Raw genomic sequence first — 56314 nt, forward strand, 5'->3', positions numbered from 1 at the left:
AACGCGACCGCCGCGGCCACGCCCGCCCCCACGGCGGCGACCAGCCCGGGGACCGGCCCGGGCACCGGCGAGGCCGGGCCGGTGGAGTCCTCGGCCAGCCGCGCCGCCACCAGGACGGCCTCGGCGGCGACGAGCGCGGCGCAGGTCACCGCCAGCAGCGTTCCCTGGACGCGCAGCACGGTGCGCGCGGTGCGGACCGGGCCGGGCGGAGGCTGTGCCATGGCGTCCCCTCGTCGTGGAAGGTTCCGCCGGAAAGGGTTCCCGTCACCGCCGGCCCAAACGGGCGCGGGCCGCAGAAACGATCACAGCGGGGGGCGGCGGCCCTCCCAGGGGGTGCTCAGCACGACCGTGGTGCGGGTGGCGACGTTGGCGGCGGCGCGGATCTGCTGGAGGAGCTCCTCCAGCTCGTTGGGGGTGCCGACGCGGACCTTGAGGATGTAGCTCTCCTCCCCCGCCACCGAGTGGCACGCCTCGATCGCGCTCAGATGGGCCAGCCGGTCGGGCGCGTCGTCGGGGGCGGCCGGGTCGGTCGGCTTGATCGACACGAACGCCGTCAGCGCCAGGCCGATCTGCCCGTGGTCCAGCAGGGCGGTGAACCCCCTGATGGCCCCGCGTTTCTGCAGCCGCCGCACCCGCTGGTGCACGGCCGACACCGACAGTCCCGTCTCCTTGGCCAGATCGGTGAAGCTCATCCGGCCGTCCTCGGCCAGCAGGGCCATGATCTGACGATCGATCTCCTCCACCCGGAAAATCTAGCGTGCGCGCGGCGTTCCCGCCTCACGGACCGAGCGGCCGCGCGGCGGGCGGCAGCTGCCGCGGATCACCAGTTCGGTGGGGAGCAGCAGCGGGCCGGGCGCGGCGCGGCGGGACGGCTCGCGCGCGGCCGTCTCGCAGGCGTGGTAGCCGACGGCGTGGCCGGAGCGGGCGACGGCGGTCAGCGGCGGGTCGCACAGCTCGGCCCAGGCGACGTCGTCGACCATCGCGATGGACACGTCGGCGGGGACGCGCAGGTCGAGTTCGCGGGCGACCAGCACGGCGGCCTCGCCCACCAGGTGCCCGGCGGCCAGCACGGCGGTGACGTCGGCGCGGGCCTGCAACAGCCCGGCCGCGGCGGCGTAGGCGCTGTCGCGTTCGGGACGGGCCGCGACGACCAGCTCCTCGTCGACCGGCACGCGCAGCCCCTCCAGGGTGGCGCGGAAGGCGCGTTCGCGCGCGTCGGCGGGACGGCCCGGCCCGGTGGCGCCGAGGAACGCGATCCGGCGGTGGCCGAGGCCCACCAGGTACTCGGTCAGCGACCGCACGCCCGAGGCGTCGTCGGTCAGCACCGCCGGGACGCGCGGCAGCTCCGGCAGCGCGCGGTCGGCGAACACCACGGTCGTGCCCGCGCGGACGACGGGCCGCCAGGTCTCGGGGTCCCCGGCGGGAACGGCGATGATCCCGCCCACGCCCTGCGCGCGCATCCGTTCGACGATCTCGGCCTCGCGGGCGGGATCGCCCTGGGAGGCGTCCAGCAGCACGTGCTCGCCGAGCGAGCGGGCGCAGTCCAGCACCCCGGCGACCAGCGCGGCGCCGAACGGGTCGGTGACGTCGGGCACGACCAGGCCGAGGCCGCCGGCGCGGCGGGTCTTGAGGCTGCGGGCGGCGGCGCTGGGCCGGTAGTCCAGCTCGCGGGCGGCGGCCAGCACGCGTTCCCGGGTGGCCGCGCTGACGGGCCCGGCGCCGGAGAACACCCGCGAGACCGTGGCGATGCCGACGCCCGCGGCCGCCGCCACCTGCTTGATCGTCGCCGCCATGCACGTCCTTTCGGAAATGTCCGGACCATCCTCTTCATGGAAACGTTTCCATAGTATTGAATTCCCTCAATGAACAAAAGCCCTGATGGACAGGTCAGGGTGGAAACGTTTCCATGAGAGGGGGCCGGGATGGCCGGGATCACCCTGGAGGCCGTGGACAAGGTCTACGCCGGCGGAGTCAAGGCCGTGAACGGGCTCGACCTGGAGATCCGCGACGGCGAGTTCATGGTGCTGGTCGGCCCGTCGGGCTGCGGCAAGTCCACCGCGCTGCGGATGATCGCCGGGCTGGAGGAGATCAGCTCCGGGAAGATCTCCATCGGCGACCGGGTGGTCAACGACCTGGCCCCCAAGGACCGCGACATCGCGATGGTCTTCCAGAACTACGCGCTCTACCCGCACATGACGGTGGAGAAGAACCTGGAGTTCGGCCTCAAGCTGCGCGGGGCCTCCAAGGAGGAGCGCCGCAAGAAGGTGCTGGAGGCCGCCAAGATGCTGGGCCTGGAGCAGTTCCTGGACCGCAAGCCCGCCGCGCTGTCGGGCGGCCAGCGCCAGCGCGTGGCGATGGGCCGGGCGATCGTGCGCGAGCCGCAGGCGTTCCTGATGGACGAGCCGCTGTCGAACCTGGACGCCAAGCTGCGCGTGTCCATGCGCGCCTCGCTCAGCCAGCTGCACGAGCGCCTCGGCGTCACCACCGTCTACGTCACCCACGACCAGATCGAGGCGATGACGCTGGGCGACCGGGTCTGCGTGCTGCGCGAGGGCAAGCTCCAGCAGGTCGACACCCCGCAGCGGCTGTTCGACAACCCGGTCAACCTGTTCGTGGCGGGCTTCATCGGCTCCCCGGCGATGAACTTCGTCAACGCCGAGCTCACCCGCGGCGACGGCGGCGCGCGGATCCGCTTCGCCGGGTTCGACCTGCCGGTCCCCGACGCCCTGGTCACCGAGCGGCCGGGCCTGGAGGACTGGTTCGACAAGACGCTGATCCTGGGCGTGCGGCCGTCGGACTTCGAGGACGCCGCGCACGCCAGCCCCGAGTGGGCCCCGATGTCGGTGACCAGCAGCGTCACCGAGGAGCTGGGCAGCGAGATCAACGTCATCTTCACCATCGACGCGCCGCCGGTGGAGCACAAGGACACCGCCGACCTGGCCGAGGACGCCGCCGACGGCGACGCCGCCGACGTCGCGATCCCGCTGATCGACAACAAGGCGCTGTGGACCGCGCGCGTCAACGCCCGTTCGCACGTGCGCCCCGGCCAGACCATCGACCTGGCCGTCGACACCCGCCGCCTGCACTTCTTCGACCCGGCCAGCGGCCTGTCCATCGGCCACAAGCCCTCCTGACCCGCCCGGCGCCCGGAGCCCCGGTCCCCCTCGGGGGCCGGGGCTCCGGCCCGTTCGGAGCGGGCGCGACGACAAACGGGGGCGGCGCGGGTTTGTGCGGTCCGGTCCTTGGTCCGCGGGGGCCGCGGACCCGAGGATCGTTCGCATGGATCTGAACGGGCTGGTGGACAAGGGGCTGCGCGGCGAGTCGGTCACGCGGGACGAGGCGCTGGCGGTGCTGGCGTCCTCCGACGACGAGCTGCTGGACGTGGTGGCCGCGGCGGGGCGGGTGCGGCGGCGGTGGTTCGGGCGGCGGGTCAAGCTCAACTACCTGGTGAACCTCAAGTCGGGGCTGTGCCCGGAGGACTGCTCGTACTGCTCCCAGCGGCTCGGGTCCGACACCGGCATCCTGAAGTACACCTGGCTCAAGCCCGAGCAGGCCGCCGCCGCGGCGGCCGCCGGGACGGCCGGCGGCGCCAAGCGCGTCTGCCTGGTGGCCAGCGGGCGCGGGCCGACCGACCGGGACATCGAGCGCGTCGCCACGACGATCGCCGCGATCAAGGAGACCAGTCCCGGGGTGGAGATCTGCGCCTGCCTGGGCCTGCTGTCGGACGGGCAGGCCGACCGGCTGCGCGAGGCCGGGGCGCACGCCTACAGCCACAACCTCAACACCTCCGAGGAGGCCTACGCCGACATCTGCACCACGCACCGGTTCGCCGACCGGGTCGACACGGTCGAACGCTCCAGGCGGGCGGGGATGTCGGCCTGCTCCGGGCTGATCGCGGGCATGGGAGAGGCCGACGGCGACCTGGTCGACGTGGCCCTGGCGCTGCGCGGGCTGGACGTGGACTCGGTGCCGGTGAACTTCCTGATCCCGTTCGAGGGCACCCCGCTGTCGGAGACGTGGACGCTGACGCCGCAGCGCTGCCTGCGGATCCTCGCGATGGTGCGGTTCGTCTGCCCGGACGTGGAGGTGCGGCTGGCCGGCGGCCGGGAGATCCACCTGCGCACCCTCCAGCCGCTGGCGCTGCACGTCGTCAACTCGATCTTCCTCGGCGACTACCTGACCAGCGAGGGGCAGCCCGGCCGGGCGGACCTGGAGATGATCGCCGACGCCGGTTTCGAGGTGGAGCGCGCCGGGACCGACACCCTGCCCGGGCACCGCCGGCACACCGGCCGGGTCGCGGTGCGCAGGCGCGGTGCCGGGACCGACCTGCCGCCGAACGCCTGACCTCCGCCCCGCGCCCAGGGGCCGCGTCCCCGGTTCAGCGGTCGAGGGTTCAGCGGTCGAGGGTTCAGCGGTCGAGGGCCTGCTCGATCCAGTCGCCGGAGGCGTCCAGGAGCAGGTGGCCCGCGCCGAGGATGCTGGCGTTGCGGCCGGCGCGGGAGGTGGCGATCTCCAGGTTGCGGGTGGCGAGCGGCAGGCACCGCTCGTAGATCGCGCCGCGCACCGTGGCGACCAGCGGCTCGGCGCCGGACAAACTGCCGCCGATCACCAGCGCGTCGGGGTTGAAGAAGTTCACCAGGGCGGTCAGCACGTCGCCGATGAGGCGGCCGGCGGTGCGCACGGCGCTGGTCGCCTGGGGGACGCCGTCGGTGACCAGCTCGACGATGCGGGACGGGTGGTCCACCGCGATGCCCTGGCCGGCGAGCGCGGCGGCCAGGGCCGCGCCGCTCGCGTGGGCCTCCAGGCAGTCGGGATGGCCGCAGGAGCAGTCGACGGTGGCCTCCGACAGGATCCGGACGTGGCTGATGTCGCCGGCGGCGCCGCGCCCCCGGTGCAGGCGGCCGTCCACGATGACGCCGCAGCCGATGCCGGTGCCGAGCTTGATGACCATGAGGTTGTCCAGCTCGGGCCAGGAGTGCCGGTGCTCGCCGACCGCCATGAGGTTCGCGTCGTTCTCCACGAGCACGGGCACCGCGGCGTGGCCGGCGAGGAAGTCGCGCACCGGGAAGTCGTTCCAGCCGGGCATGCGCGAGGGCGACACCACCTGCCCGGTGGCCGGGTCGACGGGGCCGGGCAGGCCGATGCCGACGCCCCGGACCGGCAGGTCGCTCAGGCCCTGGTCGCGGGCGAGGGCGCGCAGCTCGTCCAGGACGGTGGTCAGCGTCTTCTCCGGGCCGACGGCGATGTCGCACGTCAGGTCGGCCAGCGCGAGCGGGGCCCCGGCGAGGTCGGCGACCGCGAGCCGCGCGTGGTGCGCGCCGAGGTCGGCGATCAGGAAGACGCCCGCGGCGCGGGCGAGCCGCAGCCGGCGCGGCCGCCGTCCGCCGCGCGAGGCCCCGGCGCCCTCCTCGGCGAACAGCCCGGCCTCGATGAGCTGCTCGACGCGCAGCGAGACGCTGGACGCCGCCAGCCCGGAGAGCCGGGCGAGCTCGGCCCGCGACTCCGCCTGGCCGGTCGCCACCAGGCGCACGAGCGCCGCCGGTCCGTCGTCTCTGTTGTTGCGCACCCCAGATAGATAGCATGCGCGAACTTCATCCATCAATCCGTTGACTTGCTCCAAATTAACGCTCTATCGTCCAGATCGGCTTCGATTTCGAAGGAAGTTAGAGCGTGGGTGACCGAATGATCGAGGTTCGCGGGCTGCACAAGCGCTTCGGCGACCACGTCGCGCTGCGCGATGTGGACCTGGACGTGGCCAGGGGCGAGGTCGTCGTGGTGATCGGCCCGTCCGGATCGGGCAAGTCCACGCTGTGCCGGTGCCTGAACCGGCTGGAGACCCCGGACGCCGGGGAGGTCCGGATCGACGGCGCGCCGCTGCCCGCCGAGGGCCGGGCGCTGGCCCGGCTGCGCGCGGACGTGGGGATGGTCTTCCAGTCGTTCAACCTCTTCCAGCACCGGACCGTGCTGGACAACCTGACCCTCGCGCCGGTCCGCGTGCGCGGCCTGTCCCGCGCCGAGGCCGAGGAGCGCGCCCGGGAGCTGCTGGACCGCGTCGGCATCGGCGAGCAGGCGGGCAAGCTCCCGGCCCAGCTGTCGGGCGGGCAGCAGCAGCGCGCGGCGATCGCGCGCGCCCTGGCGATGCGGCCGAAGGCGCTGCTGTTCGACGAGCCGACCTCCGCGCTCGACCCCGAGATGGTGGGCGAGGTCCTCGACGTCATGACGGGCCTGGCCCGCGACGGCATGACCATGGTGGTCGTCACCCACGAGATGGGCTTCGCCCGCCAGGTCGCCGACCGCGTGGTGTTCATGGCCGACGGCGAGGTCGTGGAGACCGGCGCGCCCGCGGCCTTCTTCGACTCCCCCGCCAGCGACCGGGCCCGGGACTTCCTGGCCAAGGTCCTCAGCCACTAGCCGGCTCCCGGAATCCCCAGCCGTCCCACCGGCGCGCCCGTCCCGGCGCGCCACCCGAGAAAGGTTCACGATCATGGTGCGTACCCTCGTGCCGCGGCGGACCGCGGTGGCCGCGGTCGCCGCGCTGTCGCTGACCGGCCTGGCCGCCTGCTCCGGCGACGGCACCGACCCGGCGGTCCCGGGCGCCGGCGGCGGCGCCAAGGACGACCTGGTCGCCGCGGCCCCGGTCGCGGCGAACCTGCCGGCCGGCTCCACCATGGAGAAGATCAGGAAGCGCGGTCAGCTCCTGGTGGGCGGCTCGCTGGACGCGCCGCTGCTGTCCCAGCAGAACCCGGCGACCAAGCAGGTCGAGGGGCTGGACGCCGACTTCGGGCGGCTGCTGGCCAAGTACATCATCGGCAAGCCGAACGTGAAGATCGTCAACTCGGCGTCCGAGACCCGCGAGGCCCTGCTGTCCAACGGCACCGTGGACGTGGTGTTCCAGACCTACAGCATCACCCCCGAACGCGCCAAGCAGGTCGCGTTCGCCGGGCCGTACTACAGCTCCGGCCTGGTCATCGCCACCAAGAAGGGCGCCGCGGGCATCACCTCGCCCGCCGACCTGAAGGGCAGGACCGTCATCGCGGGCGCCAACACCCCGGCGATCCCGGCCATCAAGAAGGCCGCCCCGGACGCCAAGATCGTGACGTTCGGCAGCGACCCCGAGTGCGTCCAGGCGCTCAAGCAGGGCCGCGGCGACGCCTACGTCCAGGACGAGGCCGTGCTGCTGGCCACCGCCAAGCAGGACCCGTCGGTCCAGATCCAGGGCAAGCCGTTCACCAGCGACCCCTACGGCATCGGGCTCAAGCACGGCGACGCGCAGATGAAGCAGTTCGTCAACGACTGGCTCAAGCAGATCCAGGCGTCCGGCCTGTGGGCGAAGGTCTGGAAGAACTCGATCGGGACGGTCGTGCCGGGCGAGGCCCCGCGGCCGCCCGCGATCGGGTCCGCGCCGGGCTCCGAGTGACCGGGAGCCCCGCCCTGCCATGAACGTCATCACCGACCACCTCTCCGAGTTCGGCGACGGCCTGCTGCTGACCGTCGGGCTGACCCTGCTGTCCCTGGCGGGCGCGCTCGTCGCCGGGGTCGTCGTGGCCGCGATGCGGGTCAGCCCCGTGCGCGTGCTGCGCGCCGCGGGCATGGTCTACGTCGAGACGCTGCAGAACGTCCCGCTGCTGGTCTGGCTCGTGCTCGCCGTCTTCGGGCTGCCCGAGATCGGCGTCATGGCCGGGCTGTTCACCTCCTCGGTCGTGGTGATCGCCCTCTACCAGGGCGCCTACACGGCCGAGGCGGTGCGGTCCGGCATCAACGCGGTGCCGGTGGGGCAGGGCGAGGCCGCCCGGGCGCTCGGGCTCACGTTCCCGCAGTCCCTGCGGCTGGTGATCCTGCCGCAGGCGCTGCGGACGGTCGTCCAGCCGCTCGGCAACATCGCGATCATGACGCTGATGAACACGGCGCTGGCCGCCGCCGTCGGCGTGGTGGAGCTGACCGCCGCCGCCAACCGGGTCAACCTGGCCGAGGCGCGGCCCATCTGGATCTTCGTCACGGCCGGTCTGGCCTACATGGCCCTGTCGGGGGCCATCGGCCTGGCGACCGGCACCCTGGAACGGAAGCTGGCGATCCTGCGATGAGCCCGTCCCCGACCTCGCGCCTGCTGTTCGACGAGCCGGGCCCGCGCGCCCGGCGGCGCATCCGGATCACCACCGCCCTGACCGTCCTGGCCGGGCTCGCCCTGGTCGCGCTGGCGCTGCGGCAGTTCGCCGACAACGGGCAGCTCGCCGCCGACCGCTGGCGCCCGTTCGGCACCTGGCCGATGTGGCGCTACCTGCTGGAGGGGCTGCGCTCCACCGCCCTGGCCGCCGTGGTGTCGATCGCGCTGGCCATGGCGGCGGGCGCCGCGCTGGCCCTCGGCCGGCTGTCGCCCTCCCGGTGGCTGCGCCTGCCGTGCGCCGCCTACGTCGAGGTCGTCCGGACGGTCCCGGCGCTGCTGCTGGTGTACGTCGTGCTGTTCGCCCTCCCCCGGTACGGGCTCGACCTGCCGCTGTTCTGGAAGCTCGTCGTGCCGCTGTCGGTGTCCAACGCCGCCGCGTTCGCCGAGATCTTCCGGGCCGGGATCCGGTCGGTGGAGCGCGGCCAGCTGGAGGCGGGCCTGTCGCTCGGCCTGACCCGGGGCCGGGCGATGCGGATGATCGTGCTGCCGCAGGCGGCGCGGCGCGTCCTGCCGTCGCTGGTCAGCCAGTCCGCCGGGCTGCTGAAGGACACCTCGCTCGGCTACGTCGTCAGCTACGCCGAGCTGCTCTACAGCGGCAAGGTGCTGGCCAACTACAACCACCTGCTCATCCAGACCTACCTGGTGATCGCGCTGATCTACCTGGTCATCAACGCCACGCTGTCGAAGGTCGCGCGGACGCTGGAGGCGCGGCAGCGCACCCGCCCGTCCCGCGCCGCCCGCGCCGCCACCGGCGGAGGTGCCGGCACCTCCGCCGGCACGTCCGCCGACGCCGTCCCGACGGCCCGACCCACCCTCTGAAGGATCCAGATGTACGAAGTGCTGGCCGAGGTCGTCCGCAACGGCTTCGTCGAGAGCCGCCACTACGGAAGCGTCGCCGGGCTCGCCCCGGACGGCACGCTCGCCCACTCCCGGGGACACGCGCACGAGACCGTGCTGCCGCGCTCCACGACCAAGCCGTTCCAGGCCGTGGCCTGCCTGGCGGCGGGCGCGCCGCTGGCGGGCGAACGCCTCGCGATCGCGGCGGGCAGCCACACCGGTGAGGACTTCCACGTCAAGACCGTGGAGGCGATCCTGGCGGACGCGGGGCTCGGCGCCGGCGCGCTGCGCTGCCCGCCCTCCTGGCCCGAGGACGAGCCGACCAGGGCGTCGCTGATCAGGGCGGGGGCGGGCGAGTCGCGCGAGCGCATGAACTGCTCGGGCAAGCACGCCGCCATGCTCGCCGCCTGCGCCGCCAACGGCTGGCCGACCGACACCTACCTCGACCCCGAGCACCCGCTCCAGCAGGGCGTCCGCACCACGATGGGCGACTGCGCCGGCGAGTCCCCCTCCCCCGTCGCCGTGGACGGCTGCGGCGCCCCGCTGTTCGGGCTGACCCTGGTGGGGCTGGCGCGCGCGATCCGGTCGCTGGCGCTGGCGCAGGACGGGCCGTCCCGCGCCGTCGCCGACGCCATGCGCGCCCACCCCGAGTACGTCGGCGGGACCGGCCACGTCAACACCGAGCTCATGCGGGCGCTGCCCGGAAGCCTGGCCAAGGGCGGCGCGGAGGGCGTGCTGGTCGCCGCCACCGCGGCCGGCCACGCCGTCGCGGTGAAGGTCATCGACGGCAGCCCCCGCGCCACCACCGCCATCGCGCTGCGCGCGCTCGCCGCGCTCGGCGCCGACACCTCCCCGGCCGCCGCGCTGGCCACCGTCCCGGTCCTGGGCGGCGGCCGTCCGGTGGGCGAGATCCGCACCACTCCGGAAGGACACCAGTGAGCCTCACCTACGAGATCTGCATCGACAGCGTCGCGGGCGCCGTGGCCGCCGAACGCGCGGGCGCCCACCGCGTGGAGCTGTGCGCGGCGCTGTTCGAGGGAGGGCTCACCCCGACCCTCGGCACGGTCCGCGCCGCCCTGGCGGCCGTGTCGTCGATCCGGGTGCACGCCATCGTGCGCCCGCGCGGCGGGGACTTCATCTACGACGAGTACGAGGTCGCGGCCATGGAGCACGACGTGGCCCTCCTGCGGGAGGCCGGCGTGCACGGCGTGGTGATCGGCGCCCTCACCGCCGCCGGGGAGGTCGACCGTCCGGTGACCGAGCGCCTCATCGCCGCCGCCGGCGGGCTCCCGATCACCTTCCACCGGGCCTTCGACATGGCCGCCGACCCGTTCGCCGCCCTGGAGACCCTCGTCGACCTGGGCGTGGACCGGGTGCTGACCTCCGGGCAGGAGGTGAGCGTGCTGGAGGGCGCGCCGCTGATCGCCGAACTGGTGGAACGCGCGGGCGACCGCATCGTCGTGATGCCCGGCGGCGGCGTCACCGACCGCAACATCGGCCGCATCCTGGCGGCGACCGGCGCGCGCGAGATCCACTTCGCCGCGCTCACCGACGAGCCGAGCCCGGCCGTCCACCGCAACCCCCGCCCGTTCATGGGCGGCGAGCTCCGCCAGCCCGAGTACCGGCGGCGCGTCACCACCGCGGGCGCCATCGCCACCGTCCTGCGGGCCGCGGGCTGAGCGCCGCCGGGGGCCGCCCGTCCGCGGCCCCCGGCGGCGGTCAGCCGGCGCGCAGCGCCTCGACGACCGCGACGGCCTCGTCGAGCAGGTCGGCCGGGCAGCCCCAGTGGTCGTAGATGCCGCCCCGGTCGCGGTTGCTCCCGCACACGACGAACACCCCGGTCCCCAGGCTCGCCTTGAGCCGCCCGGCCAGCCAGCCGACGAAGCCGCTGTTGTCGAGCCCCTCGGGGAAGTGGAAGGAGAACACCCCGAAGCGTTCGGCGTCCCCGCCCTCCCCCTCGGCCGGCACCAGCCTGCTCCAGCTCTCCTCGTCGCGGACCACGGCCAGCGTGTCGGCGGTGAGGGCCGGCGGACGGTCCAGGGGCGACTCCTCGAAGCGCCAGGCGCCGTCGTGCACCAGCAGATCCGCCTGGGCGATCACGCGGCGCAGGCGCTCCTCGGTCTGCTCCGCCGTCTCCCTGCTGACACTGACCATCGGTGGGATCTCCTTGCCGTCGCGGGGCGCGGCCGTCCGGCCGCAGCCCGGACAACACCGCTTCGCGATCACTGATTCCGGGTGGCGCGGGGTGGTTGGCCGTACCCGGCCCGGCGGGGGGCTGGACAACCGCGACGCTCTCGCGGTGGGATGTCCCACCAGCGCAGCGGCTAGCGCGAGGCGGACTCATGACCGATGTGGTGCTCGACGGTGTCGGGAAGGTGTACCCCGGCGGGGTGCACGCCGTCCGGAACGTGCGGCTGCACATCGCCGACGGCGAGCTGTTCGTGCTGCTGGGCCCGTCCGGCTGCGGCAAGTCCACGCTGCTGCGGATGATCGCCGGGCTGGAGGAGATCACCTCCGGCGACCTGCTGCTCGGCGGCCGGATCGCCAACGAGCTGTCGCCGCGCGACCGCAACGTCGCGATGGTGTTCCAGAACGGGGCGCTGTACCCGCACCGCACCGTCCGGGGCAACCTGATGTTCCCGCTGAGGGTGGCGGGCGACGACCCCGCCGAGGCCGGGGAGCGGGTGGTGGAGCTGGCCCGGCTGCTCGGCCTGGCGGGCCTGATCGACCGGCTGCCGCGCACGCTGTCGGGCGGGCAGCGGCAGCGCGTGGCGATGGGGCGGGCGCTGATCCGCGAGCCCGCGCTGTTCCTGATGGACGAGCCGCTGTCCAGCCTGGACGCGGTGCTGCGCACCGAGCTGCGGGTGGAGATCGCCTCGCTGGTGCGCTCGACCGGCGCCACCACCGTCTACGTCACCCACGACCAGGTCGAGGCCATGACGATGGCCGACCGCATCGCGGTGCTGCGCGACGGCGCGGTGGAGGACGTCGGCGCCCCCGAGCGGCTCTACCGGGACCCCGCGACGGTGTTCGTCGCGGCGTTCCTCAGCTCCCCGCCGGTCAACCTGCTCCAGGCCACCGCCTGGTCCGTGCAGGACGCCGGGATGGTGCTGGAGCTCGGCCCGCAGCGGCTGACCGTCCCCTGGCGGGACCCGCGCGCCGCCGCGCTGATCGGCCACCACGGCATGCCCGTCGTGGTGGGGGTCCGGCCCGACGTCCTGACGCTCGCGCCGCCCGGCGGTCCCGGGCCCGTCCTGACGGGGCGGGTGCGCGCGGTGGAGTTCCACGGCGACCACTGGCTGGCCTACGCCGAGGCGGGCATCCCCACCGTGGACGCCAACGCGTTCGGCCGCCCGCCCGAGCCCGTCGCGGCGCGGGCGGCCGGGAACCTCTCCTCCGGACGCCTGGCCGCGCGCCTGCGCGACCTGCTCGGCCGCGGCGCCGCCGAACCGGAGCCCGCCCCCGAGCACGAGGGCGAGCACCGCCGCTCCGACCTGATGTTCAGCCTGCCCGCCGGGACGCGTCCGCAGCCCGGCGAGCAGGTGGAGCTGGCGGTGGACCTGGACCGGCTGCTGCTGTTCGACGCCGACGGCCGCCGCATCGCCTCCAACGGCCGCTAGGGCGGCCGCTAGGACAGCAGCGTCCAGGCGGCGGTGTCCGGGGGCAGCAGCCCGTCCTGGAGCTCACCGCTGGCCAGCACGGTCTCGCCCTCGGGGAGCGGCACGGGGCCGCCGCCGAGGTTGAGGGTCAGCACGAAACCGTCCCCTCTGCCGAGGGCCAGCACGTCCGGGTCCGACGGGAGCCAGGTCAGCTCCCCGTCGCCCAGCTGGGGCAGGGACCGGCGCAGCCGGATCGCCGTCCGGTACAGCTCCAGCATCGACCCGGGGTCGGCCCGCTGCGCCTCGACGGTCAGGCCGCTCCAGGAGGCGGGCTGGGGGAGCCAGGTGTCGCCGGTCCCGGCCGTGAAGCCGAACGGCGGCTCCCCGCCGTCCCAGGGAAGCGGCACCCGGCAGCCGTCGCGGCCGACGACGACGCCTCCGGTGTTGGCGAACAGGGGGTCCTGCCGGCGGTCGTCGGGGATGTCGAAGACCTCGTTCAGGCCCAGCTCCTGCCCCTGGTAGACGTAGGCCGACCCCGGCAGGGCCAGCAGCAGCAGGGCGGCCGCCCGGGCGCGCCTGCCGCCCAGCTCCAGGTCGACCTCCATCTTGCCCCCGTGGTAGTCGAACGTGGGGTTGAGGATGAGTTCCTGGTCGGTGCCGAGCCGGGTCACCAGGCGCCGGAAGTCGTGGTTCTCCAGGACCCAGGGGGCGCGCGTCTCGGAGTCCCCGCAGATCTCCAGGGCGCGGTCGATCGCCTGCCGGAGGTTCCCGGCGCGCCACGGCGTGTCCATGAACCCGAGGTTGAACACCTGGTGCAGCTGGCCCTTGGCCATGTACGGGGCCATGAAGTCCGGGTCGTCGTACCAGGCCTCCAGGACCGCGGCCCGCGCGCCGGGGAACTCGTCCGCCGGGTAGGAGTCCAGGAGCTTGCGCCAGGCGGCGAACGTCTCGAACAGCTCGGGCTGGGCCACGTAGGGGACGCCGGGGCCCACCGGCGGCATGTCGGGCAGGAGGTCGGGCAGGTCGGCGGCCTTGAAGAGGCCGAGCGCCACGTCCACGCGGATCCCGGCCACCCCGCGGTCGAGCCAGAAGCGCAGCACCTCCTCGAAGTACAGGGGGACGTCGGAGCAGCGCCAGTTGAAGTCGGGCTGGGTGGAGTCCCACAGGTGCAGGTACCACTGCCCGTCCTCCACCTGCGTCCAGGCGGGGCCGCCGAACATGGAGTACCAGTTGTTGGGCGGTGACCCGTCGGGCTTCCCGTCGCGGAAGATGAACCGTTCCCGCTCGGGGCTCCCCGGTCCGGCCGCCAGCGCCGCCTGGAACCACTCGTGCCGACTGGAGCAGTGGTTGGGGACGATGTCGATGATCACGCGGATGCCGTGGTCGGCGGCGGCGCCGACGAGCGCGTCGAAGTCCTCCAGCGTGCCGAAGCGGGGATCGACGGCGCGGTAGTCGATCACGTCGTAGCCGCCGTCGGCCAGCGGGGAGGGGTAGAAGGGGTTGAGCCAGATCGCGTCCACCCCGAGGTCCGCCAGGTAGGGCAGGCGGGAGCGCACCCCGGCCAGGTCGCCCTGCCCGTCGCCGTCACCGTCGGAGAAGCTCCGCGGATAAACCTGGTAGACGACGGCGTCTCGCCACCATCTGTCGCCTGCGGTCACTGTGTTCTCCTCACGAACGAGAGCAGGAAGTCCTACCTGCGGCGGGGAGGATCGGCCGGCGGGACCGGCGCGGAAGACCCGATGGAGATTTTCGGACAGGGGAGCCGCCCGGTGTGGGGGCGGCGCTCCACGCTCAGGAAGAAGGATGACCCACGACCGGGCCTCCCGGCCCGTGAGGTGGGTCACCGAACTCCGTCCGGATGCCCGGCGGGGGCACCGGCGTGGAGGGTGCGGTCGGACGTGCACGCCTCGCGCGATGGGAACCTATCAGCCACTGATCATGTTTTCCAGGCAAAGCCCCCGATCCTAGGGCAGGAGATGCCTGTCGTAGGCGGTGGCCACCGCCGCGGCCCGGTCCTTGACCCCGAGCTTCGCGTAGATGTGGGTGAGATGGGTCTTGACCGTGGCCTCGCTGATGAAGAGCTCGGTGGCGATCTCGGGGTTGCTGGTGCCGCGGGCCACCAGGCGCAGGACCTCCAGTTCGCGGGCGGTCAGGGACCTGTCGCGGGGGTCGCGTACGCGGGAGACCAGGCGGGACGCGATGGCCGGGGACAGGACGGTGCGTCCCTCGGCGGCGGCGCGCACGGCGGTGAACAGCTCGTCGCGGGGGGCGTCCTTGAGCAGGTAGCCGGTGGCGCCGGCCTCGATCGCCGGGATCGTGTCGGCGTCGGTGTCGTAGGTGGTGAGGACGAGGACCTTGCAGGGCAGGCCGCGGCGGGTCAGCTCGGTGATGGCCTCCACCCCGCCGCCGCCCGGCATCCGCAGGTCCATGAGGACGACGTCGGGGCGCAGCCGGTCGGCGAGGGCCACGGCCTCGCGGCCGTCGGCGGCCTCGGCCAGCACCGTGAAGCCGGTGGTCGCCGCGAACATGCCGCGCAGGCCGTCCCGGACGACGGGATGGTCGTCGACGATCAGCAGGGTGATGTCAGCCATGGCGGATCAACGGTACGCGGGCGGAGACGGCCGTGCCCCGGCCGGGTCCGGACTCGATCTCCAGGGTGCCGGCGACGCGCGCGGCGCGTTCGCGCATGGCGGTCAGGCCGAAGCCGCCGGAGGGGCGGGTGAAGCCGCGGCCGTCGTCGCGGATGTCGAGGGTCACCTCGTCGTCCATGTAGGAGAGGGTCACGCCGATGCGGCCGGCGTGCGCGTGGCGGACGGCGTTGGCGAGGGCCTCCTGGGCGATGCGCAGGAGGGCGGCCTCGATCTCGTCGTGCAAGGGTTCCACCGTTCCGGTGATGGTGAGGAGGGCCCGGCCGTCGGTGACCTTCTCCAGGGCCACGGGCAGCGTGTCGTGCTCCAGGTGGGTGGGCGCGAGGTCCTGGACCGAGCGGCGCGCCTCGCGCAGGCTCGCGCGGGCGAGGTCGATGGCGCGGCGGACGTGCTCGCTCTCCTCGGCGGCCTGGAGCTGGGTGACGATGCCCGTCAGTCCCTGGGCGAGGGTGTCGTGGATCTCGGCGGCCAGGCGGCGGCGCTCGTCGTTGACGCCGGCCTCGCGGGCCTGGACGAGCAGCTGGGCCTGGAGTCCGGCGTTCTCGGCGAGGGCCTGCTCCAGGCGGGTGTTGGTCCGTTCGAGTTCGGCGATGACCTCCGCCTGGACGCGGGCGTGCTCGGCCTCCCGGTCGGCGAGGTTGCCGAAGATGAAGACGAGCGCGACGTTCAGGGTCAGGAGGCCGCCGAAGGCGGCCACCTGGCCGAGGCTCTTCGGCGGGAGCCCGCCCGACTGGGCGCCCGACATGATGACCGCCGTGACGAACAGTCCGGCCATGACCGGGCGGCGGGCCAGGTACCGCTGGGCGTCGAAGTACCCGAGGACGGCGTAGACGCAGTAGAAGGGGTTCAGCCAGGACAGGACGAAGGCGAGGGCGGTGCGGGTCCAGTAGTAGACGGGACCCGGGATCCGGGCGGCGACGTGCAGGAGCTGGAAGGCCAGCGCGGTGAGGACGAGGGGTACCGCCGTCCGCTGTTCCGCGGGCGACATGACCTCCTCCCGGATGGGCAGCGCCAGCAGGGTCGCGAGGAACAGCAGGCCGAACGGCCCCCAGCGGTAGAACCGCTCCCACTGCTCCTGGATCGTCGCCATGCGACATTCTCCCCTATTCCCACCGGAACCAGCGCACGGCGGCGGCGATCAGCACGGCCGCCCAGGCGGCGGTGACGCCCAGGTGCGTCCAGTCGGGCCAGCCGCCCTCGGCGGCCCGGCCGAGGGCCTGGGAGGCGGCGCCGAACGGGAGGTACTCGACGACGCTCCGCAGCGGGCCGGGCATGGCCTGGACCGGGACCCAGACGCCCGCCAGGAACATCATCGGGAAGAAGACGATCGAGCCGAGCACGGTGGTGGCCTTGGTGGTGGGGGCGACCGCGGTGACCGCGGCGCCCATCGCGAGCGCGCCGAGGGCGCCGAGCAGGAGCGCCAGCAGGTAGCCGGGAGGGTGGCCGGGCAGCGCCACGTCGAAGGCGATCCGGCCGACGGCGACGACCAGCAGCGCCGAGACCAGGGCGGCCGCGAAGTGCAGGGCGATCTGCGCGGCCAGCAGCGAGGCGGGCCGTACGGGCGTGGTGGACATGCGGCGCAGGATGCCGCGCTCGCGGTAGCCGGACAGGACCGGCGGCAGCGCCTGGATTCCGGCCATGATCATGGCGAGCAGCACGTTGACCGGGACGTACAGGTCGATGACCCGGCTCCCGCCGAGGTCGGGGTCCGGCTCCCGGAACGAGGGGATCAGGCCGAGGATCGTCAGCAGGACGGTGGGGAAGCCGACGATCCAGAACAGGCTGAACGGTTCGCGGAGGAAGAGCCGCAGCTCGGCCCGCAGGACGGCGGTGGACGCGGACACGTCAGTCCTCCTGGTCTTCGGTGAGCTGGAGGAAGGCGTCGTCCAGTGTGGAGTCGACGACCCGCAGCTGGTGGGCGGTGATCTGGTGGCGGGCGAGCAGGGAGATGACCGCGTTGACGGTCGTGTCGGTGCCGTGGACGGTTACACGGCCGTCGCGGCGTTCGAAGGTGGTGGCCTCGGGCAGGCCGGTCAGCTCGCCGTCGTCGAGGGGCCGGGACGGCGCGAACGAGATCACGGTGCTGCCGGCGCTGCGGCGGATCAGGCCGGCGGGGGTGTCCAGGGCGGCGACGCGGCCCTGCCGGAACACCGCGATCCGGTCGCAGAGCCGCTGGGCCTCCTCCATGAAGTGCGTGACGAGCAGGACGGTGACGCCGGAGTCGCGGATCTCCTCGATCAGCTTCCAGGTGTCGCGGCGGGCGCGCGGGTCGAGGCCGGTGGTCAGCTCGTCCAGGACGACGACCCGGGGGCGGCCGACCAGGGCCAGGGCGATGAACAGGCGCTGCTTCTGGCCGCCGGACAGCCGGCCGAAGCGGGTGGTGAGCTTGCCGGTGAGACCGAGGCGTTCGGCGAGCTCGCGCCAGTCGGCCGGGTCCGGGTAGAAGGCGCTGTACAGCTCCAGGGCCTCCCGGACGGTCAGCTTCTCCTGGAGCTCGCTCTCCTGGAGCTGGACGCCGAGGATCCCGGTGAGCTCGTCGCGGTCGCCGCGCGGGTCGAGACCGGCGACGCGGACGGCGCCGGCGTCGGGCTCGCGCAGGCCCTCCACGCACTCGACGGTCGTGGTCTTGCCGGCGCCGTTCGGGCCGAGGATCCCGAAGACCTCCCCCTCCTCGACGGCGAACGCGACGCCGTCCACCACGGGACGGCCGCCGTAGGCCTTGCGCAGGCCGTTGACTTCGATGATGGGCATGGTCCGAGGATCGCCCCGGACGGCGCCCGGCCACATCGGCCAGGGCGCTCGTCCTGCCATCCGCCGATCGGTTGATGCCGCCCTACGACGGGAGCGCGACACCCGGGGAGCCGGTCCGCGTCAGACCGTCAGGACGACCTTGCCGGTGACGCGGCCGGTCTCGCCGCGCTCGTGCGCCCCGGCCGCGTCCGCCAGCGGGAACACCGAGTCGATCGCGACGCGCAGCCGTCCCGCCTCGACCAGGGCCGCGACCTGCTTCATGGACGCGTGGTCGGCCTCGACGAGCATCTCCTCGGCGCGGACCCCGTACCGGTCCACGTCGAGGTCCCTGACGTGGTTCACGATCGAGACGAGGACGCCGCCCCTGCGCAGCGTCCGCAGCGAGCGCGGCCCGTACTCGCCGCCGACGGCGTCCAGCACGACGTCCACGTCCCGCACGACCTCGGCGAAGTCGGCCGTCGTGTAGTCGACCACCTCGTCGGCGCCCAGCCCGCGGACGAAGTCGTGCTTGGGCGCGCTGGCGGTGCCGACGACGTACGCGCCGCGCGCCTTGGCGATCTGCACCGCCAGGTGGCCGACCCCGCCCGCGGCGGCGTGGACCAGCACCCGTTGCCCCCGCCGCAGTCCGGCGGTGTCCACCAGCGCCTGCCAGGCGGTGAGCGCGGCCAGGGGGATGGCCGCGGCCCGCACGTGGTCGATGCCCGCGGGCTTGCGCACCAGGTGGCGGGCCGCCGAGACCGCGTACTCGGCGTGCGCTCCGTTCCCGTACGGGTACTTCAGCATGCCGAACACCTCGTCGCCCGGCCGGTGGATCGTCACGCCCAGCCCGACGGACTCCACCACCCCCGACAGCTCCCAGCCGAGCACGAACGGCGGCTCGCCCAGGATCAGGCCCGTGGCGCGGTGGATCCAGTCGGTCGGGTTGACTCCCGCCGCGCGCACCCTGACCAGCACCTCGCCGGGGCCGGGCACGGGTCGCTCCGTCTCGACCACCTTCAACACCTCGGGTCCGCCGAGAACGTCCTGGCTGACGGCCTGCATGTCACTCCCCCTCCGCAACGCCGGAAACCGTGTCCCACGGATTCACCCGGATATCGTCGCGACCACCCGGACACCCGCACGAGTGTCCGGAACGACATGATGTGTACAATTCCGGACGTGAGCACAGTCGCGGTGGCCGTCGCCGACGGGATCCTGCATTTCGAGCTGGCCCTGGCCTACGAACTCTTCAGTTCCCCACCGCCGGTCTCGGTCGAGGACTGGTACGAGCCCGTCATCTGCGGGGCGGGCGCCGTGCGGGCCGACGGCCGCTTCCTCCTCGAACCCGACGGCGGCCTCGACCGGCTCGCGCTGGCCGACACCGTGATCGTCCCCGGCTGGGCCGACGTCGACACGGACCCGCCCGCGGACCTCGTGGACGCCGTACGCGCGGCCCACGAGGCCGGAGCACGGGTGGCCTCCCTCTGCACGGGCGCGTTCGTGCTGGCCGCCGCCGGTCTGCTGGAGGGGCTGCGCGCCACCACGCACTGGGCGCACACCGAGGCGCTGGCCGCCCGCCATCCGCGGATCGAGGTCGACCCGGACGTGCTCTACGTCGACAACGGCAGCGTGCTCACCTCCGCGGGCAAGGCCGCCGCGATGGACCTGTGCCTGCACCTGGTCCGCCGCGACCACGGCTCGGTGGTCGCCAACGCGGTCGCCCGGAGGCTGGTCGTCCCGCCGCACCGGCCCGGGGGGCAGGCCCAGTTCGTCGCCACCCCGGTTCCCGAACGGCACGACCACCCCCTGAGCGATCTGCTCGCCTGGGCGGCCCGGCGCCTGGACCAGCCGTTGACGGTGGAGGACCTGGCCCGCCAGGCGAACATGAGCTCGCGCCACCTCGGCCGCCACTTCCGGTCGATGACGGGGACCACGCCGCTGCAGTGGCTGCTGACCCAGCGGATCCGCCGGGCCCAGGAACTCCTGGAGACCACCGACGACAGCGTGGACGCCATCGCCGAGGCCACCGGCATGGGCACCGCGACCACGCTCCGCCGTCACTTCAACCGCACCGTCGGCGTGCCCCCCGACTCCTACCGCCGCACCTTCCGCCGCCGGCGCGCCGGCGGCTCCCCGGACGGCACCGGCGACGTCCTCCCCGCCTGACCGCCCCGCCGCGGCGTCCGGCCCTCAGAGGTTCTCGACGAAGCGTTCCACCTTGGCGATGGGCCCGGCGACCACGATGATGTCGCCGTACTGGAGGACGGTGTCCACGGTGGCGTAGGTGAACGGCTCCCCGGTCGCCTTGACGCACACCACCGTCACCCCGTGCTTGGAGCGCAGCCGGGTCCGGCCGAGCGGCACCCCCACGATCTCCTTCGGCGGGCGGGTCTTGACCAGCGCGAAGTCCTCGTCCACCTCGACGTAGTCGAGCATCCGGCCGCTGACCAGGTGCGCGACGCGTTCGCCCATGTCGTGCTCGGGCAGCACGATGTGGTGGGCGCCGACGCGTTCCAGGATGCGCTTGTGCTGCTGGGTGACGGCCTTGGCCCAGATGTCCTCGACGTCGAGCTCGACCAGCAGCGAGGTGGCCAGGATGCTGGCCTCCAGGTCGCCGCCGATCGCCACCACCGCGCGGTAGAAGTTCTCGACGCCCAGTTCGCGGAGGGCCGCCAGGTCGGTGGCGTCGGCGACGGCGATCTGGGTGAGCCGCCCGGCCAGCGCCTGGACGGTCTTGGGGCGGTGGTCGATGGCCAGCACCTCGGTGCCGCGCGCGGCCAGCTCCAGGGCCAGGGCGCTGCCGAACCGGCCCATGCCGATCACCACGACGGGGTCGTTCCTGCGGTCAGCCAACGATCGGCCTCTCCTCCGGTAGCTCGTAACGGCGAGCGCGGTCGCGCAGCGCGAGCGCGGTCGCCAGCGTCAGGGGCCCGGTGCGGCCCACGAACATCAGCACGACCAGCAGCACGTGCCCGGCGGGCGGCAGGTCGTCGGTGATGCCGGTGGACAGCCCGACGGTCGCGAACGCCGACACGGTCTCGAACAGCACCTGGTCCAGCGAGTGGGGGGTCATCGCCAGCAGCACGAACGTCGCGCCGACCACCAGCCCCACCGCCAGCAGCACGACCGCCATGGCCTGCCGCTGGGTGGCCTCGGCGACCCGGCGGTACCCGATGTTGACATGCGGCTCGCCGCGCATCTCGGCCCACAGCACGAACGCCAGCAGCCCGAACGTGGTCACCTTGATCCCGCCCGCGGTGCCCGCGCTGCCCCCGCCGATGAACATCAGCACGTCGGTGACCAGCCAGCTCTCCGAACGCATCTGGGACACGTCGATGCTGTTGAAGCCGCCGCTGCGCGGCATGACGGCCGCCGTCAGCCCCGCCAGCCAGCGGTCGGGCACCGCCATCGCGCCCAGGGTCCGCGGGTTGCCCCACTCGACGGCGGTGAGCACCAGCGTGCCGCCGGCCAGCAGCACCGAGGAGGTGAGCAGGGTGATGCGGGTGAGCATCGACCAGGTGCGCGGCCGCCGCCAGTTGCGGGCCAGCTCGAACCAGACCGGGAAGCCCAGCCCGCCGACCATCGTCGCGGCGCAGATCGCCAGGATCATCCACTCGTCGCCCGCGAACCGCACGAGGCTGTCGTGCCACAGCGCGAACCCGGCGTTGTTGAACGCCGACACCGAGTGGAAGGCCCCCAGGTAGACGGCGCGGCCGAACGGCTCGCCGTACCCCAGGACCAGCCGCGCGGTCAGCACCGCCGCCACGACCGTCTCGCAGACCGCGCTGAACGCCACCACGCGCAGCACCACGTGCCGCACGTCCGCCGCCCCCAGCGTCTTGGTCTCGGTCTGCGCCGCCAGCCGGGCGCGCAACCCGATCCGGCCCGACAGCAGCAGGGCGAACAGGGTGGCCAGCGTCATCAGCCCCAGCCCGCCCACCTGCATCAGGCACATGATCACGATCTCACCGAACACCGACCAGTGCGCCTCGGTGTGCACGGTGACCAGCCCGGTCAGGCACACCGCCGACGTCGCGGTGAACAGGGCGTCCAGGAAACGCGCCGGTTCGGGGTCGGTGCTGGCGGCCGGCAGCGACAGCAACAGCGTCCCGGCCAGGATCGCCAGCCCGAACCCGGTGACCACCACCTGCGCGGGGTGCTGGAAGCGCCCCAGCAGGGCCGACCCCCGCAGCCTCGACCACCTCGGCCGCGCGGAACGCGGCACGGCCTGCCTCACCCGCACCCGCGCCCCTCCCGTCCGGTCCGCCGCCGGCTCCGGTCACGTCCCGGACTGCCCCCGTGCGGCGCTCCCCCATTTGATCAGCATGAAAAGCCCACGGAACAGGAAACCGCAGAAATCACGCACCTCAAACCCGGACCGCCCCCGACGGCGGCAGCAGGCACCCCCGAGCCAGCGAGCAACCGCACGACCCCGGACGCACCAGCGGCAACCTCCAGGTCGCACCGCCCCCAACCACAAACGAGCCGAAGGCGAAGCCCGTTCCTGGCGGACGCAGGCCAGGGGGCGGTGGATTGCCCGCCGCAGCCGAAGCTGAACGCCCCCACAGCGGCCCGCAAAGAACGGGACGTCTTCGGCGTTTGGCAGGGGCGAGACGGTCATGGATGCGGGATGGCTGGGCGGATCGGCGGTAAGGGGTCGTGTGGATGTATGCCGGGCCTCCTCGACGCGGGTCAGGCCGGACGGGTGGCGCCGACGCATCGGCGTTCGCGGTAGGGGTTGCCGGTGAGCTTGGCGATGCGGACCACGTCGCCGGTCTGAGGGGTGTGCAACATGCAGCCGCCGTCCGTGTACACGCCGACGTGGTGGATCGATTCAGGGCAGCCTTGGAGGCTTGGGGGTCAGTGGCTGTCGAGACGTGGTCAGCCGGGTTGGATCCGATGGCCGCCGACGAAGGCGGCTCGTACGGTGTCGCCGGTCAGGGTGTCCAGGGCCTCCTGAAGCGGGACATGCAGCAGGCAGAGATCGGCGACGGCTCCGACTCGCACGCGGCGTGGCACTCCGGGGTGCTCGGGTTCGCCGGTGAACAGGTCCAACGCCGCACGACGCCCGACGGTCTCCCTCCCCTCACGCTCGACGGCCGCTCGCATGACCGACCAGGGGTCCGGCGTCCCGAAGGGGGCGTCCGTCCCGGCGGCGACCGGGACGCCCGCCGCTGCGAGGGACCGGCACCGGTAGAGGTGCGGGCGGTCGTCGGGGTCGACGTCCGTCCTGTACTCGCGGCCGCGTTCTACGGGAAAGTGCGGCTGCGTCACGACGGTCACGCCGAGCCGACGCAGCCACGGAACGGTCTCCAGCGGGATGACCGATCCGTGCTCGATCCGATCGCCCTTGACCGGCCCGGCCTGGTCGAGGGCGAGCAGGGTCACCAGGAGCTGGACCCGTGTCGCACAGTGCACGGCCACCGTTCGGGGTCGGGCCGCCGCCATCCGTGCCGCCAGCTCTTCCGGAGCGGGCAGCGTCGCGTCGTCGAGCATCATCTTGACCGGCCCGCCCCTGTTCATCACGACGAGTCGCTGGGGCAGGGCCGACAGCATGCCGACGAGCCCGTCCGCCGGGCGCGGGTCGGCGTTGGTGAACCCGGTGATCCCGAGTGCCGCCGCGCGGCGGCCCACCCCTTCCAGGTCCAGCCGCACGGGCGGTGCGAAGGAGCGCAGCCGCTCGTCCTCCCGCCAGAACCGCCCGTCTCCGGTGAGTCCGGCCGCGCGCAGCGCCGCGCTGTTCCACACCCACAGCGCACCGGTGCGATGCTGGACGCGCACCGGCCGGTCGGGCACGAGCTCGTCGAGCACCCACCGGTCGAGCCCACCCGCGACGCTCTCGTGATAGCCGACCGCTCGCACCCACTCCCCTGGGTCGCCGCTGCGCAGGGCCTTCGCGAATCCCGCCCTGTCTCCGACGTCCGCGGGCCCTACCCGGACGGAGGCGGCCAGGGCCGCCAGGGCCATCAGGTGCACGTGATGATCGTGGAGTCCGGGGATCAGGGCACCGCCCCGCCCGTCCAGGTCGGCACGTCCGGGCAGCCCGTCGGCGATCTCGGCGATCCGCCCCGCCGCGAGCCGCACGTCCACGCGTCCGTGCCCCTCGACCTCCACGTTCCGCATCAGCATGGCGCGCCCCGGGCCACCGTCGCGGCGCAGCCGGCCATCGAGACGGCGACCAGTTCGCCGCCGCCGCGGGCGAGAGAGCGTGCTGCGGCATGGGCGGCGAAGACCCCGGTGACCGGGTCGGCGATCGCGTCGCCCAGGAAGACCGGTCCACCGTTCCCGTCGAGTCCGGTCAGTCCTCCGGCCACCGCCGCGTCGTCGCCGAAGGCGACGCGGTCGTCCTCGCGGCCGTATCCGGTGATGCTCACCCAGACGCGCCCCGGACGCTCGGCGAGGAACCGTTCGGCGTGGATGCCCAGCCGCCGGAGCGCCCTTGGTCTGGAGGCCTCGATGACGACGTCGGCCTCGGCGACGATCTCAGCGAGCCGTCCGGAGCCGAAGTCCACCATCACGCTCTCATGCCCGTCGTGCAGCCACCGGTAGAAGGCGGGCTGCCCCGAACGCGCGCCGTCGGGCCTGGTCGTGCTCTCCACTTTCGTCACCCGCGCCCCGGCCAGGCCCAGCAGGCGCGCGCACAGCGGTCCCGCCCACAGCGCCGACAGATCGATGACGCGCAGACCGGTGAGATCACGAGCACGGAGCCCTCCGAACCGCTCGCTTCGGACCGGAACAGGCTCATCGAACGCGGAGCGGAGTCCCGCCGCTGCCATCCCGAGCATCTGAGCGCCCTCGGCGACCTCGGCGGCCGTGACCCGCCGCGCTGCTTCACGCAGCGCCTGAACCGTCTGCCCGGCGGCCCCGAGAATCGCGAGGAGGGCGGGCACGGCGGTCAGATCGTCGGACCGTGCCAGGTTCACGGCGGCCCAGCCGTCGCTGGTCGGAAGGAGGTGGCAGGAGCCGCCCGCCGAGGTCCGAACGGGGAGGTCACGACCGGCGAGGCGGGCCCGGAGGAAGAGAACGGTCGGCAGGTCGATCCGCACACCGGTGATCGCGGTGAAGTCCGCCGCGACCTCGGCGAGCGGGCCGAGGAACGGTTCGACCGACTCCACCCAGCGCGCGATGGTCGTGCCCGTGCGTCCGCCCGGTCCGGAGCAAGGCGTGTCCGGCGTCAATGGACGAGGGTCACGTGCACGGCGTCCTGCCCGGGGACTCTGCGCTGGAGCAGGTCGAGGCCGTACTCGACGGTCTCCAGCGAGACGTGTTCGCCGGCCATCACACGGCCGATGTCCGGGCGGTCGCCCAGCAGGCGGACGGACTGCGGCATGCTGGCCCTGGTGGGGCCGGCGCAGCCGACGACGCGCAGCATCTTGAGCACGATCAGGTCGGTGACCAGCTTGGGGTTGGGAGTCAATCCCTTCAGTCCGGCAAGCCCGACCCGGCCGCCGACGCGGGCCAGTTCGAGCGCGGCGGTCGTGGTGTGAGGCGAGGGCGAGACGTCCAGCACGACATCGGCCATGTCCCCCTCCGTGAGCTCGGCGACGGCTGCGATGACGTCGGTCTCGGAGGCGTCGACCGTGTCGTGCGCGCCCAGTTCGCGGGCCGTCCTCAGGCGCAGCCCGTCTCCGGCCGCCCCGGTGACGATCACCTGGGCGGCGCCGTAGGCCAGGGCCGCGGCGGCGCAGAGAAGGCCCTGGTGACCGGGCCCTTGGACGACGACCCGGTCGCCGGGCACGACCCGCAGCATGTCGATCCAGTTCAGCGCGTTGGCCAGCGGTTCGAAGACGGTCAGCTCGGCGGGCGTCAGACCGGGCGGGGCCTTCATCACCTGGCTGCCCGGAAGCAGGCCCATGTACTGGCCGTATCCGCCCCACGGGCCTCCGTTCGCGTCCGTGGGGAAGGTGTAGCCATAGACCCTGATGTTGCCGCACGGTCCGCCGCCCATGCAGCCCTTGCAGCGCCCACAGGACACCACCTCGCTGACACAGACCAGGTCACCGGCCTCGACGCCCCAGTCCGCGGCGGCCTCGGGAGTGATCTCGTGGATCGTCCCCACGATCTCGTGCCCGGGCACGACGGGCGACACCTCTCCGGGCACGTGCTTGTGCCCGTGGAACTGCGCGACGTCACTGCCGCACATCCCCGACGCCGCGACCTTGAGTACGGCGCCGCCCCGCGGCGGACTCGGCATCGGGAACTCGCGGATCTCGCACCCGCCCTTCCCGTCGAACACGGCGGCCTGCACCCGCTGGCTCATCGCGGTGACCTCCCGCTCTGGGGTCATTGGATCGGACAGGGGATCGACACGGTTCCCGAGTCTCGGGCGAACTCGGGCATGACCTTCTCAGCGAAGATCTCCAGATCGCGCGTGACCTGGTCGGGCGGCGGCACGCCCTGCTGATCGGAGAGGAGGACGACGCCGGTGTGCTCGCCGGGTCGGGCGTGGAGCCACGCCATGATGTCCTGCTCGGCCCACCGGTCGCTTGGCCTCGGCGCTCTCCTCGTTCGCCCAGCCCGCTCCAGGGATCCGCAGGTTCATGAGGACGGCGAAGCGCACGCTCGGCTCCAGGGATGAGGAGTCGAATATTCGACCACGAGTATCGGATAAGTGAAACGACCGTAGGCATGTCACGATCTCTTGGTCAAGCGCTTGGCTGAACAAATCGCCGTCAGACCGGCCGAAAGCCGCCCAGCACCCGGGTCACGCCCTCGGCGGCCCGGACGATGCGCATGCCGATCCCCTCGATCGCGGCTCCGGTCAGCCGCTCGAACGGATGCACCACCAGTTCCATGGCGACCCGGCCCTGCCCGTCGAACACCGGCGCCGCCAGTACGCCCACCGGGTAGCTGCCGTCCCCGGTGAGCTCGACCGGCAGGTAGTCGATGGACGTCAGCTCAGCGAGCAGGCCCCGCAGCAGCGGCCGCACGGCGTCGGACAGCTGTTCCTCCTCGAACTCGCCCAGTACGCGGATGAGCCGTGCGGACGGATCGGACAGGCGTTCCACCGTGTACCCGCGCTCCCGTATGGCGGCGAGCACAGCCCGGATGCGCGGGGTCACGACACCGTCGCCGGACGGCGACCGGGCGGCCCACGCCGCCTGCTCCGCCGCGGACGACCATGCGACGAATCCGGGCCCGAAGGGCGGCGCGAACGGGACCTGCCGGCCGGCATGCGCGTGGACCGGAGTCTCGTGCTCCGGCGGATAGACGATCTCACGGGTGACCAGGGAACCGTCGGCGATGACGACCGCCGAAGCGGGATACCCGCAGTCGGCGGCGAGCTCGGACAGGACGGTGCGCAGGAACCCGGCCGGAGGCTCCCCTCCGTCGACGGACCTGGCCAGGGACAGGAACGCCGGCCCGAGCGCGTACCGCCGGTTCAGCGGGTCCCTGACCGCCCAGCCGGCCTCGACCAGTCCGCCCAGCACGGCATGGGCCGTCGCGTGGCTGAGCCGCAGCCGCTTGACCACTTCGGACGCGAGGAGGCCCTGCTCCGGCCCACCGGCCAGCAACTCCATGACGGCCACGACCCGCCGCGTCGGCGGCGACGTCCCACGACCGTCCACTCGCTACCACCCGTTCATGCGCTCTTGAGTATTCGACACCTTATGACTCTGTCGGGCTCGGCCGGATCGGAGAGACGAGGCGCCTCCGGCGCGGCGTCCAAGCCGTCGGACAGCCGAGGGAAGAGCGTCTGTCCTCGACCGTCGCGAAGCCGAGCTTGCGGTGGCCCGGCTGGTGAAGGTGCTCGGCCCGCAGCCGGGTACCCGCAGGACTCCCGCAGCGGCCGAGCGTGTCCTCTCCCAGAACTCGTACGCGCAAGCAACGTCACCGAGCTTTTGATGCCCCGGCTCCCCCGCCCGGGATTTCGACAGGGTTCTGCTTATAGGCTCTCAACCACTGCGGAGACCCGGGAAGGGGGACAAGGTGGCGGTGCCTGGACCGGAGAGCGCGCCTGCCCCGCCCAAGGGACGCAAGCGGCGCAGGGCCGGACTGGACGCCGCAGCGGTCACGGCCGCGGCCGTGGAACTGGTCGACACCGAGGGCCTCGACGCGCTCACCATGACGAACCTCGCACGCCGCCTCGGCGTGACGCAGCCCGCGCTCTACGCACACGTGGAGAACCTGGCCGCGATCCAGAGGGCGGTCGGCCTGTACGGCATGCGGCAGATGAGCGAGGAACTGCGCACGTCCGTGCTCGGCCGGTCAGGAGACGAGGCGCTGTGGGCGCTGGCCGAGACGTACCGGGCTTACGTGCGCCGCCACCCGGACCGCTACGCGCTGCAACTGCGCGCCCCGCGAACACCCGAGTATCACGAGGCGGGAGAACGCGCGGCCGAGGCCGTGCGCGCGGTACTGCGCTCGTACGGGCTCCCTCCCGAGGAGGTTCCTCTCGCGCACCACTTCCTGCGCGCGTCGATCTCGGGGTTCGTCAGCGCCGACCTGCACAAGCGCGAGGGCGGCGCCCCCGACGACACCGACGCGGGCTTCCAGTACTTCCTGGAGAACTTCGCGGACATGCTGCGCCGCCGCGCCGCCGCCGGGCGCTGATCTTCACCCGTTCGCCCTCGGAAGCCCTTGCACGCGCTCCTGTTTATAGCTATTAAGTAAATAACAATAGCCTCTCAATCTAGGAGCGCCATGGACGAGGCGACCGGTGGAGACCCGTTCGGGTTGCGCGATGCCAACGCGCTGGTGGTCGGCGGCGCGTCCGGGCTCGGGAGGGCCGTGACCGAGCGGCTGGTCGAGGCGGGTTGCCGCGTCACCGTGGCCGACGTCGCCGACGAGCCGGGCGAGCGCCTGACCAAGGATCTCGCCGAACGAGGCGGCGAGGTCGTCTACCGGCACGCCGACGCCCGCCGCGGGGACGAGGTCGACGCCGCCGTGGCCGCGGCGCGCGCCGAGTTCGGGCCGCTGGAGGTCGCGGTCAACGTGGTCGGCAATCCCGGCGGGATCGCCGGGGTCAAGCCCTTCCTGGACATGACCGAGGACGACCTTCGAGCGCGCTGGGAACTGAACTTCCTCAGCACCTTCCTGTGCTGCCGGTCCGAGGCCCTGGCGATGATCGGAGACGGCGTCGCGGGGCGGATCGTCAACTTCGGCTCCTCCAGCGGGATGGTGGGAGCGCCGAACGTCAGCGGCTACGGCGCGGCGAAGGCCGGGGTGATCCACTTCACCAAGTCCGCCGCCATGGAGCTGGCCCGGTACGGCATCAGGGTCAACTGCGTGGTCCCCGGCACCCATGTCAGCCCGTCCCAGCGCCCGGTGACCGACGAGAGGATCGCCGAGTTCCGAAGGCGCGCGGCCGAGGCGCCCGTGCTCCGCAGGCTCGGCGAGCCGCGGGAGACGGCGGGTGTCGCGCTCTTCCTCGCCTCCGAGCTGTCCGGTTACATGACCGGCCACTCCGTCGTCTCCGACGGCGGGGTGGTCCACACGACCGCCAGGCCGCCGGTGGGCATGGACCGCGAAGCCCAGGCGGTACGCGCGCTGCGGGAAAGGGCGGAGGGCTGACCGGCCATGACCGACATGGAGATCATCGACGCGCACACCCACGTGCTGCGGTCCGAGGAGCACGGCCGGGAGGCCTTCGGTTACTTCCTCAGCCGCAACCCGCGTTCCGGACACCCGGCCGAGCCGGTCGCCTACGGCACCGTCGACGAACTGCGGCTCATGATGGGGCGCAACGCGGTGTCCCGCGCGAACATCCTCATGTTCACCTGGTCCGGCCAGTACTGGCGCGACGGGCGGTACACCCTGCCGGACGGAGGCCCACGGCGGGCCGCCGCCGCGGAGGAACTGCGGCGGCGCATCGTGGAGCGGATCCGCGACAACAACGCCTGGGCCGCCCGGACGGTCGCCCGGCACCCCGAGCTCACCTATTTCTGCGGCGTCGACGCGGTCCTCATGGACGAGCAGACGATGCTGACCGAGGTCCAGACGCGGATCGCCGACGGCGCGAGCGGAGTCAAGATCGTCCCGCGTGACATGCGCATCCGCGGCGACGACCCGCGCCTGCGTCCGCTCTTCGACTGGTGCATGTCGCGGGGCGTGCCCGTCCTCACCGAGTCGTCCGGTCACAAGGGCGCCTTCGGGCAGCCCGCGGGTTTCGCGAAGGCGCTGGCCGACTTCCCCAGGCTGACGCTGGTGTTCGCGCACTGCGGGCACGACCCCGTCTTCGGTGAGGGCGCCGACGCCGAGGTCGTCGAACTGGCACACCGCTACGACAACGTGTGCGCGGACCTGTCGCTACGGCTGCTGGAGGTCGCCGACGGGAAGGTGACCGCCGGGCAGATGGCCGCCCACATCCGCCGTATCGGTGTCGACCGGGTGCTGTACGGCAGCAATTACGTCCTGGCCGAGTTGCTCCAGCAGGTGGAGGGGGCGGGTCGCCCGCAACTGGCCCGTACGGAGAGCCAGCTGCGGGCGTTTCTGGAACTGCCGCTCGCCGACGAGGAGAAGGCCGCGGTGGCCGCCGGGAACTTCCGGCGCATCACCGGCGGATGACCTCGTCCGGCGGCCCGTCGCGCGGCGGGGCTCCCGTGTCCTCCCGTCAGACCGTGCGCAGTCGGCTCGGGTCGATCTCTCCGGGCTGCCAGCCCTCGATCTCGCGCCTCCCGTCCAGGGAACGGACGCTCAGACCGAGCTCGACGACCAGGGACAGGCTGCCGGTGACCCGCCCGGTCAGCCGGTCCGGGTCCCCGGTCAGCAGGGCGAGGGCCGCCTCCACGAAGGTCTCCATGGGTTCGGTGGCGTGCGCGGGCAGATCGGCGACGGCGGCCGCGTGGTCCGTGCGCACCGCTCCCTCGGGGGCCAGGGCGTTGACCGCGACGCCGCGTCCGTGCAGGTCCATGGCCGCGCCGGTGGTCATGCGGTCCACCATGGCCTTGGTGCCGCCGTACAGGCAGGCTCCGCCGGACCGGTTCGGTCCGTAGGGCGGTCCGATGCGGTGCCGCGCCTGCGCCGAGGTGATGTTGAGGATCCAGCCCGCACCGTCCCGGACCATGCCGGGGACGACCGCGCGGGCCAGGTCCCATGCGGCCCAGACGTTGACCTCCACCGCCTCGCGGAACGCCTCCTCGGTCATCTGGTCGAAGGCGAGGTCGAACACGCGCGGTGCGGCGGCGTTGTTGACCAGCAGCGTGACCGGGAGCCCGAAATGCTCCTCGGCCTCTCGCACGGCCCGGTGCCGCCCTTCCCCGGACCGGATGTCGGCGGGGATCGCGAGCGCGGTTCCGCCGGCCTCGGCGGCGAGCGCGACGGTCTCGGTCAGGGAGCCCGGGTAACGGCCGTCGCCGGGGCATGCGGTGCGGCTGACCGCGGCCACTCTGGCCCCTTCCGCCGCCAGCCGGACGGCCAGGGCCTGACCGATGCCGCGGCTGGCTCCTGTGATGAGTGCGAGCCTGCCCGCACAGGGAAGGGTCACGGGATCCTCCTCGGGTCCGGGCGGAAGAAGGGCGCGCGGACCTCACCGGCGACGGTGCTGAACCGCAACGGGACGAACCGCGCTCGCACGCGTGCTCCGACGGCGAGGTCGGAGGGGCGTGCGTCGATCAGGCGGGTGACGAGCCGGACGCCGGGCGCGCCGTCGATCGTGACGACCGCGGCGACGAAGGGCACCTGGTCGGCGAAGGCGGGCAGGAACGCGTGGTGCACGACGCTCCAGGAGAACAGTGTTCCGGCGGGCTCGACGCTCGTCCAGGTGAGGCCGGAACCACCGCACCCGGGACAGCGGGGTTCGGGGTACCAGCAGAACCGGTCGCACGCGCCGCACAGCGGGAACGCCAGCCGGTCCCGGGCCGCCGCCTTCCAGAATCCGCCGGTGAGCGGCTCGCCCGGATCGGGAAGCGGGAACGCGGGGGCCGTCATCGCGCCCTCCGCAGGACGAGAGCGCTGGCCTGCGGTCCGGTGTAGCCGCCGTAAACCGCGATCTCCGCGCTCGCCACCTGCGCGCCGGCCTGGCCGCGCAACTGCCGGACCAACTCGGTGACATGGGCGATGCCCAGCACATAGGAATGCGACAGCAGACCTCCGTGGGTGTTGGTCGGGATGCCTCCGGCGTCGTGGGCCAACGCCCCGCTCCCGGCCAGGGGACCGGCCTCGCCCTTCCCGCAGAACCCCAGGTCCTCGATCTGCATCAGCGTCACGATCGTGAACGGGTCGTAGACGGCGAGGACATCGACGTCGACGGGCCTGATCCCCGCCATCGCGAACGCGGCAGGACCGGCGAACACCTGCGGCGTGGTCGTGAACGCCGGTTGCTGTGCCCAGTGCCCCCCGGTGCGGCTCGTCCCCAAGCCCACCCCGGCGACCTCGACCACCGGGGCCCGCAGGTCCCGGGCGCGCTCGGGAGTCGTCATGACGTAGGCGGCGGCGCCATCGGAGATCAGGGAACAGTCCTCCTTGCGGAACGGCTCGGCCACCGGCGGCGAGGCCAGGTAGTCCCGCAGGTCCAGGCGCCGGTCGCGCATCACCGCCGAGGGGGTGAGGTTCGCGTGCCGGCGGGTGGTGACGGCCACGCTGCCGAGCTGCTCGACGGTCGTGCCGAACTCGTGCATGTGCCGCCGGGCGATCGTGGCGAAGTAGACCGGTTGGGGGAACCAGCCGAACGGGACCTCCAGCTGCCTCTTGGTGATCTTCTGGGCGTGGCTCTGACCGGGGCCGCCGGTCATCGATGACCGCTGGGTGGCCCAGGCCACGGCGAAGCTGTTGAGGATGTGGCGTGCCGACCCGTCCGCCAGCGCCCGAGCGGCGGCGTGGGGGGCGGTGCCCGCCCAGACCATGCCGCCGCCCAGGGGGGACTCCCAGAGCGGACCCGTGCTCCCGAACCGGGCGCGGAAGGCGTCGGCGTGCAGTTGGCCGGGGAAGGCCGGGTGCGCCATGACCCCATCGATGTCGGCCGGGGTGAGTCCCGCGTCGGCGATCGCGGCGGCCGCCGCCTCACCGGCCATCTCGGTGGGGGTGCGGCCGGAGGCCCTGCTGTGTGCGGCCTCGCCGATCCCGACGATGGCCACGCCCCCGGCCAGCCCGCCGAGGGGTTCGGCACGCCCCCAGTCCAGGGTCCGGTTCATTCGCGCCCCCGCAGCGTTTCGCCGATGACGCCCCGGGCGCGCAGCTCCGCCACGTCGTCCGGGGTGAGGCCGAGCAGGCCGGTGAGGATCTCGGTGTTGTGCTGACCGAGGGTGGGAGCGGGCCGGGTGAGCCAGGGCCGGCCGGCTCGCCGTGCGGATCTGAAGGGCGGACCGGGCAGGTCGAGCGGGCCCGCGACCGGGTGGACGAGGCGCTCGAGGAACCGGCGGTGTTCCAGCTGGGGGTTCGTCGACGCCTCGGAAGGCGTGAGCACGGGGGCGGCTCGGATTCCCTGGGCGAGGAGGAGGGCGACCGTCTCGTCCCGGTCGCGGTCCCGCAACAGTGCCGAGAGCTCCTCGTCGATGAGGTCGTGGTCGTCGTCGCGCCCGACCCGTGGTGTCCAGCCGAGCACGGCGGCCAGGTCTCGCCATTGCTCGTCGGTGTCGACGCTGATGGCGATCCACTGTTCCTCTCCCGCGCAGGCGTAGACACCCCGCGGGACGGCGCGGGCGTCGCGGTTGCCGGTCCGGGTGCGGACCGTTCCGGTGGCGGAGGCCTCGACGATGGCCTCGGCGGCCACGTTGAGGACCGCCTCGATCATCGGTGCCTCCACGAGAAGCCCCGTTCCCGTGGTGGCGCGTTCGTCCAGGGCGACCAGCGTGGCGAGCGCGGCGTGCACGCCGGCGATCGGATCGCCGGCCTTGGGGAGCATGGGCGGAAGGTCCGGCTCCCCCGTGATCCACGCCAGTCCGGAGACCTGCTCCATGGTCTGGGCGAAGCCGGGCTTGTCCCGCCAGGGGCCGTCCAGGCCGAACGCGGGCATGCGGACGACGACCAGCCGGGGGTTGCGGGCGTGCAGCCGGTCGGGCGTGAGCCCGAGCTGGTCCAGGACCCGAGGCGTGAAGTTCTCGATCAGAACATCGCTGTTCTCGATGAGGCGTTGCAGCAGGTCGTGCCCTTCCGGGCGGGTCAGGTCCAGGGTGATCCCGCGCTTGCCGGTGTTGGCGCCGTGGAAGATCGGCCCGTACTCCCACCACTCGTCGGCCTCGGGCCGGACGGTGGTGAAGCGCATGGGGTCGGGGCGGCCCGCGGACTCGACCTTGATGACCTCGGCGCCGAGGGCGGCCAGCAGGTGGGTCGCGGACGGGCCGGCCCAGAAGGCCGTCAGGTCGACGACGCGGACCCCCCGAAGATCGACGAAGCGGGGCCGGCCGGTGCGCGCGGCCGGAGACGCGCCCCGCGGAACCGGACCGCGCGTCAGCCGGTAGGGGGTGCGAGGCCGCAGGAATCCTTCCGGATGCGGAACGAGGACACCGCGTTCGCGAAAGTGCTCGATCTCCGGCAGGGCGTCGGGGCCGACCACCGGAGCGGCCGGAACGCGCAGGGCATCGGCGAGTTCGAGGATCTCGGCGACCGTGCGGGGCGTGGTCCAGGCATGGACCGCCTCCAGGAACTCGGCACGGCGTCGCCGCCTCCCCGCCGCGGTCGCCAGCTCGCCGTCGCCGAGAAGGTCGGGCCGCTCGATCATGACGAGGAAGTTCTGGAACTGCTGGGCCGTGATAGTGCAGAACCCGACGAAGCCATCCTTGGCCGGTTCGACCGAGGGCAGCTCCACCGAACGGACGGGGCCTTCCCGGTCCGGCGCGCCGAGCTGGTGGAAGAGGTGACCATAGGTGTTCTGGGTGAGCAGCATCGCCTCCAGCATCGAAACGTCGAGGTGGTCGCCGGCACTGGCCGTGAGCGCCGCGACGGCCGCGTATCCGGCGGCGGCGTACTCCCCCAGCCGCCCTCCCGCGCAGACCGGTCCCCTGTCGGGCAGTCCTCGTGACGCCGTCGAACCGCACCACGCCTGGAGGGTGAACTCGTCGGCCGGCAGCCGCGACCACGGCCCGGTGCGTCCGAACGGGGAGATGGAGACCACGAGCAGGTCGGGGTGGGCGGAACGGACAGGGGTGAGGTCCAGTCCGGTGTCCTCGACGAGCACGTTCTTTCCGGCGGCGTGTGTCGCGACCGTGTGGCCGTCGATCGGCTGCGGACCGACCGATCGTTTGCCGGCGTGCAGGTGGTGGTGGAACGCCGAACCCGGGTTCTCATGAGCGATCCTGGTCACCGCGGCCCCCGCGTCGGCGAGCAGCTTGCCGCAGTAGCCGCCCGCGACGGTGTGGGAGACCTCAAGGACGTTGAGCTTCATGACGGGAGCGGGAGCCTGTACAGACGTGCGGCGTTGTCCTGCATGACCCCGCGGACCACACCGGGGGCGAGTTGGGAGACGGCGGCGCCGGCGACGTCGAGGCTGTCGGGGTACAGGCAGGTCGGGTGGGGGAAGTCGGTCTCGAACAGGACGTTCTCCGGCCCCACGCGGTCGATGGTGTGGGCGATGTCGTCGTTCTCGAACCAGAAGCAGGCGTGGATCTGCCGCCGGAAGTACTCGGCCGGCGACAGGGTGAGGTGGTCCATGCTGCCGGGCGTGGTCTCGCCGAGCTGGTGTTCGAGGGCCTCCAGGAAGAACGGGATCCAGCCGATGCCGCTCTCCACTGACACGATCTTCAGTCGGGGGTGCCGTTCGAGTACGCCCGAATAGATGAAGTTGGCCAGGACCCGGGCGTTGGTGAGGTACATCATCGCCGAGCCGACCGCCAGCTTCTGGTCCGGTCCGAGGCCGGGCCAGGGCGAGGACCCGAACCAGCTGAGGCTGTCATGAGCGGCGCCGATGTGGAAGTTGACCGGCATGTCCAGTCCCGCGCATGCCTCCCACAGCGGGTCCCAGGCCCGGTCGGAGAAGTCGGGCAGCCCGGCCTCCTGGGGATCGCTGGTCGTGTTGACGCCGCGCAGCCCGAGCGCGTGCATGCGCCGCACCTCGTTCACCGAGGCGTCGACGTCCCACCACGGGATCAGCCCCATGGGGAACAGCCGCTGACCGGACGCCTCCTGCAGCTCCGCCATCGCGTCGTTGTAGAGGGTCGCGCACAGGAGCTTGAGCGTGGGATCGGCGATGGCACCGAAGCGCTGCCCGCCGAAGCCCGCGGTGTTGGGGTAGATGATGTGGGCCCACACACCGAGCCGGTCCATGAGTTCGAGGCGCGCCCGGACGTCGTAGGCGGCGGGGGTGATGTCGTCGAACGTCCAGTCGATGAAGTCGGTGCCCCGGCTTCGTTCCCCGTCCCTGGTTACCACGCCCGAGGCGCCGGCCCGGCCGAGCACGGCGCCGTCGACGACCCATTGCGGGCCGTTGTCGCCGTTGACGACCCGGGGAACCCGGTCCTCGAAGCCCCTGGGGGCCCGGGAGGTCCACATGTCGTGCGGCTCGGTGATGTGGGTGTCGGCGTCCACGATCCGGAGTTCCCGCAGGAGCTCGGGGGTTTTGTTTGACGGCATGTTCGATGGTGCCTTTCCGGGAAGGGGGCGGTTCAGCCCTGGAACTCGGGGATGACCTTGGTGGCGAACAGCTCCAGGTTGCGCTTGACCGTGTCGAGCGGCAGCACCCCCTGCTGTCCCTGCATGAACAGGCCGAACCACTCCAGGTCGGGCATCCGGTCCAGCATCCGCTGGATGCCGCGTTTCACGTCGTCCGGGCCGCCGATCAGCGCCATCTCCACCTCGGACATGCGCTTGAAGTCGCCCTTCTCCGGGCTGATCGGCGTGTACCGGTCGTCCTCCCTGGTGCGAAGGACTTCCAGGTAGCCGAACGGGCCGAAGAAGGAGGCGAAGTCCTTCTGCATGCCCTTGCCATAGATGGACACCGCCTCTTCGCGGCTGCCCGCCATGCCCACCATCTTGAGGATGCCGGTGTGCTCGCCGAGCTTGTAGTCCTTGCCCTGCTTGGCGCATTCGTCCTGGTAGAGCTTGGCCTTGGCGGCGTGCTCGTCCGGGTTGGGCGTGAACATCCAGGGCAGGATGCCCTCCTGCGCCGCCCGGATGACCGACCGGTCCGAGACGGTGAACGGCTGCCACAGTTCGGGGTGCGGGTTCTGGTAGGGCTTGGGGCAGACCGAGACCGCCCGGACGACGCCGTCGTCGTCGATCTCGCCGGGGGCGCCGAAGGTGCGGGTCCACTCGGCGGCGGGCCAGCCCTCGATGCCGCCGTACGGGCTGGGGATCTCGTAGTCCAGCACGTCGCTGCGGTAGCGGAGGGTGTCGTTCTCCCACGCCATCTTCATGATCTTCAGCACCTCGCCGAAGACGTCGAAGTTGCGGTCGTCGGACCTGGAGCCGTCGGACCGGGCCGCTCCGGCGTGCCAGCGCTGGCCCAGGACGTTCATCCAGCGGTTCTGGTAACCGCGGGCCACGCCCAGGCGCAGTCGGCCTTTGGAGAAGTGGTCCAGCAGCGCCACGTCCTCGGCGGCGCGGATCGGGTCCCAGGCGGGCAGCACCAGGCCGAGGGGGGCCAGCAGGATGCGTTCGGTGCGGGCGGCCAGGTCGGTGAGGAACATCAGCGGGTTGACCGAGAACTCGAAGCCCTCGGAGTGGAAGTGGTGCTCGGTCATCATCAGGGCGTCGAAGCCGACGCGGTCGGCGTGCACGGCGATCTCGCGCACCTCGTGCAGCAGCTGCTGGTACGACTCCACATCACGCCCGATGGGCCGCTTGGCCTTGGCGTTCTCCTCGGCCGCCCAGCCCGATCCAGGGATCTGCGGGTTCATGAAGATGGCGAATTTCATTGCTGTTCTCCTCGGATCAGAGGGCGATGAGGACGCGCACGATCACCGGGTCCGCTCCGCCGTCACGTCGGTGACCCCAAGGGCTTCCCGAACTCCCGCGGCGGTGCCGCGCGCATCGTCCCCATGCCGCCGTGGCCTCCTCCGGGCCTTGTCCGACTCCCGTCCCAGTGATACTTATCTCTACTTAGAGACTATAAGCAAGAGCTGAATACCAAAAAGAAGGGCCGGGCGATGACGGAACCGCGACGCGTCACCTACTCCGCCGCCGTGTACGACCACCACGAGATCGACGCTGTGGCCGGGGTGCTCACCGAGGGGCAGAACGGGCTGCGGATCGGCCCGCACGTCGCCGAGATGGAGCGGCTGGTGGCCGGGCTGTTCGGCAAGAGGCGCGGCGTGATGGTGAGCTCGGGCTCGGCGGCGCTGTTCCTCGCCGTGGAACTGCTGGACCTTCCCGCCGGATCCGAGGTCATCACCTCGCCCCTGACGTTCTCCACGGACCTGTCGGCTCTGGTGCGCGCCGGCCTGGTCCCCGTCTTCGTCGACGTCGAACCCGACACCTTCAACATCGACGTCAGCCGGATCGAGGAGATGGTCACCGCCCGGACCCGGGCGATCCTGGTCCCCAACCTCGCCGGCAACGCGCCGGACTGGGACGAGATCCGGGACGTCGCGGACCGGCACGGGCTCCGGGTGGTCGAGGATTCCTGCGACGCCCTGGGCGCCACCCTGCGGGGCACTCCGACCGGGCTGCGCTCCGACATCTCCGTGACGAGCTTCTCGCTGTCGCACATCGTCACCGCGGCCGGCCAGGGCGGAATGGTCCTGCTCGACGATGCCGACCTGGCCGATCGCTGCCTTGCGCTGCGCGGCTGGGGCCGCCGCTCGGAGGTGCGGCTCTACGGCTCCGGGCAGGGGGCCGAACGCGCCTTCCGCACCGACCTCGACGGCGTCCGCTACGACGACATGTTCATCTTCGACGAGCTCGGCTGGAACTTCCTGCCCACCGAGCTGTGCGCGGCCTTCGGCGTCCAACAGGTGCACAGGCTTCCCGAGAACGTTGCGCGCCGCCAGCGCAATTTCGCCCTCTACACCGAGGCGCTCGCCCGGCACCCGGAGTTCTTCGTCCCGCCGCGCCAGACCGACGGCCTGGACACCGCCTGGCTCTGCTACTGCTTCCTCATCCGCCCGGACGCCGGGTTCGACCGCGCCGACCTACAGGCGTTCCTCGAACCGCGCGGCGTCGACACCCGCACGGTCTGGACGGGCAACGCGGCCCGCCAGCCCTTCCTGAAGAACGTCACGTTCCGGCAGCCGGACTCCGGCCTGCCGAACGCCGACGCGGTGCTGGAGCGAGGCGTGCTCATCTCCTGCAGCCATGGGCTCACCGACGAGCAGATCGCCTACGTCGGCGACCAGATCGACGCCTTCGTGGCCGGCAGGCGCTGAGATGGCCGGGCGCCCGTCATGGCTGGAACGAGGCGCGGACGGCCTGCGCGAAGCGGCTCAGCAGGTCGCCGAACTCGGTGACATCGCGGTCGGGCCAGTCCTTCAGGACCTCCCCGAGCATCGCCACGCTGGTCTCGTTGAGCCGGTCCATGGCGCGGTGCCCCGCCGGGGTCAAGGTGATGGAGACCGCGCGCAGGTCCCCCGGTTCCGTCGTCCGTTCGACGAGCCCGCCGGCCACCATGCGCGCCAGGACCTTGCTCACGTTGGAGGCGCTGGTGTGCGTCAGCTGCGCCAGGGAGGACGGGCGGGCGGTGCCGCCCGCACGCTTGAGCTCCAGCAGGAGGGTCATGGTCGCGGCGTCGACGTCCACCCCGGCGCGCTCGATGATCAGGTCCTGCATCCCCACCGCGGTCCACCGGCCGAGGATCAGGCCGAACGCCTCGAGGATCTGAACCAGGCCCGGCTCCGGACCGGTCGGTGAAGTCATGGCCGCCGAACTCTTCCCTCGGGCACGAGCGGGACATTAAAGTGTCGATTCGACATAGTTTCCATCCGACAGCATATCAGAGGCGCTGACCGAAGACCGCTCAGCGGGAGCGTGACGTCGCCCACGGGCCGGAGCCTAACCGGCCTCGGATCCGCACCCCGGTCACCGCCCGAACTCCCTGCCCGAACCGTAGACGGACGGATCTGGATGTATCTGGAGTACACCCCCGAGCAGATCGCCCTCCGCGACGAGCTGCGCGCCTACTTCGACCGGCTGATGACACCGGAGAGACGCCATGCCCTACGCGACGGCTACTCGGTGCCGGAGGCCACCACCGTCTACCGCGAGGTGGTCCGCCAGCTCGGCAAGGACGGCTGGCTGGGAATCGGGTGGCCCCGGGAGCTCGGCGGCCAGGGCCGCACCATGACGGAACAGGCGATCTTCGCCGAGGAGGCCGCCCGGTTCAGCGTGCCCACGCCGCTGCTGACGATCAACAGCGTCGGCCCGGCCATCGCGGCGTACGGCACCGAGGAGCAGAAGGCCACCCTGCTTCCCGCGATCCTGGCCGGGGAGGCCCACTTCGCCATCGGCTACTCCGAGCCGGAAGCCGGCACGGACCTCGCCTCACTGCGGACCCGGGCCGTCCGGGACGGCGACTCCTACGTCATCAACGGCCAGAAGCTGTGGACCGGGATGATGGAGGCCGCCGACTACATCTGGCTCGCCGCGCGCACCGATCCGAAGGCTCCCCGGCACCAGGGCATCTCGGTGTTCCTGATACCGCGTCACACCCGGGGCATCCATTCCACCCGGTTGCGCACCCTCGGGGACCATTCGGTCGCATCCGTCGCGTTCGACGAGGTCAGGGTGCCACTGGACGCCTGCATCGGCGGTGAGAACAAGGGCTGGGCCCTGATCACCGGTCAGCTCAACTTCGAACGGATCGCGCTGGTGCCCTCGGCGGGGCTCGCCGCCCAGCTCGAACGCGCGATCGCCTGGGCCGCCGATGAGACGTCACCGGGCGGCGAACGCCTCCTCGACCGGCCCTCGGCGCGGATGGCGCTGGCGCGGGCCCGCGCCAAGGTGGAATTCCTGAGGCTGCTCAACGCCAAGGCGGCCGCCGCCGTCGACGCCGAGCGGCTCGCCCCGGCCACCGCCTCCGCCGCCAAGGTGTTCGGCAGCCAGCTCCATGTCGAGCTGAACGACGCCCTCCTGGAGCTGGCCGGGCGCCGCGGCTACCTGACCCGCGGCGCCCCCGGCGCGGTCCTGGACGGCGGACCCGCCAAGGCGTTCCGGTCCGTGCACGTCATGACCTTCACCGGTGGCGCCAACGAGATCCAGCGCGACCTCATCGCGCAGCTCGGCCTCGGCCTCCCCCGTACCGGACGTTAGGAGAGCAGAAGGATGGACTTCACCTTCGACGAGGACCAGGAAAGCCTGAGGGAACTGGCGAGGGAGATCCTCGGCGGTTCCACGGAGGACGACCGTCGGTGGCGAGACCTGGCCCGGTCGGGACTCCTCGGTATCGCCCTTCCCGAGGAGCTGGGCGGATCGGGAGGGTCCTTCGTCGAATTCTGCCTGGTCGTGGAGGCCGTAGGCGCGTCCGGCGCACGGGCGCCGCTGATCGACGGCGTCCTTCTCGGGGCGGCCCCCGTCGCCGTCTTCGGCACGACCGAGCAGAGGTCCCGGTTGATCCCGCCCGTCTGTGAGGGAACGGCGCTGATCCCCGGAGCACTCGGCGAGGGGCGGGTGCGGGTGACGGACGACGGCGGCTGGAGCCTCACCGGAACCCGGCCCTTCGTTCCCCTGGCCGACACCGCCGAGCGGGTCCTCGTCGCCGCTGACGATGCCGAGGGCCGAACCGGACTGTTCCTTGTCGACCCGTTCGCCGACCGGGTGGAGCTTCAGCGGCAGGACACCTTCACGGGTCGGCCCGAGTTCCTCATGCGGTTCGATTCCGCGCCGGTCCCCCCGGAGGACGTGCTGCGCGTCCCGGGTGAGGGCGCCGAGGTACTCGACTGGCTGCTCCCGCGCGTCACGACGGCCTTGTGCGTGCATCAGCTCGGGTGCGGCCAGGCGGCGCTCGACCTGACCGCCGCGCACCTGCGCACCCGCGAGCAGTTCGGCCGCCCCCTCGGCGCGTTCCAGGCCGCCAGCCAGCGCATCGCCGACGCCTACATCGATGTGGAGGGGCAGCGGCTGACCGCGTGGCAGGCGGCATGGCGTCTGGCCGAGGGGATGGACGCCGCCGAGGCCGTGGCCATCGCCGCCTGGTGGGCCTGTGACGCGGGCCCCCGGGTCCTGCACAGCGCCCAGCATCTGCACGGCGGGTTGAGCACGGACCTGGACTATCCGCTGCACCGCTTCGTCCTGGAGGGCAAGCGCAACGAACTGATCCTCGGTGGCGCCTCCGCCGCGCTGCTCGAACTCGGCGGCATCCTGGCCGGGAGCGCGTCATGAGCGCCGGAGCGCCCCTGGCCGGGCTGCGTGTCGTGGAGATGTCCCGCACGCTCGCCGGAGCGTACGCGGGCAAGTTGTTCGCCGACTGCGGCGCCCGGGTGACCCTGATCGAACCCGCCGGAGGTCATCCGCTCCGCAACGGCTCGAAGGCCCTGTTCTCCTTCCTGTCCTCCCACAAGCGCACCGCGGGGGAGGACAGCGCCGAGGAGCTGATCGGCCGGGCCGACATCCTGATCCGGGAGCTGGACGAACCGGGCGACGGCCCCACCGCACCGGTGACCGTCGAGATCTCCCCGTGGGGCCGCGGCGGCCCGTGGTCCGGGCGGGGAAGGCCGTGGACGGATTTCACCCTGCAGGCCGAGAGCGGATCCCTGCGGCTGCGCGGCCTGCCGGACTCCTACCCGCTGATGGCCGGAGGCCGCCCCGCCGAGTGGGTCGCGGGGGCGCTCGCGGCGAGCGGCGCGCTGGCCGCCGTCACCGGAGCCGGCACCGCTCGTCTCGATGTGGCGCTCCTGGACGTGCACACCTACGTCACGAACCTGTTCGTCGACGCGGGCGCGGCGCTGCGGGAGGAGACGCGGGAACCGGCGGTCATGCGGCACCGGCTCAGCCCCTCCGTGGAACCGGTGTCCGACGGCTGGGTGGGCTTCAACCTCGCGTCCGCGCAGAACCTGCAGGACTTCATGGTGCTGGTCGAACGGCCGGACCTGCTGGAAGACGAGGAGCTCTCCACCCACTACGGCCGCTACCGGCGCGCCGAGGAGTGGAACGAGATCGTGCGGAGCTGGACCCGGCGGCATTCCCTCCGGGACGTCCTCGAACGGACGGCGCTGTTCCGGATCCCGTCCTCACCGGTTCACAACGGGGCCACCGTCGTCCAGGACGAGCACATGGTCGAACGGGGTTTCTTCATCACCGGGGGCACGGGTACCCCCCGCCCCGACGTGCCCTTCCTGATCGACGGCAGGAGGCCCCGGCCCGACGAGGCGGCAGCCGCGTCAGAACCGGCGCGCCCACGGACGCGCACCGGCACCGGCAGGCCCCTGACCGGGCTGCGCGTACTGGACCTGGGCACATGGTGGGCGGGTTCGTTCGCCGCCACCCTGCTCGGCTCCCTGGGCGCCGACGTGCTGAAGGTCGAGTCGACCCGGCGGGTGGACGGAGCCCGGCTCCTCCAGGGGGACCCACGGCGGGAGTCGTGGTGGGAACGGGGACCCTTCTTCCTGGGGGCCAACCACAACAAGCGCTCGATCACACTCGACCTCACCGATCCCGAGGGCTTGGAGCTGCTCGAACGCCTGATCGCGGACGCCGACGTCCTGCTGGAGAACTTCGCCCCGCGCGTACTGGACGACCTCGGCCTCGGCTGGCCGAGAGTGCACGCCCTCAACCCCACGCTCGTCATGCTCCGGATGCCCGCGTTCGGGTTGACCGGCCCGCTGCGCGACAGGGTCGGCTACGCCCAGACCGTCGAGCAGTACGCGGGCCTGTGCTGGGTGACCGGCTACCCGGACGGCCCACCCACCAACCCCAACGGCCCCGCAGACCCCATGGGAGGCGCCAACGCGGTCTTCGCCCTGCTCGCGGCCTTGCGCAGGCGAGCGGAGACCGGGCAGGGCCTGCTCGTCGAGGCTCCCCTGGTCGAGGCGGCCCTGACCATGGCGGCCGAGCAGGTGCTCGAGGCCGGTGCCACCGGGTGTGTGATCGGCCGCGACGGCAACCGATCCCCCGGCGTGGCGCCCCAGGGCGCTTACCCCTGCTCGGGCACCGAGTGCTGGGTGGCGATCTCCGTGGTGACCGACGAGCACTGGGCCGCCCTGCGGGACCTGGCCGATGTGCCGCGCTGGCGTGAGGATCCCGCGCTCGGAACGTATGCGGGCCGCAAAGCCCAGGAGGACGAACTCGACCGAGAACTGGCCGAGTGGACCCGCGACCGGGATGCCGCGGAACTCGTCAGCGCGCTGCTGGCCCGCGGTGTACCGGCCGCGGAGCTCACCGATCCCCGGTTCGTCCACGAACATCCCCAGCTCGCCGCGCGCGGCCTCTTCGAGGAGATCGAGCACCCGGTGGCCGGGCGCGTCGCCCTCCCCGTCGTCCCCTATCGCCACTCCGGCATCGACCGCTGGTCGGTCCTGCCGCCCCCCACTCTCGGCCAGCACAACCACGAGGTGCTGGAGGAGGAACTCGCGCTCCCACCCCGGCGGCTGCGGGAACTCGCCGCCCGCGGCGTCATCGGCACCCGCCCCGATCACCTGTGACCCTCGAGGAGACCCGCGCCATGAACTCCCTTCCCGCCCAGCCGTTGGCCGGCGGCTTCAGCTGGCCCGAATGCCCGCGCTGGCACGCGGGCCGGTTCCACTTCTCCGACATGTACAACCACCGCGTCGTCGCGCTCGACGCGGCGGGCCGACCCGAAACGGTCGCCGACCTGAGCGGGCGGGACGGGCTGGACGGCGCCGAGGTCGTGCCCGCGGGGACCGGTCACCTGCCTGACGGGCGCCTCCTCGTGGTCTCGATGTTCGAGAAGGTCGTGCTGGTCGTCACCGAAGGGGCGGACGGAAAGGCGGAGGTCTACGCCGACCTCCGGGATCTGGCCGCCGGCCCCGTCAACGACATGGTCGTCACCGCGTCCGGACGCGCCTACGTGACCCAGCTCGGATTCGACCTGTGGGCGCAGGAGCAACCGGCCCCCTCCCCCATCCTCATCGTGGAGCCCGGCGGTGCCGCCCGCGCCGCCACCGGCACCGAGCACCTGATGGGGGCCAACGGCATCGCGCTCACCGAGGACGGCAGGACGCTCGTCACCGCCGAGGCGTTCGCCAACCGCCTGACCGCCTTCGACGTCGGGACCGACGGCGAGCTGTCCGGCGGACGGGTCTTCGCCGACATCGGGGACCTGCCCGACGGGATGTGCCTCGACGCGGAGGGCGCGGCATGGACGGCCCTGCCGGTGACCGGCCGCGCGATCCGCGTGGCCGACGGCGGACAGGTCCTCGCCGAGGTGACGGTCCCCCGGTCCGAGGCCGGATCGAGCACCGCGTGCGTCCTCGGCGGAGACGACCGCCGCACCCTCTTCCTGGCCTGCGGCGTCGAGGTCTTCGACTTCCAGCGGTCGCGGGACGGCGCGCAGGGCTCGATCTGGCAGGCCCGTGTCGAGGTGCCGGGCGGCGGGACCCGGCCCTGAGACCGGCCATGACACCCGGAGGAGGGCGACGATGAACAGTCCGCTGGACGGCGTACGCGTCGTGGAGCTGGCCGGGCAGGGTCCCGTCCCGTTCGCCGGCATGATGCTGGCGGACCTGGGGGCCGACGTGATCCAGGTAGTCCGGCCCGACGCGACCGGACCGACCGATCACCGCACCGACGTTCTCGGTCGAGGGCGCAGGTCCGTCGCCCTCGACCTGAAGGATCCGCGTGCCGGTGACGCGGTGCTCGCGCTGCTCGACCGGTCCAGCGTGCTCATCGAGGGCTTCCGCCCCGGAGTGGCCGAACGGCTGGGGCTCGGGCCGGAGACATGCCTGGCCAGGAACCCCGCCCTGGTGTACGGGCGCGTCACCGGCTGGGGCCGCGAAGGCCCGTACGCGCAGACCGCCGGGCATGACCTGAACTACCTGGCGCTGACCGGCGCCCTGCACGCAATCGGCACGCGGGGCGGGCCTCCCGTCCCGCCGTTGAACCTGGTCGCCGACTACGGCGGAGGCGGGATGCTGCTGGCGTTCGGAGTCGTCAGCGCGCTGCTCGGCGTCGAGCGGACGGGCGAGGGCCAGGTCGTGGACGCCGCGATGGTCGACGGCGTGGCCGCCATGATGGCCATGTTCTACCCGCTGGTCGCGACAGGCGGGTGGGCGCAGGAACGCGGCACCAACCTCCTCGACTCGGGCGCGCACTTCTACGCCGTCTACGAGACCTCCGACGGGCGCTACGTGTCGGTCGCCGCGATCGAGCCCCGCTTCTACGGCGCGCTCCTCGACGGCCTCGGACTCGACCCCGCCGGTCTCCCGGACCAGATGGACGCGTCCTGCTGGCCCTCGATGAAAAGACGGTTCGCCGAGATCTTCCGCACCCGGACCCGCGACGAGTGGCGCGGCGTCCTGGAGCATTCCGACACCTGCTTCGCCCCGGTGCTCGCCCCGCTGGAGGCACTCGCCCATCCCCACCACCTGGCCCGCCGGACCTTCCAGAACGTCAACGGCGTTCCCCACCCCGCGCCCGCGCCGAGATTCGGCGACGCGGGGCCCCGGCCCGTCCCGCCGCCCGCTCCCCGCCCCGGCGAGCACACGGCGGAGGTGCTGGCCGAGGCCGGCCTGTCTCCAGCGGAGATCCAGGCTCTGACCACCCCCCAGGGAGCCCACCATGCTCGACTTCACTGACCGCGTCGTCATCGTGACCGGCGCCGGGCGCGGCATCGGCCGGGCCTACGCACGGCTGCTGGCCGACCGCGGCGCCGCCGTCGTGGTCAACGATCTCGGCGGTGACACCGACGGCCGCCACGCCTCCGGCGGTCCCGCCGCCTCCGTCGTGGCCGAGATCGAGGCGGCCGGGGGCACGGCCGTGGCGAGCGCCGACTCGGTCGCCGACCCCGAGGGCGCCGCGGCCATCGTCGCGACCGCCGTGGCGCGGTTCGGCCGCGTCGACGCCGTCATCAACAACGCGGGGATCTACCGGCTCGGCCGGTTCGAGGAGCTGGCTCTCGAGGTGTTCCAGGACTTCATCGACGTCCACTACACCGGCAGCCTGCTGGTCTCCCGTGCGGCCTGGCCCCACCTGACCGCCTCCGGGCACGGACGGATCGTCAACACCGTCTCCGCCGCCATGACCGGCCAGCCGGACATGGCGCACTACGGTGCGGCCAAAGGCGCGATCTACGGGCTGACCCGCAACCTCGCCATCGCGGGCGCGCCCCACGGCGTCAAGGTCAACGCCGTCGCGCCCGGCGCCGGGACCCGGATGCTGCGGCTGGCGGCCCCCGCCCTGCCGCCCGGCACCGTCGAGTTCATGGACGAGCACATGCCTCCGGAGATGGTCGCGCCGGTGGGCGCCTACCTGGCCCATGCCGACTGCGCGGTCACCGGAGAGGTCTTCAACGCCGCGGGCGGCCACGTCTCCCGCATGGTCGTGGTCAACACCCCCGGGATCCAGGACCCGAAGCTGACCCCGGAGACCGTCGCCGAGCGCATCGGCGAGATCACCGCACTCGACGACGCCCAGCCCGCCGAGCTGCCCCTCCCCGCCTGATCCGGACCCGGCCCGGTCCCCGCCCCGACCTCAGGAGTTCCGATGACAGCCGACTTCCCCTTCGGGCCGGTCACCCCGGCGGAAGGCCAAGCGATCATGCGTGCCGTTCGCGCCGACCGGCCGATGACGAAGGTCTCGTTCGCCTACGGCGGCGACGCCTGGGTGGTCCACCGGCACGACGCGTGCCGGAGGTTGCTCGAGGACCGGCGGTTCGTCCGCAAGCCGTTCGCCGACGGACGCCCCGTCCCCTACCCCTTCGAGTTCCCCGAGTTCCTCACCAAGACCCTGCAGTTCATGGACCCGCCCGACCACACGCGCCTGCGCCGGCTCGTCACCAAGGCGTTCACCATGCGCAGAGTCGAACGGCTGAGGCCGTCCACGCAGGCGCTCGCCGACCGGCTCGTCGACGCGATGGTGGCCGACGGCGCCAGGACCGCCGATCTCGTGGGGTCCTACGCGCTGCCGCTGCCCATCCAGGTCATCGGGGACCTGCTGGGCGTGCCCTCGGAAGGACGAGCGAACTTCGTCCAGTGGAGCCACGCCCTGCTGTCCACCTCCGGAATGGAGATGGACGAGGTCGTCGGGCACACGACGGCCCTGTACGGGTACCTGGCGGAGCTCATGGCCGCCAGACGCGCCGAGCCGCGGGACGATCTGCTCAGCGCGCTGGCGGCCGCCCGCGACGCCGACGACCGGCTCACCGACGCCGAGATCGTGGAGATCGCCATGCTGCTGGTGCTCGGCGGCTTCGACAACACGGCCAACTTCATGGAGCAGGGCGTGCTGGCGCTGCTGCTGAACCCCGACCAGCGCGCCGTCCTGGCCGAGGACGTCGACGGCCGGATCACGCGCGCGGTCGAGGAGCTGCTCCGCCACGCCGGCATGGTGATCGACCAGCCCGTCACCGGGGCGGCGGGCCTAGTCCCGTTCGTCGCCGACGAGGACGTCGAACTCGCCGACGTGCTCATCCGCAGGGGCGAGGCCGTGATGGTCGATGTGAGCACGGCCAACCACGACGAACAAGCCTTCGACACCCCCGACCGGTTCGACGTGCGACGCCCGCGCAACCAGCACCTCACCTTCAGCCACGGGCTGCACCGATGCCTGGGCGCCTCCTTGGCGCAGATGGAGCTGCAGGTCGGCATCGGCACCCTCTTCAAGCGGCTGCCGGGTCTGGCCCTCGCCGGTGACCCCGTCTACCTGGAAGGCGTTCTCACCGGCGGAATGACCGAATTCCCCGTCACATGGTGACCTCCAAGGAGGACGAGCAGGCATGATTCGCACCCTCGGTGAGTTCGAGGCCGCCTACCGAAAGGGTCTCGGCGTTCCCTTGCCCCCTCGGCCCTGGCGCACGGTCTCCGAAGAATGGCTCCAGCGGTTCGGCGACGGCGTGGGCGACCACAACCCGCTTTTCCGCGATCCCGGCTACGCCGAGCAGGCCCGCTACGGGACGCTGGTGGCCTCCCCGGCCTTCCTGTTCTCCATCGAGTTCGGGGCCAACGCCGCGATATGGGGCCACATCCCCGAGGAAGAGGTGGCCACCAAGGATCTCACCCTGCTCTACCTCGGGTCCGAGATCGAGTGGCACCGCCCGATCTGGCTCGGGGACCGGGTGCGGGGCGTCGAAACGCCCGTGGAGATCAGACGCACGTCGATGCCGCAGCTCGGAGAGGCGTGCGTCTGCGTCGGGCGCACCGAGTACTGGAACTCGCGCCAGGAACTGATCGCCACCATGCGGACCAACATGCTGCGCTTCCCCAACCCGGGGCGAGGCGTCGAGTCGGCCCCGGTCACCGGAGCGGAGCGCAGGATCGCGCCCGACCCGCTCGTCTGGGAACGCCGAAGGCGCGGCGGAGCACCGCTCTTCTGGGAGGACGTCAAGGAGGGCGAGCCGGTCCCGGACCTGCCGAAGGGCACCTACACCACCACCGAGCTGTATCTGTTCGCGCACGCCGTCCTGAGCACCCGGCGTTCCCGCCACGTCGACGAGGGCACCATCGACATGGGCGCCGGCGGCCGGGCCGACCCGGAGTACGCCCGCAGCAACCGCGCGCAGGCCGCCAGCTTCGACTACGGGCCGCAGCGGATCTGCTGGCTGATCCAGGCGGTGACCGACTGGATGGGCGACCATGGCACGCTGCTCCGGCTGGACTCCCGGTTGCGCCGGCCCAACCTCGTCGGCGACACCAACACCGTGCGGGGCTCGGTCGCGCGTGTGCACCGGGACGGCGACGACCTGCTGGCCGAGATCGACGTCGAGAACGTCAACCAGGCGGGCACGGTCACGGCGAACGGGCGGGCCACGGTCCGGCTCCCCGCCCAGGGCACCGATCTCGCCCCTCCCTTCCCCCGGACGGGTGAACACCGTCCCGGCATGTACGGCTGACCGCACACCACGAAGGAACTCGGAGGACCACAGATGCGACTTCGTCCGGGATCACGGCTGCGCGCCGCCGCGTCCACGGCTGAGATCATCGTTGTCCGGGCGCCGGACGACGAGGTCGACCTGCGCTGCGGAGGCGCCCCCATGCTCGACCACGACGAGCCCGCGCCGACGGCGATCGCCGAAGGCGGGGACGACCTGCTCATCGGCAAGCGCTACAGCGACGCCTCGGGGTCCCTGGAAGTACTGGTGACCAAGGGCGGCCGCGGCGCGCTGACCGTCGGCGACGAACCGCTGGCCATCAAGGCCGCCAAGGCACTCCCCTCCTCGGACTAGCGCCCATGAACATCGTCACCCTCCTTGAGATGGCGGCCTCCGCGGACCCCGGCCGGATCGCGCTCGGCGACGCCGTGACCGGCTTCTCCTACCGCGCCCTGCTGGACGCCACGACCCGGCTCGCCGGTCTGTGGGAGACCGGACCGCCCGGCGTCGTCTACGCGACCGTCGCCGACCCCGTCCTGCCGATCGCGCTGTTCGCCGCCGCATGGACGGGACGTCCGTTCGCGCCGGTCAGTTACCGCCTCGCCGACGGCCCGCTGCGCGCCGTGCTGCGCGGCCGCTCGCCGGGCCACGTGATCGCCGACGGACATCCCGCGGACCTGGCCAGGGCCGAGGACGGGCTCCGCGTCTCCACCCCGGACGAGACGATGGGCGCACTCCGCTCCGCGGAGCCGACCACGCGGCCCGCGACGGCGGGCCAGGACGAGCCCTGCGTGCTCCTGCACACCAGCGGGACGACCGGGGCCCCCAAGGTCGCCGTACTGCGGCACCGCCACCTGACCTCCTACGTTCTGGGCTCGGTGGAGTTCCTGTCCGCGGGGACTGACGAGGCCACGCTCATCAGCGTTCCGCCGTACCACATCGCAGGCGTCGCCGGTCTGCTCACCGCTCTGTACTCGGGCCGCCGCATCGTGCAGTTGCCGAACTTCGACGCGGAGGAGTGGGTCCGGCTGGCGGGCGAGCAGCGTGTCACCCACGCCATGGTCGTACCGACGATGCTGGCGCGCATCGTCGCCGTACTCGAACGCGGGAGGCGGAGCCTGCCAAATCTGAGGCACCTGTCCTACGGCGGCGGGCGGATGCCGACACCGGTCATCGAGCGCGCGCTGAACCTGCTCCCCCATGTCGGCTTCGTCAACGGCTACGGCCTGACCGAGACGACCTCGTCGGTCGCGGTGCTCGGCCCGGACGACCACCGCCGGGCCCTGGCCGCGGACGACCCGGTGATCCGGCGCAGGCTCGGCTCCGTCGGCCGGCCACTGCCCGCCGTCGAACTGGTCGTCCGCGACGGCGACGGCAGGGAGCTTCCCCCCGGCGTCCGCGGTGAACTGTGGGTCCGGGGCCCCCAGATCTCCGGAGAGTACTCCCACGGCACCGTCACCGACGCCGACGGCTGGTTCCGCACGCGCGACGGCGGCTGGATCGACGACGAAGGCTACGTGTTCGTCGAGGGACGCCTTGACGACGTCATCGTCCGGGGCGGGGAGAACCTGTCACCGGGAGAGATCGAGGACGTCCTGCTCCAGCATCCCGCCGTGGCCGAGGCGGCCGTCGTCGGTGTACCGGATGAGCAGTGGGGCGAGGCCGTCGCCGCAGTGATCGTCGCCCGCCCGGGAACGGAGCCGTCCGCGGGCGAGCTGCGGGCGTGGGTCGGCGAGCGCCTTCGGTCGAGCAGGGTCCCCGCGCGCTTCGCCTTCTGCTCCGCCCTGCCCCGCAACGACCTGGGGAAGCTGCTGCGACGCGACCTGAGGCGCTGGTTCGCCGACGCCGCGCGCTGACCGGGCAAGGGTGACGAACGTGCTGGCGAAGGAGCTCCTGGACCGTCTCAACGCCCCTCAAGCCACGACTCCTGACGGTCTACCGGCCGAGCCTTGGCTGACGCTCGATCTGTCGGCGGTCCCCACAGCGGGCGTGGACGTATCCGTGTTCGAGCGTTCGACGGCGAGCGCGCCCATCGTCATCGGAGTGCTCGACGATGCTCCCACCCGAGCGGCCGTGTCGCTGATGCGGGCGTGCACGGTGACGCTGTCCACCCGGCCACGGCCGGAGCCCCAGGTCGTGACCGTTGGCGACCTGGCCGTCGCGCTCGACAGGCTGACCTCGGCGATCCAGGCACACCCGGTCGCCGCCATCAGTCTGGGAAGGCTTCTCCGTCTTCAGGCCCGGCTGCCCGTCCAGGACGCCCTCGTCGCGGAGTCCGCCCACTATTCGTTCCTGCTCGCCGGAACGGAGTTCGCGACCTGGCTGGCGGGCAGGGGCGACCGCCGGTCGCAAGAGACGGCCGACCCCGTCGAGGTGACGCTTGAGCAGGGTGTACTCCGCATCACTCTGTCGCGCCCGGCCCGCCGCAACGCCTTCAACGCCGCCATGCGCGAGGCGCTCTGCGACGCACTGGCGGCAGCGGCCGGCGATCCGACGCTCAGGGTGGAGATATCCGGCCGCGGGCCGGACTTCTGTGCGGGCGGCGACCTGGACGAGTTCGGCACGAGCCGCGACCCCGCCGTCGCTCATCTGCTCCGCACGACCCGTTCGGCCGGGCTGGCGCTCGATCGCGTCGCCCGCCGCACGACCGCCTTCCTCCACGGCAACTGCATAGGGGCCGGGATCGAGGTCCCCGCTTTCGCCGGACGGGTCGTGGCACGGCCCGATGCGCGCATCCGGTTGCCCGAGCTGAGCATGGGGCTCGTTCCCGGCGCCGGCGGCACCGTGAGCCTGACCCGCCGCATCGGCCGTTGGCGCACCGCGTGGCTGGCGCTGACCGGGGAGACCCTGAGCCCGTCCACGGCGCTGGACTGGGGTCTGATCGATGAGGTGCGGCCATGACCGCGCGAGCCGGGTCACGACCCGCTGTCGAGCGCCTCCGGGACCATCGCCTCGAAGAAGGCGAGCATCGCCGCCTCCATGTCGACCGACGGATCGATGAGCCACTGCAGCTGCACGCCGTCCCACGCGCCGATGAGCAACCTGCTCAGCATGCGGGGATCACGGGAACCGTCGATACGGCCGACCTCCTGGTCGTAGGCGAACCCCTTGGCAAGCGATTCGGCCTTCCTCCGGTACCTCTCGATGAACCAGTCGTGAGCGGGATGTTCCGGGGCCGACGACTCGGCGGCCAGAATCGCCAGGACCCTGAGCAGCTCCGGCCGTTCGAGGTTGGAGCGCACCCTCCCCATGGTGGCCAGGGCGACCCCGCGCTCGACGCAGTCGGCCTCGAAGTCGAAGGCCACGAAACCCGTGCCGACGGTCTGGTCCGCGCGCTCCAGAACCGCTTCGAGAAGCTCGTACTTGGTGCCGAAGTGATGGACGATGCTGGTGAGGCTCAGATTGAGCTGACGCGCGATGTCCCGCAACGATCCACCGCGGTACCCGCTGGCCGCGAACACGGTCGTGGCCGCCTCGAGAATCTCCTGCCTCCGTTGCGCCGACTTCGCGTACGGGCCTCGAACACGAGTGGGCCTGGTCGCGCTCATGCCTGAGACCTTAGCGCGCCACTCGCGGCCTCCCGGGACCGGTCATCGCGGCTGGACACCCGGAACCGTCGACCCAACGTAACGACCAAGAGACGCTCCGCCTCGTCATGAGCGATTCACCCCGGGAAAATGTAGCAGGTGTTCGGATTTCGTTGTACCGTCACCTCACCCCGGCAGGGCCTCGCGAGGAGGCCGCACTCACTCCCACCCCAGGAGACCGACGTGAACGGATCCGAACCGATCAGCAGGCGACGGTTGCTCACGGGCGCGGCGGCCGCCGCCGGTGGCGCCGCGGCAACGTCCCTGCTCGGCGCGTGCAACGCGGGCTCGTCCGGCGGGTCCGGCGGCAAGGTGACCCTCACCGTGATGTTCAGCGCCGCCGACCTGCCCAAGGAGTCCATCGCGGACTTCGAGGCGAAGAACCCCGGGATCAAGATCAATCTCCTGGAGTTCGACGCGACCCGGCTCAACGCGATGCTCGCCTCGGGCAACCCGCCGGACATCACGATCGGCGCCGCCGTGGGCAGCGCGAACACCAATGCGCGTGGCCTCGCGACCGACCTGACCCCCTACCTGGAGAAGAGCCGGGTGTTGAGGAAGGAGGACCTGCAGCCCGTCAACAACAGCTTCCGCTGGGACGGCCGCAGGATCGGCCAAGGCGCGTACCACGGCATCGTCAAGGACTGGAGCCAGGACGCGACGCTCTGGTACAACACGGCGCTGTTCGACCAGGCGAAGGTTCCGTACCTGAGCGACTCCCAGCCCACCGACTACGACGAGCTGCTGGCCATCGCCAAGCGGCTGACGGTCAGGCAGGGCGGCAGGACGAAGGTGTTCGGCCTCGGCGTCGAATGGGCCTGGACCCTGTACGGTCCGATCGCGACGATGATCCTCCAGCAGGGCGCGCAGCTGTACAACGGCGACCTGACCGAGGTCGACCTCACCACGGCCGCCGCGCGCCGCGCCTTCGGCTGGTTCGTCGACTTCGGCCGGTCGGGCGTCGGCCCGACGTCGCTGAACCCGCTGCCGGACGGCTCCGACCAGTCCACCTTCAGCGCCGAGCGGATGGCGATCACGCAGGACGGCTACTTCTTCGGCGGCAACTTCGTCAAGGACAAGGCGCTGAGCGGCCGCGTCCGGATGGCGCCCGCTCCGATCATGGGCGACAAGCGCGTGAGCCCCTGCTACTCCGGCCAGGGGGCATGGATCCCGGTCAAGGCCAAGCACAAGGACGAGGCCTGGAAGTTCATGGAGTACTACATGGCCGGACCGCCCGCCGAGACGCGGGCCAAGAGCGGGTGGGGGCTCCCGTCGCTGAAGTCGCTGCTTCCGAAGCTGCCGCAGGACCTGCCCTACCAGAAGCAGGCCTACTCCGTCGCCCAGCGCGAACTCCAGTACCTGGCGCCCCTGCCGGACTCGCCGTACATCACGGTGGACGGGTGGAACGTCACCCTCGACAAGCACCTGCAGCGAGCGATCAAGAACCAGCAGTCCGTCGACGCCGCCTGCGCCTCGGTCACGACCGAGATCAACAGGTTGCTGAAGCAGGGCAAGGAACGGATCGGCTGAGACAGATGGCACGCAACGGCTGGTCCCGCTACCCGCGGAGGCATTTCTACCTGTTCGTCGGGCCGTGGGTGGCAGGCTTCCTCTTCCTGACCGCCGCACCGCTGCTGTACGCGTTCGCCGTCAGCCTGACCAATTTCGATGGCAGCTCGCCGCGGTGGCGCTGGATCGGGTTCCGCAACTACGTCGAGCTGTTCGGCGACCAGGCCGCCCAGGCGGCGCTCGTCAGAACGATCGGATACACCGCGATGGTGGTTCCGCTCAGCGTCGCCGGTTCGCTCGGTCTGGCCATGCTGCTGAACCGCCGGCTGAAGGCGGTGGGGTTCTGGCGCACCGTCTTCTTCCTGCCGTCGATCGTTCCCATGGTCGCCACGGCCATCATGTGGAAGCTCATCCTGAACCGGGATTCCGGCATCATGAACGCCGTCCTCGGCGTCGCCGGAATCCGTCCGATCAGCTGGCTGGTCGATCCGGTGGCCTTCTACGCCCTCGTCATCCTCACGTTGTGGGGCCTGGGCGGCGGCATGGTCATCATGCTCGCCGCGCTGCAGGGGGTGCCCGCCGAACTCGAGGAGGCGGCTCGGGTGGACGGCGCCAGCCGCTGGAGCGTGTTCCGGCACGTCACGTTGCCGATGATCTCCCCGGTCGTGTACTTCCAGGTGATCACCGGCGTCATCACGACCCTCCAGATCGTCATCCAGCCGTTGCTGCTGGCCGAGACCAGCAGCATCTCCACCGTCGGCCAGGTGCCGCAGAGCACGCGCCTTTACATGGTGCAGGTGTACCAGGATTTCTTCCTCCACAACCGCTTCGGGTACGGCTCGGCCATGCTGTGGGTCTTCTTCCTTGTCATCCTCGCTTTCACCTTGCTGGTACAGCGGTCGAGCCGACTGTGGGTCCATTACGAGGTCGACAGCGATGCGGACCGTTAGGAGCCGTCCGATGGACATCGGCAAAACCCGTCCGATCGCCGCGGCCAGGACCGCCACAGGCCGCGGAACGCTGCGCGGGCCGCGCAGGCCACGTCCTGGGAACGGCGCGGCCTACGTTCTCCTCATGGCGCTGTCCGTGGTCTTCGCCGGACCGTTCCTCTGGCTGCTGCTGGCGGCGCTCAAGACCCGCGAGGAATGGGTCGCGGTGCCCGGCAGCGTCCTGCCCGACCAGGTTCAGTGGAGCAACTTCACCCAAGCGCTGACGGACGTGAACTTCGCCGCCTACGCCATGAACTCGTTGTTCCTCTCCACGACCTATGCGTTCCTCATCACCCTGTCCAGCGCGGCGGTCGGATTCGGATTCGCCCGGCTGCGGGCCCCGGGCAAGCGGGCGATGTTCCTCGTGGTGCTGTCCACGATGATGCTGCCGCAGGTCCTGACGATCCTGCCGACCTATGTGATGTTCTCCCGGCTGGGACTGGTGAACACCTACTGGCCGTGGGTCCTGTGGGGGCTGGCCGCGTCCCCCTACCTGGTGTTCCTGTTCCGGCAGTTCTTCGCGGCGATCCC

At 72.1% G+C, this 56314-nt stretch carries 55 protein-coding genes (1 of these 55 cut by a window edge); 28 read left to right on the forward strand and 27 right to left on the reverse strand.

What is annotated here, in order from left to right:
• The 3 genes from AKI01S_RS20600 to AKI01S_RS20610 all read right to left on the reverse strand — a co-directional run.
• Positions 1 to 221, reverse strand: a 221-nt coding sequence (locus tag AKI01S_RS20600; RefSeq protein ID WP_157419973.1) for a hypothetical protein, incomplete at its 3' end; no start/stop codon positions are given.
• Between the two features lie 81 nt (positions 222 to 302).
• The gene (locus AKI01S_RS20605) at positions 303 to 743 is read right to left on the reverse strand and encodes an Lrp/AsnC family transcriptional regulator (protein WP_083999935.1); all 441 of its coding nucleotides are present in this window, start codon (positions 741 to 743) and stop codon (positions 303 to 305) included.
• A 9-nt stretch (positions 744 to 752) separates the two neighbouring features.
• Positions 753 to 1793, reverse strand: coding sequence for a LacI family DNA-binding transcriptional regulator (locus AKI01S_RS20610; protein ID WP_067820188.1), 1041 nt, complete (start codon positions 1791 to 1793; stop codon positions 753 to 755).
• A 129-nt stretch (positions 1794 to 1922) separates the two neighbouring features.
• Here AKI01S_RS20610 and AKI01S_RS20615 point away from each other — a divergent pair, with 129 nt between their 5' ends.
• Together AKI01S_RS20615 and bioB are read left to right on the forward strand one after the other, a co-directional pair.
• Complete coding sequence (locus tag AKI01S_RS20615) at positions 1923 to 3134, forward strand: ABC transporter ATP-binding protein (protein WP_067820191.1); 1212 nt, start codon at positions 1923 to 1925, stop codon at positions 3132 to 3134.
• A gap of 145 nt (positions 3135 to 3279) precedes the next feature.
• Complete coding sequence (gene bioB / locus AKI01S_RS20620; RefSeq protein WP_067820194.1) at positions 3280 to 4344, forward strand: biotin synthase BioB; 1065 nt, start codon at positions 3280 to 3282, stop codon at positions 4342 to 4344.
• 64 nt (positions 4345 to 4408) lie between these two features.
• On the opposite strand, the gene AKI01S_RS20625 is transcribed toward bioB, so the two are convergent.
• Positions 4409 to 5566: an ROK family protein gene (locus AKI01S_RS20625; protein WP_245681708.1), complete on the reverse strand. Its 1158-nt coding sequence runs from the start codon at positions 5564 to 5566 to the stop codon at positions 4409 to 4411.
• 116 nt (positions 5567 to 5682) lie between these two features.
• Between AKI01S_RS20625 and AKI01S_RS20630 the strand changes: the two genes are divergently transcribed.
• From AKI01S_RS20630 to AKI01S_RS20655, 6 genes are all read left to right on the forward strand, one after another.
• Entirely contained in the window at positions 5683 to 6411 is a 729-nt protein-coding gene (locus AKI01S_RS20630) for an amino acid ABC transporter ATP-binding protein (protein ID WP_083999939.1), read from the forward strand.
• A 73-nt stretch (positions 6412 to 6484) separates the two neighbouring features.
• Positions 6485 to 7417, forward strand: coding sequence for a glutamate ABC transporter substrate-binding protein (locus AKI01S_RS20635; protein WP_067820200.1), 933 nt, complete (start codon positions 6485 to 6487; stop codon positions 7415 to 7417).
• 19 nt (positions 7418 to 7436) lie between these two features.
• Positions 7437 to 8081: an amino acid ABC transporter permease gene (locus tag AKI01S_RS20640; RefSeq protein ID WP_067820202.1), complete on the forward strand. Its 645-nt coding sequence runs from the start codon at positions 7437 to 7439 to the stop codon at positions 8079 to 8081.
• A complete protein-coding gene (locus AKI01S_RS20645) occupies positions 8078 to 8980 on the forward strand; it encodes an amino acid ABC transporter permease (RefSeq protein WP_083999941.1) in 903 nt (300 codons plus the stop codon). The genes AKI01S_RS20640 and AKI01S_RS20645 overlap by 4 nt, the downstream gene beginning before the upstream one ends.
• A gap of 9 nt (positions 8981 to 8989) precedes the next feature.
• Positions 8990 to 9937 (forward strand): asparaginase, encoded by a 948-nt coding sequence (locus AKI01S_RS20650; RefSeq protein WP_067820205.1) that lies wholly within the window; start codon positions 8990 to 8992, stop codon positions 9935 to 9937.
• Entirely contained in the window at positions 9934 to 10677 is a 744-nt protein-coding gene (locus AKI01S_RS20655; RefSeq protein ID WP_067820208.1) for a copper homeostasis protein CutC, read from the forward strand. The genes AKI01S_RS20650 and AKI01S_RS20655 overlap by 4 nt, the downstream gene beginning before the upstream one ends.
• A gap of 40 nt (positions 10678 to 10717) precedes the next feature.
• Here AKI01S_RS20655 and AKI01S_RS20660 read toward each other — a convergent pair whose 3' ends face one another.
• A complete protein-coding gene (locus AKI01S_RS20660; RefSeq protein WP_067820211.1) occupies positions 10718 to 11152 on the reverse strand; it encodes a DUF6196 family protein in 435 nt (144 codons plus the stop codon).
• Between the two features lie 188 nt (positions 11153 to 11340).
• Between AKI01S_RS20660 and AKI01S_RS20665 the strand changes: the two genes are divergently transcribed.
• Positions 11341 to 12618, forward strand: a complete 1278-nt coding sequence (locus AKI01S_RS20665) for an ABC transporter ATP-binding protein (protein WP_067820215.1) — start codon at positions 11341 to 11343, stop codon at positions 12616 to 12618.
• Between the two features lie 8 nt (positions 12619 to 12626).
• Here AKI01S_RS20665 and AKI01S_RS20670 read toward each other — a convergent pair whose 3' ends face one another.
• From AKI01S_RS20670 to AKI01S_RS20695, 6 genes are all read right to left on the reverse strand, one after another.
• A complete protein-coding gene (locus AKI01S_RS20670) occupies positions 12627 to 14255 on the reverse strand; it encodes an alpha-amylase family glycosyl hydrolase (RefSeq protein ID WP_067820217.1) in 1629 nt (542 codons plus the stop codon).
• Between the two features lie 306 nt (positions 14256 to 14561).
• Entirely contained in the window at positions 14562 to 15188 is a 627-nt protein-coding gene (locus AKI01S_RS20675; RefSeq protein WP_067820220.1) for a response regulator, read from the reverse strand.
• Positions 15181 to 16335 carry a sensor histidine kinase gene (locus AKI01S_RS20680; RefSeq protein ID WP_067820223.1) on the reverse strand — a complete coding sequence of 385 codons (1155 nt, stop codon included), beginning with the start codon at positions 16333 to 16335 and terminating at the stop codon, positions 15181 to 15183. Before AKI01S_RS20680 ends, AKI01S_RS20675 begins: the two co-directional genes overlap by 8 nt.
• Positions 16336 to 16348: 13 nt before the next feature.
• Complete coding sequence (locus tag AKI01S_RS20685; RefSeq protein ID WP_067820226.1) at positions 16349 to 17089, reverse strand: ABC transporter permease; 741 nt, start codon at positions 17087 to 17089, stop codon at positions 16349 to 16351.
• Position 17090: 1 nt separating this feature from the next.
• On the reverse strand, positions 17091 to 17996 hold the full coding sequence (locus tag AKI01S_RS20690; RefSeq protein ID WP_067820327.1) for an ABC transporter ATP-binding protein: 906 nt from the start codon (positions 17994 to 17996) through the stop codon (positions 17091 to 17093).
• A 120-nt stretch (positions 17997 to 18116) separates the two neighbouring features.
• The gene (locus AKI01S_RS20695) at positions 18117 to 19037 is read right to left on the reverse strand and encodes an NADP-dependent oxidoreductase (protein WP_067820228.1); all 921 of its coding nucleotides are present in this window, start codon (positions 19035 to 19037) and stop codon (positions 18117 to 18119) included.
• Between the two features lie 117 nt (positions 19038 to 19154).
• Between AKI01S_RS20695 and AKI01S_RS20700 the strand changes: the two genes are divergently transcribed.
• Positions 19155 to 20141 carry a helix-turn-helix domain-containing protein gene (locus AKI01S_RS20700; protein WP_067820232.1) on the forward strand — a complete coding sequence of 329 codons (987 nt, stop codon included), beginning with the start codon at positions 19155 to 19157 and terminating at the stop codon, positions 20139 to 20141.
• 24 nt (positions 20142 to 20165) lie between these two features.
• Here AKI01S_RS20700 and AKI01S_RS20705 read toward each other — a convergent pair whose 3' ends face one another.
• The 8 genes from AKI01S_RS20705 to AKI01S_RS20730 all read right to left on the reverse strand — a co-directional run bounded on the left by AKI01S_RS20705 (position 20166) and on the right by AKI01S_RS20730 (position 27544).
• The gene (locus tag AKI01S_RS20705) at positions 20166 to 20828 is read right to left on the reverse strand and encodes a potassium channel family protein (RefSeq protein ID WP_245681709.1); all 663 of its coding nucleotides are present in this window, start codon (positions 20826 to 20828) and stop codon (positions 20166 to 20168) included.
• A complete protein-coding gene (locus AKI01S_RS20710; protein ID WP_245681711.1) occupies positions 20821 to 22212 on the reverse strand; it encodes a TrkH family potassium uptake protein in 1392 nt (463 codons plus the stop codon). The genes AKI01S_RS20705 and AKI01S_RS20710 overlap by 8 nt, the downstream gene beginning before the upstream one ends.
• Before the next feature lie 455 nt (positions 22213 to 22667).
• Positions 22668 to 22805, reverse strand: a complete 138-nt coding sequence (locus AKI01S_RS50735) for a hypothetical protein (RefSeq protein WP_157419974.1) — start codon at positions 22803 to 22805, stop codon at positions 22668 to 22670.
• A gap of 51 nt (positions 22806 to 22856) precedes the next feature.
• Entirely contained in the window at positions 22857 to 24104 is a 1248-nt protein-coding gene (locus AKI01S_RS20715; protein WP_067820235.1) for an amidohydrolase family protein, read from the reverse strand.
• Complete coding sequence (locus tag AKI01S_RS20720) at positions 24098 to 25090, reverse strand: CoA transferase (protein WP_067820238.1); 993 nt, start codon at positions 25088 to 25090, stop codon at positions 24098 to 24100. Before AKI01S_RS20720 ends, AKI01S_RS20715 begins: the two co-directional genes overlap by 7 nt.
• Positions 25091 to 25149: 59 nt before the next feature.
• Positions 25150 to 26262, reverse strand: a complete 1113-nt coding sequence (locus AKI01S_RS20725; RefSeq protein ID WP_083999943.1) for a zinc-dependent alcohol dehydrogenase — start codon at positions 26260 to 26262, stop codon at positions 25150 to 25152.
• Positions 26259 to 26435 carry a hypothetical protein gene (locus tag AKI01S_RS50740; RefSeq protein ID WP_157419975.1) on the reverse strand — a complete coding sequence of 59 codons (177 nt, stop codon included), beginning with the start codon at positions 26433 to 26435 and terminating at the stop codon, positions 26259 to 26261. The genes AKI01S_RS20725 and AKI01S_RS50740 overlap by 4 nt, the downstream gene beginning before the upstream one ends.
• 212 nt (positions 26436 to 26647) lie before the next feature.
• Positions 26648 to 27544, reverse strand: coding sequence for a helix-turn-helix domain-containing protein (locus tag AKI01S_RS20730; RefSeq protein WP_157419976.1), 897 nt, complete (start codon positions 27542 to 27544; stop codon positions 26648 to 26650).
• Between the two features lie 361 nt (positions 27545 to 27905).
• Between AKI01S_RS20730 and AKI01S_RS20735 the strand changes: the two genes are divergently transcribed.
• The 3 genes from AKI01S_RS20735 to AKI01S_RS20745 all read left to right on the forward strand — a co-directional run bounded on the left by AKI01S_RS20735 (position 27906) and on the right by AKI01S_RS20745 (position 30482).
• The gene (locus AKI01S_RS20735) at positions 27906 to 28529 is read left to right on the forward strand and encodes a TetR/AcrR family transcriptional regulator (protein ID WP_083999945.1); all 624 of its coding nucleotides are present in this window, start codon (positions 27906 to 27908) and stop codon (positions 28527 to 28529) included.
• 90 nt (positions 28530 to 28619) lie between these two features.
• The gene (locus tag AKI01S_RS20740) at positions 28620 to 29489 is read left to right on the forward strand and encodes an SDR family NAD(P)-dependent oxidoreductase (protein WP_067820245.1); all 870 of its coding nucleotides are present in this window, start codon (positions 28620 to 28622) and stop codon (positions 29487 to 29489) included.
• 6 nt (positions 29490 to 29495) lie between these two features.
• The gene (locus AKI01S_RS20745; protein ID WP_067820248.1) at positions 29496 to 30482 is read left to right on the forward strand and encodes an amidohydrolase family protein; all 987 of its coding nucleotides are present in this window, start codon (positions 29496 to 29498) and stop codon (positions 30480 to 30482) included.
• Positions 30483 to 30528: 46 nt separating this feature from the next.
• On the opposite strand, the gene AKI01S_RS20750 is transcribed toward AKI01S_RS20745, so the two are convergent.
• Genes AKI01S_RS20750 through AKI01S_RS20775 form a run of 6 tightly spaced genes read right to left on the reverse strand, consistent with a single transcriptional unit; the run spans position 30529 to position 37702 of the window.
• Positions 30529 to 31401, reverse strand: a complete 873-nt coding sequence (locus tag AKI01S_RS20750; RefSeq protein WP_067820251.1) for an SDR family NAD(P)-dependent oxidoreductase — start codon at positions 31399 to 31401, stop codon at positions 30529 to 30531.
• A complete protein-coding gene (locus AKI01S_RS20755; RefSeq protein WP_067820254.1) occupies positions 31398 to 31844 on the reverse strand; it encodes a Zn-ribbon domain-containing OB-fold protein in 447 nt (148 codons plus the stop codon). Before AKI01S_RS20755 ends, AKI01S_RS20750 begins: the two co-directional genes overlap by 4 nt.
• A complete protein-coding gene (locus tag AKI01S_RS20760) occupies positions 31841 to 33046 on the reverse strand; it encodes a thiolase family protein (protein ID WP_067820259.1) in 1206 nt (401 codons plus the stop codon). The genes AKI01S_RS20755 and AKI01S_RS20760 overlap by 4 nt, the downstream gene beginning before the upstream one ends.
• The gene (locus AKI01S_RS20765) at positions 33043 to 35235 is read right to left on the reverse strand and encodes a CaiB/BaiF CoA-transferase family protein (RefSeq protein ID WP_067820264.1); all 2193 of its coding nucleotides are present in this window, start codon (positions 35233 to 35235) and stop codon (positions 33043 to 33045) included. The genes AKI01S_RS20760 and AKI01S_RS20765 overlap by 4 nt, the downstream gene beginning before the upstream one ends.
• The gene (locus AKI01S_RS20770; protein WP_067820267.1) at positions 35232 to 36419 is read right to left on the reverse strand and encodes an amidohydrolase family protein; all 1188 of its coding nucleotides are present in this window, start codon (positions 36417 to 36419) and stop codon (positions 35232 to 35234) included. The genes AKI01S_RS20765 and AKI01S_RS20770 overlap by 4 nt, the downstream gene beginning before the upstream one ends.
• Positions 36420 to 36451: 32 nt before the next feature.
• Positions 36452 to 37702, reverse strand: coding sequence for an LLM class flavin-dependent oxidoreductase (locus AKI01S_RS20775; protein ID WP_067820269.1), 1251 nt, complete (start codon positions 37700 to 37702; stop codon positions 36452 to 36454).
• Between the two features lie 231 nt (positions 37703 to 37933).
• Between AKI01S_RS20775 and AKI01S_RS20780 the strand changes: the two genes are divergently transcribed.
• Positions 37934 to 39151, forward strand: coding sequence for a DegT/DnrJ/EryC1/StrS family aminotransferase (locus tag AKI01S_RS20780; RefSeq protein ID WP_067820272.1), 1218 nt, complete (start codon positions 37934 to 37936; stop codon positions 39149 to 39151).
• Between the two features lie 16 nt (positions 39152 to 39167).
• On the opposite strand, the gene AKI01S_RS20785 is transcribed toward AKI01S_RS20780, so the two are convergent.
• On the reverse strand, positions 39168 to 39638 hold the full coding sequence (locus tag AKI01S_RS20785) for a MarR family winged helix-turn-helix transcriptional regulator (protein ID WP_067820275.1): 471 nt from the start codon (positions 39636 to 39638) through the stop codon (positions 39168 to 39170).
• A gap of 207 nt (positions 39639 to 39845) precedes the next feature.
• Here AKI01S_RS20785 and AKI01S_RS20790 point away from each other — a divergent pair, with 207 nt between their 5' ends.
• The 11 genes from AKI01S_RS20790 to AKI01S_RS20840 are packed head-to-tail and all read left to right on the forward strand — an operon-like array spanning position 39846 to position 52599.
• A complete protein-coding gene (locus AKI01S_RS20790) occupies positions 39846 to 41030 on the forward strand; it encodes an acyl-CoA dehydrogenase family protein (RefSeq protein ID WP_067820278.1) in 1185 nt (394 codons plus the stop codon).
• 12 nt (positions 41031 to 41042) lie between these two features.
• Positions 41043 to 42098, forward strand: coding sequence for an acyl-CoA dehydrogenase family protein (locus tag AKI01S_RS20795; protein ID WP_067820281.1), 1056 nt, complete (start codon positions 41043 to 41045; stop codon positions 42096 to 42098).
• Positions 42095 to 44356 (forward strand): CaiB/BaiF CoA-transferase family protein, encoded by a 2262-nt coding sequence (locus AKI01S_RS20800; protein ID WP_067820285.1) that lies wholly within the window; start codon positions 42095 to 42097, stop codon positions 44354 to 44356. Before AKI01S_RS20795 ends, AKI01S_RS20800 begins: the two co-directional genes overlap by 4 nt.
• Positions 44357 to 44376: 20 nt before the next feature.
• A complete protein-coding gene (locus AKI01S_RS20805) occupies positions 44377 to 45282 on the forward strand; it encodes an SMP-30/gluconolactonase/LRE family protein (protein ID WP_067820344.1) in 906 nt (301 codons plus the stop codon).
• 31 nt (positions 45283 to 45313) lie between these two features.
• Positions 45314 to 46468, forward strand: a complete 1155-nt coding sequence (locus tag AKI01S_RS20810) for a CaiB/BaiF CoA transferase family protein (RefSeq protein ID WP_067820289.1) — start codon at positions 45314 to 45316, stop codon at positions 46466 to 46468.
• A complete protein-coding gene (locus AKI01S_RS20815; protein ID WP_067820293.1) occupies positions 46452 to 47333 on the forward strand; it encodes an SDR family NAD(P)-dependent oxidoreductase in 882 nt (293 codons plus the stop codon). The genes AKI01S_RS20810 and AKI01S_RS20815 overlap by 17 nt, the downstream gene beginning before the upstream one ends.
• Positions 47334 to 47375: 42 nt before the next feature.
• Positions 47376 to 48584, forward strand: coding sequence for a cytochrome P450 (locus AKI01S_RS20820; RefSeq protein ID WP_067820296.1), 1209 nt, complete (start codon positions 47376 to 47378; stop codon positions 48582 to 48584).
• 22 nt (positions 48585 to 48606) lie between these two features.
• Positions 48607 to 49719 carry an FAS1-like dehydratase domain-containing protein gene (locus tag AKI01S_RS20825; protein WP_067820299.1) on the forward strand — a complete coding sequence of 371 codons (1113 nt, stop codon included), beginning with the start codon at positions 48607 to 48609 and terminating at the stop codon, positions 49717 to 49719.
• Positions 49720 to 49752: 33 nt separating this feature from the next.
• Positions 49753 to 50052 carry a hypothetical protein gene (locus tag AKI01S_RS20830; protein ID WP_067820303.1) on the forward strand — a complete coding sequence of 100 codons (300 nt, stop codon included), beginning with the start codon at positions 49753 to 49755 and terminating at the stop codon, positions 50050 to 50052.
• 29 nt (positions 50053 to 50081) lie between these two features.
• Complete coding sequence (locus AKI01S_RS20835) at positions 50082 to 51554, forward strand: class I adenylate-forming enzyme family protein (RefSeq protein WP_218009753.1); 1473 nt, start codon at positions 50082 to 50084, stop codon at positions 51552 to 51554.
• 10 nt (positions 51555 to 51564) lie between these two features.
• Entirely contained in the window at positions 51565 to 52599 is a 1035-nt protein-coding gene (locus tag AKI01S_RS20840; RefSeq protein WP_218009754.1) for an enoyl-CoA hydratase/isomerase family protein, read from the forward strand.
• Between the two features lie 14 nt (positions 52600 to 52613).
• Here the strand turns inward: AKI01S_RS20840 and AKI01S_RS20845 are convergent, their stop codons facing one another.
• A complete protein-coding gene (locus AKI01S_RS20845) occupies positions 52614 to 53246 on the reverse strand; it encodes a TetR/AcrR family transcriptional regulator (protein ID WP_067820312.1) in 633 nt (210 codons plus the stop codon).
• A 222-nt stretch (positions 53247 to 53468) separates the two neighbouring features.
• Between AKI01S_RS20845 and AKI01S_RS20850 the strand changes: the two genes are divergently transcribed.
• The 3 genes from AKI01S_RS20850 to AKI01S_RS20860 form a co-directional block, all read left to right on the forward strand.
• Positions 53469 to 54815, forward strand: coding sequence for an ABC transporter substrate-binding protein (locus AKI01S_RS20850; RefSeq protein WP_067820315.1), 1347 nt, complete (start codon positions 53469 to 53471; stop codon positions 54813 to 54815).
• Positions 54816 to 54820: 5 nt separating this feature from the next.
• Positions 54821 to 55744, forward strand: a complete 924-nt coding sequence (locus AKI01S_RS20855; RefSeq protein WP_218009755.1) for a carbohydrate ABC transporter permease — start codon at positions 54821 to 54823, stop codon at positions 55742 to 55744.
• Between the two features lie 124 nt (positions 55745 to 55868).
• Positions 55869 to 56314, forward strand: the 5' portion of a protein-coding gene (locus tag AKI01S_RS20860) for a carbohydrate ABC transporter permease (protein ID WP_067820318.1). 340 nt of this gene lie beyond the right edge of the window; only the first 446 of its 786 coding nucleotides appear in the window; its start codon is at positions 55869 to 55871; its stop codon lies beyond the right edge, outside the window.

The organism is Actinomadura kijaniata NBRC 14229, from assembly GCF_001552175.1.
Taxonomy (GTDB): domain Bacteria; phylum Actinomycetota; class Actinomycetes; order Streptosporangiales; family Streptosporangiaceae; genus Spirillospora; species Spirillospora kijaniata.

Coding starts and splice junctions, on each gene's coding strand:
- AKI01S_RS20755 (WP_067820254.1), bottom strand. CDS start 31,844: ATGACGGCCCCCGCGTTCCCGCTTCCCGATCCGGGCGAGCCGCTCACC.
- AKI01S_RS20785 (WP_067820275.1), bottom strand. CDS start 39,638: ATGACTTCACCGACCGGTCCGGAGCCGGGCCTGGTTCAGATCCTCGAG.
- AKI01S_RS20810 (WP_067820289.1), top strand. CDS start 45,314: ATGAACAGTCCGCTGGACGGCGTACGCGTCGTGGAGCTGGCCGGGCAG.
- AKI01S_RS20790 (WP_067820278.1), top strand. CDS start 39,846: ATGTATCTGGAGTACACCCCCGAGCAGATCGCCCTCCGCGACGAGCTG.
- AKI01S_RS20695 (WP_067820228.1), bottom strand. CDS start 19,037: ATGCAGGCCGTCAGCCAGGACGTTCTCGGCGGACCCGAGGTGTTGAAG.
- AKI01S_RS20805 (WP_067820344.1), top strand. CDS start 44,377: ATGAACTCCCTTCCCGCCCAGCCGTTGGCCGGCGGCTTCAGCTGGCCC.
- AKI01S_RS20650 (WP_067820205.1), top strand. CDS start 8,990: ATGTACGAAGTGCTGGCCGAGGTCGTCCGCAACGGCTTCGTCGAGAGC.
- AKI01S_RS20675 (WP_067820220.1), bottom strand. CDS start 15,188: ATGGCTGACATCACCCTGCTGATCGTCGACGACCATCCCGTCGTCCGG.
- AKI01S_RS20795 (WP_067820281.1), top strand. CDS start 41,043: ATGGACTTCACCTTCGACGAGGACCAGGAAAGCCTGAGGGAACTGGCG.
- AKI01S_RS20665 (WP_067820215.1), top strand. CDS start 11,341: ATGACCGATGTGGTGCTCGACGGTGTCGGGAAGGTGTACCCCGGCGGG.
- AKI01S_RS20740 (WP_067820245.1), top strand. CDS start 28,620: ATGGACGAGGCGACCGGTGGAGACCCGTTCGGGTTGCGCGATGCCAAC.
- AKI01S_RS20845 (WP_067820312.1), bottom strand. CDS start 53,246: ATGAGCGCGACCAGGCCCACTCGTGTTCGAGGCCCGTACGCGAAGTCG.
- AKI01S_RS20815 (WP_067820293.1), top strand. CDS start 46,452: ATGCTCGACTTCACTGACCGCGTCGTCATCGTGACCGGCGCCGGGCGC.
- AKI01S_RS20630 (WP_083999939.1), top strand. CDS start 5,683: ATGATCGAGGTTCGCGGGCTGCACAAGCGCTTCGGCGACCACGTCGCG.
- AKI01S_RS20770 (WP_067820267.1), bottom strand. CDS start 36,419: ATGCCGTCAAACAAAACCCCCGAGCTCCTGCGGGAACTCCGGATCGTG.
- AKI01S_RS20635 (WP_067820200.1), top strand. CDS start 6,485: ATGGTGCGTACCCTCGTGCCGCGGCGGACCGCGGTGGCCGCGGTCGCC.
- AKI01S_RS20830 (WP_067820303.1), top strand. CDS start 49,753: ATGCGACTTCGTCCGGGATCACGGCTGCGCGCCGCCGCGTCCACGGCT.
- AKI01S_RS20780 (WP_067820272.1), top strand. CDS start 37,934: ATGACGGAACCGCGACGCGTCACCTACTCCGCCGCCGTGTACGACCAC.
- AKI01S_RS20760 (WP_067820259.1), bottom strand. CDS start 33,046: ATGAACCGGACCCTGGACTGGGGGCGTGCCGAACCCCTCGGCGGGCTG.
- AKI01S_RS20680 (WP_067820223.1), bottom strand. CDS start 16,335: ATGGCGACGATCCAGGAGCAGTGGGAGCGGTTCTACCGCTGGGGGCCG.
- AKI01S_RS20820 (WP_067820296.1), top strand. CDS start 47,376: ATGACAGCCGACTTCCCCTTCGGGCCGGTCACCCCGGCGGAAGGCCAA.
- AKI01S_RS20725 (WP_083999943.1), bottom strand. CDS start 26,262: ATGACCCCAGAGCGGGAGGTCACCGCGATGAGCCAGCGGGTGCAGGCC.
- AKI01S_RS50740 (WP_157419975.1), bottom strand. CDS start 26,435: ATGGCGTGGCTCCACGCCCGACCCGGCGAGCACACCGGCGTCGTCCTC.
- AKI01S_RS20645 (WP_083999941.1), top strand. CDS start 8,078: ATGAGCCCGTCCCCGACCTCGCGCCTGCTGTTCGACGAGCCGGGCCCG.
- AKI01S_RS20610 (WP_067820188.1), bottom strand. CDS start 1,793: ATGGCGGCGACGATCAAGCAGGTGGCGGCGGCCGCGGGCGTCGGCATC.
- AKI01S_RS20660 (WP_067820211.1), bottom strand. CDS start 11,152: ATGGTCAGTGTCAGCAGGGAGACGGCGGAGCAGACCGAGGAGCGCCTG.
- AKI01S_RS20825 (WP_067820299.1), top strand. CDS start 48,607: ATGATTCGCACCCTCGGTGAGTTCGAGGCCGCCTACCGAAAGGGTCTC.
- AKI01S_RS20745 (WP_067820248.1), top strand. CDS start 29,496: ATGACCGACATGGAGATCATCGACGCGCACACCCACGTGCTGCGGTCC.
- AKI01S_RS20765 (WP_067820264.1), bottom strand. CDS start 35,235: ATGAAGCTCAACGTCCTTGAGGTCTCCCACACCGTCGCGGGCGGCTAC.
- bioB (WP_067820194.1), top strand. CDS start 3,280: ATGGATCTGAACGGGCTGGTGGACAAGGGGCTGCGCGGCGAGTCGGTC.
- AKI01S_RS20690 (WP_067820327.1), bottom strand. CDS start 17,996: ATGCCCATCATCGAAGTCAACGGCCTGCGCAAGGCCTACGGCGGCCGT.
- AKI01S_RS20715 (WP_067820235.1), bottom strand. CDS start 24,104: ATGCTGATGCGGAACGTGGAGGTCGAGGGGCACGGACGCGTGGACGTG.
- AKI01S_RS20855 (WP_218009755.1), top strand. CDS start 54,821: ATGGCACGCAACGGCTGGTCCCGCTACCCGCGGAGGCATTTCTACCTG.
- AKI01S_RS20640 (WP_067820202.1), top strand. CDS start 7,437: ATGAACGTCATCACCGACCACCTCTCCGAGTTCGGCGACGGCCTGCTG.
- AKI01S_RS20775 (WP_067820269.1), bottom strand. CDS start 37,702: ATGAAATTCGCCATCTTCATGAACCCGCAGATCCCTGGATCGGGCTGG.
- AKI01S_RS20800 (WP_067820285.1), top strand. CDS start 42,095: ATGAGCGCCGGAGCGCCCCTGGCCGGGCTGCGTGTCGTGGAGATGTCC.
- AKI01S_RS20615 (WP_067820191.1), top strand. CDS start 1,923: ATGGCCGGGATCACCCTGGAGGCCGTGGACAAGGTCTACGCCGGCGGA.
- AKI01S_RS20835 (WP_218009753.1), top strand. CDS start 50,082: ATGGCGGCCTCCGCGGACCCCGGCCGGATCGCGCTCGGCGACGCCGTG.